Raw genomic sequence first — 45328 nt, forward strand, 5'->3', positions numbered from 1 at the left:
ACCCATACCGGATTTCCTGGGCCAACTGCGAAAGATGAAGATCGAAATAGTCCAATTCTCCCCGGTTGATCGCATCACGCATATCTTTGTTAGTCTGGTAAGGTGTACGGAATTTGATCGCTTTCGCACGGGCGAGTGCACCGTCTATGGAGTCACCGGTGGATGCTCCCGTGAAAATACCGATCTTGAAAGGATTGCCTTTGGCATGTTCTGCCTCCGCCCTTTTAGCAATCTCTACCGGAACCACTTTGGGACATCCGGCATGGGTAAAACCGCTGAAGCCTACATTGTCGTCATTTTTCACGAGTGCCGCAGCCTCTTCAGCGCTAATAAATTGTAATGCCATAAACAGTAAATATTTTTGTGTTTAGATAAATCGATATATTTTCAATACTTTCTTTGCATAATCTCTCCGTAAATCAACCCTTTTTTAAGTTCTTCACGGCCTGTTCCATCTCTCAGACCCTGAAGTAACGGATGCAGTGATTTCCTTGATTGATCCTCCCGGACATTATCAGGTGAATCAGGTGAATCAGGATCCAGCTCATAAAAGGAATTTACATTATAATCAAAGGTATAACTCGAGAGGGTAGAGGGTTCTTCGTGAATAGATACCAGATCGATTGAGGACTGAAAATTATCGTATCTTTCCTTTGCCGAATAAGCAGCAGGTATCGGCGGGGGAGTTTTACGCTTTTTGCCCTGTGATTGAGGGGGTATAATCTCCTGCTCTTCATCCAAAAAGGGGCGGAATTCAGTTTCCGACCGCTCTTGTGCTTCTGATTGCTTCTGTTGCTGTTGCTTTTTCTTGCGGGAATCATTAAAAAAACCCAATATCATGAAAAATACCAGAAGGATAAAATAAATAATATCTCCAAACTCCATATTTTGATTAATTTTGCAACTGGACAAAAATAGTGATTTTTTCTGAATCGGAGGTTACATGGTCGATATAAAAATCGAGAGCAACTTCACAGTTACTCTCGAACAATTAACCAAAACCTTAACTATGAAAAAATTTTTATTTTTCCTTGTGGCAAAGTTAGTATAAGAAAAAGAATATTGCAACTTTTCTGTCGATAATTTGACATTTTAACTTTTCCCAAAAATTTTATAGTATATATCACAGTTTACAAATAAGTTATGAAACCGACCACCGAAGGTTCCATACACCGAAAAGAAAAAATAAAAAATCGTATGAATCCGAACGGAGTAAAAGAAAAAAAACTATTCATAGAGACTTACGGCTGTCAAATGAATGTGGCGGATACGGAAGTAGTCGCTTCTATCATGGAAATGGATGGCTACAGCCTTACCGATAATGACCGCGATGCTGATGCTATTTTCGTAAACACCTGTTCTATAAGGGATAATGCAGAGCAACGAGTAGTACAGCGATTGGAATATTTCAATGCACTGAAGAGAAAAAGGAAAGAACCTCTTATCGTGGGCGTATTGGGATGTATGGCCGAAAGGGCAAAATCGGACCTGATAGACGATCATAATGTCGACCTGGTGGTAGGGCCCGATGCCTATCTCGACCTTCCCAATTTAGTCGGGGCGGCCGAAAGAGGCGAAAAAGCCATCAACATTGAGCTGTCAAAAACAGAGACATACAAAGATGTAATCCCTTTAAAGTTGAACGGCAGCAACATCTCCGGATATATTTCCATTATGCGGGGATGTGATAAATTCTGTACCTACTGTATTGTACCTTTTACCCGCGGACGGGAGCGCAGCCGTGAGCCGGAAAGTATATTGAATGAGTTACGTGTCATGCGCGAAAAGGGGTTCAGGGAGGTTACCCTCTTGGGGCAGAATGTAAACTCCTACCGTTTTATGGACAGCAACAGAAAAATTGATTTCCCCGCGTTGCTGGCTATGGTGGCTGAAGCCGCTCCCGGGATGCGGATCCGTTTCACCACATCACATCCACGGGACATGACCGATGAAACGCTGGAAACCATCGCCAAATACAAAAATCTCTGTAACTACATACATCTTCCCGTACAATCGGGAAGTTCAAGGATGATGAAGCTGATGAACAGGAGATATGACAGGGAGTGGTATATGGACAGGATTGCCGCCATCAAACGGATTATTCCCGGTTGCGGACTTTCTACCGACATCATGTGCGGATTCCATTCTGAAACGGAAGAAGACCATCAGGAGACACTCTCCATGATGCGCGAAGTGGGATTCGATTCGGCTTTCATGTTCAAATATTCGGAGCGACCGGGCACTTACGCTGCAAGAAGATTGGAAGACAATGTACCGGAAGAGGTCAAAAGCAGACGCCTGCAAGAAATTATCGACCTGCAAATGGAATTGTCGCGGCAAAGCAACGAAAAGGATCTGGGTAAAGAATTCGAGGTACTCACAGAAGGATTCTCCAAGCGCTCACGGGAACAACTTTTCGGCCGTACCGACCAGAACAAAGTGGTTATTTTTGACAAGAAAAAGCACCGTATCGGAGAGTTTGTGAAGGTGAAAATAACCGGCTTCACACCCGCCACATTGCTGGGAGAGTCGTTGTCCGCAGAATAATCCCCGATCCCGGAAATTACAGTTTCGAAAAACAATTTTGCCGGTAATGTGTTCTATTTAGTACAGGTATTGGAGCGACAAAACTTGATTGAACATCAAAATAACTAACTATTAAACGCAAAAATTATGAAATCAGAAGCAAAACTATTATTAGGTTTAGGAATCGGCGTTGCTCTTGGAGCTGCAGTAGGTTACATTATGGGAAGTGACAGAAAAGAAGAGTGGTTGGAGCAAGCCAACGAATTTGCAGATAAAGTACGAGCTAATGTAAAAACCGCGATCTACAAAGGAAAAAGTGAAGTACACGATTTAAAGGAGGATATCGATGACATTGCCGAAATAGCAAAGAAAGAGTTGGCAAAACAATAATATCCTATCCTTTAACCAAACAAAACGATGGAAGAAAAAAAAGTAAGTACGCTATTCGAAGAAATGCGGGATGATATTTCGAACTACATTTCCAGTTCACTTGAACTCGGGAAGTTGGAAGTGTACGAGAAATTAAGCCTGGGTTCGGCTGCCATCAGTTATGGTTTGATTATAGCGGGAATAGCACTGGTAGCACTTTTGTTCGCACTGGTGACAGTAGCCCTCTATCTGGGTGAATTGCTTGGGAGCCTTTGGGCTGGCTTCGGCATTGTATCCGGATTTTCTATTTTGGTGCTGCTGATCATGTTACTTTTGAAAAAGTATTTCAACCAGAAAGTCACCAATGGAGTAATACGCTTTTTGATGACGCAGGATGATAAAGATGATAAAAAGAGTGACAAATGAGTACCTATAAATTAACTCCGCTGGAAGAACTCCGGTTAGAAAAGAAACGGTTGCGAGAAGAGCGTATTATTGCAAGCCAAAGGCTCTCATATCAATTACAATATCTGAATGATAACTGGGGGACAATGCTCACGAAAGGCGTAGCCTCCTCGGTAAAATCAAAACTGGCCGAGACGGTAGATAATTTGTCGAGTGGTTCTTCATTTTCCGTCACTCCTTTTGTGACGAAAAGGACCAACCCATGGTTGAACCTCGTCATGTCGAACTTACCTCTTATAGGGTCTCTTTCATGGAAAGTAGCCAGGCCGGCACTTATTGCCTTCGCAGTCCGAAAGATTCCATCGATGCTGTTCGGTAAAAAAAGAAAAAAAATTAAATAGTGGATCTGTGGACGGTGCTAACACCGTCCACTTTTGCTATCTTGGCACAGAGTTGATTCACCTCTTCCGCACTATGAACGTGTATATTGAATATTCCTTCAAATATGCCGTCATTGGAAGAGACATTCACACTCTGTATGTTAACCACCACATCTTCGGACAACTTCGACAATATCGTCCCTAATATTCCCACCCGGTCTATTCCCGTAAATACGATGGAGGCCAAAAATGAATATTGCCGGTAATCTCCCCACTTCACGGCAATAATGCGGTCTCCAAAATTGGATTTCAGTTTCAGGCCGTTCTGGCAGGAGCGTTTGTGTACTTCCACCTCCTCTTTCTCAGTTATATATCCGAATACATCGTCACCCGGAAGCGGATTACAACAGGAAGAAACGATAAAGTTCTTACGGAAATTGGTTTCTGTAAGTTGAAAAACCGCCTTCCGGTCAATCTTCTCCTTCACTCCGGATAACTCTTCCGACACATCAGGTGGTACGGAATCCTTTTGTCCGTTCTTTATATTTTTCTGATCGGCAGGCGGTGCTTTCTTGATCGCATTCATCGCCTGCTTCATATACCGCACGAAGAGATTATCCTGTTTCTCCGGCTCAATCTTCATTTTAAAGAAAGCGTCTTTACCGGAGGGGAGGGAGACTTCGTTATTACCTATCAGGAAGTAGAGGTCATCCTTATTTTCGGCCTTATAGGCCTGAAGTATCTTATTAAAAACAGTGTTATCGATAGGTTCATTTTCAAACAGCTCTTCAAGCATTTTTTGGCCTTTCTCGGTAATACGTCTACGTTGGCGCCGCAATGATGCTTCAATTTTGGTCCGTGCTTTGGCCGTCGTCACGAAATTGAGCCACTCCGGCTGTGGGTTGACCGACTGTGAGGTAAGGATCTCCACCTGATCGCCGCTGCTCAGTTTCTGGCTGAGTGGTGCCAATGTATGGTTTACTTTGGCTCCTAAACAATGATCACCTACCCTTGTATGGATGGTATAGGCAAAATCGAGAGCTGTTGCTCCCTGTGGAAGGGTTTTTATCTCACCTTTGGGAGTAAATACAAAAATTTCGGATGAGAAAAGGTTCATCTTCACCGTATCCAGAAAGTCAATGGCATTGGGATTAGGGTTGGACAACACTTCCTGAATGGTCTTCAACCATTTGTCCAATTCATTATCCTCTTCGATCCTGTTTTCCTTGTATTTCCAGTGGGCGGCAAACCCTTTCTCGGCAATATCATCCATCCTGCGGCTGCGGATCTGTATCTCAATCCATTTTCCGTCAGGGCCCATCACCGTGAGGTGAAGCGCCTGATAGCCGTTGGCCTTAGGATGGCTCACCCAATCGCGTATACGGTCGGGGCGAAGCTTGTAAATATCAGTAATGGCGGAATAGATATCCCAGCACTGTTTCTTTTCATCCATCCCGGGATGCACTTCAAAAATAATGCGTACCGCGAACAGGTCGTACACCTCCGAGAATTCAATCCCTTTGGTCTGCATCTTGTTCCAAATGGAATAGACTGACTTGACCCGCGCCCGCATCTCATATTCCATATCCATTTTATCGAGCGCCTTTATCACAGGAACGGCAAAATTTTCATATATCTTGTTTCGCTCTGGTGCTGTCTCCTCAATCTTTTGCGTCAGGTCGGCATAGGTTTCGGGATGCTCATACTTGAAACAGAGTTCTTCCAGTTCGGTTTTGATAGCAAAAAGTCCCAGGCGATGCGCCAACGGGGCATAGATATACAATGTCTCTCCTGTGATCTTATATTGTTTGGCAGCCGTCATGGAAGAGAGCGTACGCATATTGTGCAGTCGGTCTGCGATCTTGATAAGGATTACACGGATATCATCCGACATGGTCAGCAGCAATTTTCTGAAATTCTCTGCCTGCGCCGATACATTCTCGCCAAACATACCATGCGAGATTTTTGTCAGGCCATCCACAATCTGTGCGATCTTTTCGCCAAACAGTGCACGGATATCTTCCACAGTATAATCGGTATCTTCCACCACATCATGCAATAGGGAAGCAGAGATGGAGGTAGACCCCAACCCCATTTCTTTCGACACAATACGGGCTACCGCCAGCGGATGCATGATATAAGGTTCTCCCGAACGCCGGCGTGCGCCTTTATGCGCTTCTTTCGCCATGTTATACGCACGGGTGATGACGTCCACCTTCCGCCGGTGATTCGAATTCAGATAATCGTTCAGAAGAGCCTGAAACTCATTCTCAATCATCTGATCTTCCGCAACCAGTTTTTCTTCATCGCTCATATACCTATTTGACCCTGTTTATATTCTTTCGTTTAACCGGGATTTTCCTGCCGCATTAATATATACACCTATCGGGTATGACGTACAGGGAAAAAGCCGGATTAAAATCCGGAAATTTTATTTGAGTGAACTATTTCGTTAAGCAATATGAGCATAATCCAAGCAAGCTTGTCTTCTGCCATTGCGAGAAATAGTCTAACTTTAGTGAACGAAATTACAAATAAATCCAAAAATAACATCTATTCAACCGGTTATTTTTGCCCTGACAACTGTTTTGGATGTTAAAAAACAGTAGATAACACTCCTTCTGAACAAAATTGTCCTATCTTTGTTTTCTCATTCGACAGGGGGTGCCCAAGTAAACGGGCTGAGATCATACCCAAATCACCTGATCCGGGTAATGCCGGCGTAGGGAAAATAAAGTCCACACTTCGTGGTTTTTCTGGTATACATCTTCACAAATCCCCTTTTTTATTTCACTAATTAACGATGTACAATGCAAGTTGCGTTGTCCATCCTAAAACTTTATGTAAATGAAACGAGCAGCTTAATCATTTTAGTTTACGATCATGATTATCGCGAGTTCCATATACATTAATAAAAAAATAAATTAGTCATATGAAAAAGGTTTTTTTATTGCCGGCAATCCTGTTGGCATTGGTTTATCAAGCAAAGCCACATGAGGTGCCATCTGACACTCTTAGTCAAATTCAACTGGAAGAGGTAATTGTTTCCGCCACCCGTGCCGGGCAAAATACACCGGTGACATACTCCAATATCTCTTCCTCTGATATCAAAAAAGAAAATGCGGCTCGAAATATCCCGACAGTGTTGCAGTATCAACCATCAATTGTTTCCTTTACAGAAGACGGATTAGGAGTAGGCAATACGGCATTCAGGATCAGGGGTACCGATGCTACCCGCATCAACGTAACCCTCAATGGGATGCCGTTGAATAATCCCGAAAGCCAGGAAGTCTATTGGGTAAATCTGCCCGATCTATCCAACTCATTACAGAACATCCAGATACAGCGAGGGGTAGGAACATCCACCAATGGATCGGCCGCTTTTGGAGCCAGCATCTCCCTCCAAACGGCGGGGGCACGTTCCGAGGCATATGGAGAAGCTTCTACCGCAGTAGGTAGTTATGGCACGTTCTTGTCCAATATAGCTGCAGGAACAGGGATATTGAAAAACGGACTGTCGTTCGATACCCGCTTCTCACGTGTGTTGGGCGACGGCTATATAAGAAACGGGAAGGTGGACCACACCAACCTATATGCTGCATTGTCCCATTACACTGACAGGCAGCTGCTTCGCCTGATCTACATGAAAGGGATTCAACATACCGGCATCACTTGGGAAGGTGTTTCTGAAGAGCAAATGAAGGACGAAGAGTATGGACGGCGTTACAATCCGGCCGGGGAATACAAAGACGATGCGGGCAACAGGCTCTACTATGACAACGAAACCGACAATTACTACTCCGATATCCTGCAACTCACCCTTGCTAGGGAACTGAGCCGGAATCTCTCGATGAACGCGGGGCTCAGTTACAACCATGGTTACGGCTACTACGAAAATTACCGCTACAACAGAAAATATTCCGATTTCGGGTTAGAGCCCCAGACAATTGGTGATAGCACCTATAGCCGCACCGACTTCGTACGGCAAAAGTTGATGAAAAATGATTTTTATGTGGCCAACCTCAATTTCAACTATACAAAGAATAGCCTGAAACTGACCTTCGGCGGAATGTACAGTTTCTATGACGGCGACCATTACGGAAGGCTTCCCTGGATAAAACACTCGGAGAATATACCCGAGAATTACGAGTGGTACCGTAACGTGGGTGAAAAATCGGAAATGAACCTATTTGCCAAAGCAGAATATCAACTGAACGAGAAACTCTCTCTTTTCGGTGACCTGCAATACCGCCACATTGGCTACCGTTTCAGCGGTATCGATGACGATCTGATGGATCTGACGGGAGAATTCAATTACAACTTCGTAAACCCAAAAGCTGGCCTTTCGTTCCGGATGAACGACCATAACCGGTTCTATGCATCGGCCGCCGTAGGACAACGGGAACCACTCCGAACCGACCTGAAAGATGGGATAAAAGGAGGCGCTGTAAATCCCATCAAACCGGAGCGGATGATCGACTATGAGTTGGGTTACCGACATCAGGGAGAGAGTGGTATTCGATTAGGAGCAAACCTCTATTATATGGATTACCATAACCAAATGGTACAGACCGGAAAGCTCAGTGACATAGGATACAAATTAATGGAAAATGTAAAAGACAGCTACCGGGCCGGTATTGAACTGGAAGCAGTTATACCGCTCTTTAACAATAAATTCATCTTGGACGCCAACACCACACTTAGCCGGAACAAGATCGACAACTATACGGCCTATTTTGACGTATATGACAACGAAGATGATTACAACTGGACAAGACAGATAGCCAAAGATTACGGAACGACCAATATATCCTTCTCTCCCAGCGTCGTGAGTGCGATAGGCGCCACCTGGCAGCCCACACCGGATCTCTATCTGAACCTGACAGGAAAATATGTAAGCAAACAATACCTCGATAATACATCAGACAATGAAAAGTCGATTGATGCCTATTTCGTAAGCAACTTTTCGGCCGGCTATACTTTTAAACCGTCGGCAGTAGGAACTTTCAATCTGCAGTTTTTTGTGAACAACCTGTTCAACAGTAAATACATAGCTAATGGATGGGCTTCTACTGATGCTTTTGAGAATGGAAGTACTATCAATTGGGTCGGATATTATCCGCAAGCCCCCCGTAATTATATGGCACGGCTTACGTTAAGTTTCTAGAAAATCATATACATAGTAAACGGATTTTCTCCTTTTACCGGGGAAATCCGTTTACCTTTACATAAAAACAAATAATGCAGACCATTGAAATTATCGGCGCCGTTATCGGACTACTCTATCTGTATCTGGAATACAATGCCAACAAATGGTTGTGGCCGGTGGGTGTACTGATGCCCATCGTGTATGTCTGGATATTCTTCCAGAGTAAGTTCTATGCCGATATGGGAATTAATGTTTACTACTTCTTCGCCAGTATCTACGGATGGGTACGATGGACAAAGCATAAGTCAGAAGGGGCGGGGTTGCCGATCCGCCATACACCCCGCCGTTATATCATACCGATTTTGACAATAGGCACTGCACTTTTTGCGGCTATCGCCTTTATTCTGATCCGATTTACCGACAGTCCCGTTCCCTATGGAGACAGTTTCACTACAGCACTCAGTATCCTGGGCATGTGGTTACTGGCCCACAAATACGTGGAGCAATGGTGGTTCTGGTTTTTCGTGAATATTATCTCCTGCGGATTGTATGTATGGAAAGGGCTCTACCCTACTTCTATTCTTTTTGCTATCTACTCAGTAATTTCTGTTTTTGGATATTTAAAATGGAAACGGATGATGAGCAGTGAAACAACTGCTGAAAGGCAAATCGGTTGAAAGCCTCAATCCACGATTGCTTCAGTAAGTTCGTCAAGAGAGAATCCTGCAAAATATTGGGAAATATCAAGAGTTGCCAGTGCCTTTTTCACCTCCGAAGAAGTGTATATCACCCCTTTTAAGGCGTCCTGCGGCACAGCTAAATCGCCGTTCTTCCCGAAAAAGGTACCGTAGAAACGGATTGCCTTTATCCGGCCATTTCCGATATTGAGAAAGACTTGTATTCGTCCCGCAGAATAACGCTTTTCACGGACTACCTCTGCCACCGGGTTATGCCCATAAGTCCATTCCCAGTTGGCAAACTTTTCCTGACGGGCTTTTTCAATCTCGTTTTTTTCATTTTCACTAAAATGATATTCTTTCATTTCGGGAAACTTCCGTTTCATCTGCGACAATATCTTATCTGCAAACTCATGGACGGTGATCTTTACCGGAAGATTGGGCAGGATATTATCCACCCGGCTACGAACAGATTTCACCCCTTTAAAATCGACCGTCTCTTTGGATACTTCCAGTGCTTTGGCAAGTACACTCAAATCGGTATCGAACAGCAGGCAGCCGTGATGCATAACCCGGTTACCCACATAAGCCTGCGCATTGCCACAGATCTTTTTGCCGTCGATAGTAATATCGTTCCTGCCGGAAAATTCAGCTTGAGCACCCAATTCGGCCAGTGTCTCTATAACCGGTTGTGAGAAAGTCTTGAAATCGAAATCATTTTCTCCCTCCTCTTCATTGGAGATGATAGTATAATTCAGATTATTCAGGTCGTGATAAACCGCTCCTCCTCCGGTAATGCGCCGTACCACATGAATCCCGTTTTCCTGGACAAAGCGATTGTTGATCTCTGCCTGTGTGTTCTGATGCTTTCCGACGATGATAGCCGGTTCATTGATCCAAAGAATAAAAATCTTGTCGAACTGTTTCAACTCCTTGAAACAAAACTCTTCCAACGCAATATTATAAGCGGGGTCAGTACTTTTATTGACAATATATATCATAAGATAAAAGGAGGGCGGGCTCCGTCATCTTTCAGCCGGAACCCGCCACAAAACATATATAATTTATTTACTTCTTCTTTTTAGGTATATGTACCGCTTCATCCAGGATATCGGCAAAGGCTTCGAACAGCGCTTCGGAATAGGTCGGATGCCCATAGATGGTCTTTATCACTTCATCCACGGTGATCTCCATTTCCATGATGAGTGACGCCTGGGTAATGATCTCCGCGGCAGAGGGGCCAATGATATGCACACCCAGCACTTCCCCATAGCGGTTATCTGCGATCACCTTCACGAAACCATGCGCTTCGCTCGATGCCAAAGCACGACCGTTAGCGGCAAAGTTGAACCGCCCGATGCGGATATCGTCGTACTTCGCACGTGCTTCCTCTTCGGTCAGACCGACCATAGCCACTTCGGGCGAGGTATAAACCACTGAAGGAGCGGAAAGTAGTTTGATGGAACGATGATTTCCTTTTACCGCATTCTCTGCGGCTACTTCACCCATACGGAAAGCCACGTGGGCAAGCATCTTGATACCATTTACATCGCCGGGCGCATAAATACCTTTGACGCTCGTCTCCATGTACTTGTCCACTTTTATCTTACCCCGTTCGGTTTCGAACTTCACCTCACCCATTCCTTCGAGGTCGGGCACACGGCCAATGGAGATCAATGCCTTATCGGCAATCACAGAATCTTTTCCATCGATCTTGATTTCCAGCTTATCGCCTTTATCCACAATCTCGGTAATACGGGCAGAGGTGATTATCGTCATTCCCTTCTTCTTGACGATCCTGGTCAGCTCGGCGGAAACTTCATGGTCGAGAGGCGGCACAATACGATCCATCATCTCGATGATGATTACTTTGGATCCAAGGCCGGCAAACGATTGTCCCATCTCAGTGCCAATCACGCCACCACCAATGACAGCCAGTGTTTCGGGTACTTCCTTGATAGCGAGAAGATCATCGCTGGTAAGCACCTTGTCGCTCTCGATACCGGGAATATTGATTCTGGATGCTTTGGATCCTCCGGCCAAAATGATCTTGTCGGCTTTAATGATCTGCGAGTCGTTTACTACCACATCCTTATTCTTGTTGATCTTACCAACACCCTGGTAAATATCCACGCCATTGCTCTTGAGGAGTGCCACAACACCGCTGGTCAGCTTCTTCACCACACCGTTTTTGTACTCCTGCACTTTCTCCATATCCACTTTGATCTGTGAACTGTCGATCAGGATTCCCCTTGTGGATGCTTCCCGGATATGTTCGATGATCTCAGCATTTTTCAGATAGGCCTTTGTGGGGATACATCCTACATTCAGGCAAGTACCTCCGAATTCGCCTTTTTCCACGATAGCCACCCTGGCGCCCAGTTGAGCGGCCTTAATGGCTGCCACATATCCGGCAGGACCGCCACCGATCACAACCACATTATAATTATCCTCGAGACGGATCATCCGTTTATCTTCTTCACTCTCCTTTTCACCTGTATCTTCGATTACCTCGGGCATCAGTGTATCCACCGACTCATTTTCCGACCCGATATAACCGATTACCTCGGTAACAGGAACCGTATCACCGTCGGGGTGTACTATTTTCAGCAGGATACCCGACGCCTCCGCCTCGATCTCCATACTGGTCTTGTCGGTCATTATCTCAAGAATGATCTCACCTTCCTTTACCGGATCACCCTCTTTTTTCAACCATTTCACCACTTGCCCTTCGGTCATGTCTATACCGGCCTTGGGCATGATTATTTCATAAGCCATATATCTATTTTTTTTTAAATCAATAAAGTGATCGGATCTTCCATCAATTTTTTCAGATCGGTCATGAATTTCGCTGCCGTGAGTCCGTCTATAATACGGTGATCGCTGGTAAGGCTCATCTTCATGATAGGCCGTACGACCGCTTCGCCATTTACCGGCACAAGTTTCTCCTTAGTAGAAGCAACACTCAGGATGGCCGCGTTAGGCTGGTTGATGATGGCAGTAAACTCATCCACGGGATACATCCCCAGGTTGCTGATCGTAAATGTACTCCCTGCCTGTTCATCCGGTAGTAACTTCTTAGAAAAAGTGCGTTCCGTCAGATCCTTCAATGCCACTACAAATTCGCTGAGCGACATCTTATCGGCATTCTTCACCACAGGCACCAATAGCCCTTCATCCAGACCTACCGCCACTCCCAGATTTACATAATTATGGAAGGTCATTTCCGTTCCTTCCGGATTAAGGCTGGCATTGATATATTTGTGTTTTAACAGCATTTTCACTACAGCGAGGGAGATCAGGTCAGTCACAGTAAGTTTCTTTCCGGTCTTCTCCTGTATTGGTTCTATCAACCGCTTACGCAATGCCAGCAATTCAGTCATATCCACTTCCCATGTCTGGATAAAAGTGGGGATTCCGAAGAAACTTTCCGACATCCGTTTGGCGATAATCTTCCGCATCTGGGTCATCGGTACAGTTTCGGTTTCACCTGCAACCGATGTAACCGGGGCACCCTGTGATACGGCTGCCGCAGGGGCTTTCTGCGACACTTCTGCCGAGGGGCCGGCTGCAGCCTGACCTGCTTTGGGAACAAATACTTCACCAAAGTCATTAAGCGTGAATCGGGCTTTCAAGTCGGGATCAGAGATCAACTGTAACACATCGTCTTTCATTATCTTGTTGCGGTGTCCCGATCCTTTTACCCCTTTCAGGTCTATATTGTGTACTTCGGCAATATGGCGGGCAAGCGGAGAAATATGTGTTTTCTCTTCGTAATTGAAGTTGGCTATATCGTCTTTATGGATGCGCCCTTTGTAACCGGTACCGGTCACACTGAGCAGATCCACACCCAGACGTTTGGCCAAAGCCCTCGCCGCCGGTGTTGCCCTGAATCTTTTATTTTCCATTACTCCCTTTTTATCGGTTATTCACTAATTTGAGAATGTACTTCTTGATCCGCTCCACATTGGGTATCATAGCCGCTTCCAATGTCTGGTTGTAGGGAATGGGTACATCCTCACCGGCAAGGCGCAATATACGTCCGTCAAGGTAATCGAACGCATCGCTCTCCGCAATCATCGCCGCTACTTCGCCAATAAAACCGCCCGTTTTATGTGCATCGTTTACCAGCAATACTTTACCGGTTTTTTTCACCGACTCGAGCACAGCCTCTTTATCGAGGGGTGCCAGCGTACGCAGGTCTACGACCTCCACACTCACCCCTTCGGTTTCCTCTACCTCGTTCGCAGCCTGCATCACACGCTCCAGCATACGTCCATAGGTGATGACGGTGACATCTTTTCCTTCTTTTTTGATATCGGCTTTCCCGATAGGCAATACAAACTCCGGATCAAGCGGTACCTCACCCTTCATATTATATTGTGCCTTATATTCGAGGAAGATCACCGGATTATTGTCGCGGACTGCCGCCTTGAGCAATCCCTTCACATCGGCCGGTGTACCCGGGGCAATCACTTTGAGTCCGGGGATATGGGTAAACCAGGCTTCAAGCGATTGAGAGTGTTGTGCGGCAGAGCCGACACCACCTCCCGCCGCGGCACGGAATACCACCGGTATCTGCCCTTTCCCGCCATACATATATCTTGTTTTGGCAGCCTGATTCACAATATTATCCATCATATAGACAATAAAGTCCATAAATGTCACATCCACAATAGGGCGCATCCCGGTCATGGCAGCGCCTATGGCCGCTCCGGAAATGGCATTTTCTGAAATAGGAGTATCACGCACACGTTCTTTGCCGAACTCCTCGAGCATTCCTACCGATGTACCGAAGTCACCTCCGAAAATACCCACATCTTCTCCCATCAGGAATACATTCTCATCACGACGCATCTCTTCCGACATTGCCATGATGATGGCATCACGGACAGACATGAGCTTTGTTTTATTTTCCATCTGTTTTTTTCTGCTGTTGTTGTTTTGTATGAGCAACAGAGACTATAAGGTCTCCGGGCTAAATCATTTTTGGGGTTAATTGAATTTAGTCTGCAAAGATATCTTCGAACGCCGACTCCAATGTCGGTTCCGGACTGCTCAATGCAAATTTCTCTGACTCTTCTACCGCTGCCAGTGACGCCTGTTCTAACGCTTCTATCTCCTGTGCGGTAGCTATTTTATTCTCGAGAAGGTGTTTTTTGAAACGATCGATAGGATCTCTTTTCTTCCATTCATCCACCTCTTCTTTGGTACGGTATTTTCCGGGATCAGACGTAGAATGCCCTAACCAACGGTAAGTGACCGCCTCTACCAGCACCGGACCGTTACCATCACGTACATACTGTACTATCTCCTCGAATTTATTATAAACGGCAAGCAAGTCATTACCATCCTCAATAAAATGCCCGGGAATACCGTAAGCACAAGCCCGTTGGTAATTGTAGTCGATATTGATTACATCCTTGATAGGTGTACTGATGCCATACATATTATTAATAGAGTAGAAGATCACCGGCAATTTCCAGATAGAAGCCATATTTAACGTTTCGTGGAAAGTTCCCTCGTTACATGCTCCATCGCCAAAACAGCAGAGAACAATCTTTCCGGTTTTTTTCATTTTCTGGGTGAGTGCGGCACCAATGGCCATTCCCATTCCTCCGCCTACAATACCATTCGCACCTAAATTTCCTCCATCGAGATCGGCAATATGCATGGAACCACCCTTTCCCTTACAAGTTCCGGTGGCCTTTCCCATAATCTCCGCCATCATTCCGTTGAGGTCTATCTCTAACGCAATACTCTGTCCATGTCCGCGATGATTGGAAGTAATCAGGTCGAATCCGGCCTTTATCGCACCAATAGCACCCACATTGGCTGCTTCCTCCCCTATGGAGAAATGTGTCATCCCGGGTATCTTTCCCTTTTTTACAAGCCGGTTTACCCTGCTATCGAAATTACGGATATCAAGCATCAACCGATGCATGTGCAGCATTTTCTCCTTTGTTAATTCACTTTTTTTTGATTTTGTTTTGGCCATAACAGCTTTTACTTTACAATATAATATTTCTTAGTGTATCCTTTAATAATTAGAACGATTCTACATAAGAACAGTTTTTCAAACCTATTGTTTGAAAAAGCGTATCTTTTATATTTTATTAAATATTTGGCATTCATAGGACAAAGAACCAAGAGCAAAGAACCAAGACTTTTTCAGCATGACAAATGAAGTGTAATGATAGAAAATCTATGCAGTAAAAAGTAAATTCTCTTATGCGAAAAATATTTACGACAAAAATATCGTAAATAAAAAAAATAATATATCTTTGGCAAAAATAGATTATATGTTCTCGAAAACTTGCGAATATGGAATAAGAGCCACTCTCTATATTGCCTCCCAATCATTGAAGGGAAAAAGGGTCAAAATCGGTGATATTGTAGAGAATATCGGCTCTCCGGAAGCATTTACGGGAAAAATACTGGGATTGTTATCAAAAAGTGGTATTGTGGAATCCTATACAGGGCCCAATGGAGGATTTGAAATCAAACGTGAAAATTTGCATGGTATCACTATGGCAGACATAGTCAGGGCAATCGATGGAAATACTTTTTTTGAAGGCTGCGCACTGGGATTGAACCATTGCGATGAAACACGCCCTTGCCCTATACACTATTCTGTGGAAGAGATCAGAAAAGAAATGAGAGGAGTCCTGCAAAATACCACTGCTTATGAACTGGCAGTAGGAATTAAAAACAGGGAAACCCTATTGAAGCGGTAAATTTTTTCCTTTAATTTACGACAAAATTATCGGAAATACAAAAGAACAGGATATCAAATTATTAAGTAATAATAATTGTTTTCCATTCTCATTATGCTTGGTATAATGCAGGACATTATCAACCTGACAAAAAGTAGTTTAAATTAATCGCAGCTAAAATCAAAAATATGCTAACGAAAGAAGCTCAACTCCACATTCTGGCATTACCTTCTGTTTTTTTATGGATAGGATTTGTTTGTGCCATCAGCTTCATGGAGGCGTGGTTAAAGTTCAGGGCACCTGGCGTGACACTTCCTTTAGGTCTCGGCATAGGTAGCTTGGTATTCAAAGCACTGAATAAAGCAGAATGGGTATTTGCCATTCTTATGGCAGTGGACCTATTCCTACTCCACCGCGGGATGGGAATAAACCTACCCAGGGTATTATTTCTGATCGCATTGCTGATACTCATCATTCAAACACTTTGGCTATTACCAGCACTGGATGCCCGCATTCCTCTCTACCAGCAAGGATTGGAAGTCCCGTCATCACCACTCCATTTTTATTATGTGGGAACAGAAGTGGTCAAGGTTATCTGCTTGTTCATAACAGGCATTCATTTTTTAAGATCAATCCGGATAATATCATAAATTTCTAACCTAAAAAATGATTCAGTATGACACAGAAAAAATTGTGGATTGCATTTGCACTGGTGGTAGGCATTTCATTTGCCGTATTGCTGTTTTACGGCGTCCAGATCTATCAACAGGCTCCGCCCGTACCCGAAAAAGTGACTAACGAGACGGGCGAGGTGTTATTTACAGGTAATGACATCAAAGACGGCCAGAATATCTGGCAAAGTATCGGCGGACAGGAAATAGGAACCGTATGGGGCCATGGTGCGTACGTGGCACCCGACTGGACAGCCGACTATCTGCACAGGGAAGCCCAGTATCTCCTGAACAAATGGTCTCAGGCCGACTACGGAAAAGAGTTTGATGCATTGGCCACTGCCGACAAGGCCTCATTGGAGTCGAGGTTGCAGGAGTTCCTTAGGGTAAACACCTATGATGCTGCAACCGGGACACTCACTATTCACAGCGAACGATATGAGGCATTCCTGCACAATAAGCAACATTATGCAGGACTCTTTATGGATGATCCGGCACTGGATAAACTCCGTTCCGATTATGCCATTGCGAAAAACACCATCAAATCGGAAGAGAGGATGGATAAAATGGTGCAGTTCTTTTTCTGGGCCTCCTGGGCATGCGTCACGGAACGTCCCGGTTCGGACGTAACCTATACGCACAACTGGCCTCCGGACGAGCAGATAGGTAATGTGCCGACCAGTGATCTGGTGCTTTGGACAGGATTCAGTATTATCATGCTGCTTTTAGGGATTGGTATCATGATCTTTGTACAGGCACGCAGCCGCCAGGAGGAGACGCTTAAACCGGTGGAAGACCCATTGATGAACCAGACCATCACCCCGTCGATGTGGGCGGTAAAGAAATATTTCTGGATTGTGAACCTGCTGATCCTGGTACAAGTACTGCTGGGCGTGATCACTGCACACTACGGAGTGGAAGGAGATGGTTTTTACGGCATCGACATCGCTAAATTCATCCCCTACTCCATCACCCGTACCTGGCATATCCAACTGGCCATCTTCTGGATAGCTACTGCATGGCTTGCCACCGGATTGTATATTGCCCCTTCGTTAAACGGAAGGGATCCGAAATTTCAGAAACTGGGGGTAAACCTACTTTTTATCGCCTTGCTTATCGTGGTGGCAGGCTCCATGACCGGGCAATGGTTCGGAGTAATGCAACGGCTCAATCTTGTCAATAATTTCTGGTTTGGGCATCAGGGATATGAATATGTGGATTTAGGCCGTTTCTGGCAATTGCTCCTGGTAGTAGGCCTGTTCCTCTGGCTGGCGCTGATGATCCGGCCTATCCTGCCAATCATCAAAAAGGGAACATCAGAAAGAGGATTGCTAATCCTGTTCCTGATCTCCTGTGCCGCCATTGCGTTATTCTATGGCGCGGGGCTTATGTGGGGACGGACAACCAACCTGGCTGTTGCCGAATACTGGCGCTGGTGGGTAGTCCATCTCTGGGTAGAAGGCTTCTTCGAGGTGTTCGCTACCGTGGTGGCTGCTTTCCTCTTTACACGCATGGGACTGTTGGGCATCAAATCGGCGACCAACAATGTGCTTTTTGCCACGGTCATCTTCCTGACCGGGGGTATTCTGGGGACCTTCCATCACCTTTATTTCACCGGGACGCCGACAGCGGTCATGGCACTGGGTGCCACGTTCAGTGCACTCGAAGTGGTTCCGCTGGTATTAATCGGGTTTGAAGCCTATCACAACTACCGGATGAGCAAAGCCACCGAATGGCTGGCGGATTACAAATGGCCTATCTACTTCCTGCTTTCGGTCTCCTTCTGGAACTTCCTAGGGGCCGGGATCTTCGGATTCATCATTAATCCACCCATCGCCCTCTACTATATGCAGGGATTGAACACAACACCGGTACACGGCCATGCAGCACTCTTCGGGGTTTATGGCATGTTAGGTATCGGGCTCATCCTGTTCGTATTGCGCAGTATGTACCGGAAACAGAAATGGAACAATAAGCTGATCTCATTCACCTTCTGGACACTCAATATCGGATTGCTGTTGATGGTTGTACTGAGCTTGCTGCCGGTCGGCCTGATGCAAACCGTAGCCAGTGTCAAGGAAGGAATGTGGTATGCCCGTTCCGCCGAATTCATGCAGCAACCGCTGGTGAGTGTATTTAAATGGTTACGCATTGTAGGCGACACTGTCTTTGCAATAGGCACCCTCGCCCTCTTCTGGTTTGTATACACATTAACAATAAAGAAAAAATAACTATTCACCCCAGGGCAACTCTCCCGGCTTTCTGTTCCAGAAAGCCGGGAGAAGCTCTCTAAAATATGTATCAATTATGGTTATAAACAGTCAAAGTATCGTAGGTAAAATCGTAGCTGAGAACTACAAAGCAGCATCAATATTCAAGAAATACAATATAGATTTCTGTTGCAATGGGAACAGGACAATAGCAGACGCATGCAATAAAAAACAGATAGATGAAAACAGGCTTATCGATGAACTTTCTGAAACGATAAATACTAAGGAGGCCGGTGATATCGACGTGAAATTGTTTCCTCTTGACCTACTGACCGATTATATAGAGAAAACACACCATCGCTATGTGGAGAAGAAGATTCCGGAAATCACCCCGTTCCTTCAAAAAGTGGTCAGCGTCCATAGCGGCAGTCATCCCGAATTAATAGAAGTGGAACAACTATTTTTCGACTCGACAAAAGATCTTTCGGCTCATATGAAAAAAGAGGAATTGATGTTGTTTCCTTATATCCGCCTGTTGGTAAAGACCCAGCTGTCTGATGGAAAGAAACCGCAGACGGGAATAGGATCGGCGGCCACCTACATCGAACAGATGGAACAGGAACATACTGCCGAAGGGGAGCGATTCAGGAGGATCAGCGAGTTGACCGGTAACTATACTCCTCCCGAAGACGCCTGCAATACCTACAGGGTGACACTGAGCTTGCTAAAGGAGTTCGAAGAGGATCTGCACCGCCACATTCATCTGGAGAACAATATCTTGTTTCCAAGATCAATTCAGTTGGAGCAACAACTGGAAAGATAGTTATGAGTTTTTTTAGTAGCAGGAGAATTTATGCCGGCGGTTATTTTTCATTAGCACATCTTTTATACCTTTGCAGTAACTGTTGCATTAAATGGAAATAGAACCAAAGCTGTAAAAGATGAACAAAAACAAGACCGTCACAACGGTAATTATTGCCAACGGGCGGTTTCCCAGCCACCCCGTTCCCCTCTCCTGTATCAGAGAGGCAGAGTATATTATCTGCTGCGATGGAGCGGCCAACGACTTCATCGCCCGGGGAGGGGTACCCGATGCCATTGTAGGTGACTGTGATTCGATCTCGGAAGAGAACAAGATCCGTTTTGCCGATATCCTCCATCCCAACCCCGACAAGGAAACAAATGATCTCACTAAATCAGTACAGTTTTGTGTTGAAAACGGCAGACAGGAAATTATTATTGTAGGTGGAACCGGAAAACGTGAAGACCACACCCTTGGGAACATATCGCTATTGGCCGACTATGCAGAGTTAGCAGAGGTCATCATGGTGACCAATTGGGGTATCTTCACACCCATTCACTCAATCACGGAGTTTAAAAGTTACAAGGGAGAACAGGTTTCCATTTTCTCCATCGACCCTAAAAAACTCACCACACACAACCTTAAATATCCGGTCGAAGGAAGAATATTGACAAACTGGTGGCAGGGGTCATTAAATGAGTCGTTGGGAGATTCTTTCAGCATTGATCCTGAAGGAAGAGTTATTGTTTTCCAGGCATATAAACAATAGAAGTTAGAATAGGGAAGTCAAGAAGTGGAGAAGTCCGAAGTCAAGAAGTGGAGAAGTTTGACTCTTAGTTTTTAGTTTTAACCACCTATCCCAACTCCCGCAAGACTTCCAATGACTTCAATGGTGGAAAATTGTAAATGTGCAACCGGTAATAGTCCAGCAATTGATCCACAATCTCATTGCGGTTATTCCGCGATAGTTTAAAAAGATGCATATTGCTGTAGTTGATGCGATAAAGATCGCGCAGGTAGTGACTCTCTTTCCTGTCCAGATAATAGGAATGCATCGGTTCATTTACCACGAACTCTCCATGCTGCAGATCAAAGAAAGAATAATTCCCTGTAAATTCCGTGTTGGGATAGATTCCCAGAAAACGTGTCAATCCCATCATAAGCGCCAGATGGAAATTCGCTAATCCCTTTTCTGTGGCCTCTAATGTCTCTATCGAATTTTTCAGGTAATCGAATGTCAATTCGTTGTTGTCCGATTCGCGGAGGATGAACGATAAAAACTCCGAAATAAAAAAAGCAAGAGAGACCTTAGTCATGTTAGTACATAGTCCGTATAGCGGAAATTGCCTCTCCACCTCTTTCAGCCTCTGAACATCTCGTAACGGCATATGCTCGACTTCCAGATACAACACCGACAAAGGAAAGAAAAGTGAGTTCCGGATTTTCGTCTTTTTCCCACGCGATATAGGCAACAGGTAGGAAACCCGACCAAAATCACGCGTAAAAAGATGAGCGATGGAATAGGTGTCACTGTAGGAAGTGGCACCGAGTACTATACCTTCTGTTTTGAATAACATGCTGCAGGTTACCGATTATAGAATAGCAGGGCAAATATAGTGAAAGCCGAAAGAAAAGCCAAGCTTGCTTGAGTTTTTCCGAGGCACATCTTATATTCTGTAAAAATATAAAAAACCCCGAATAAAAAATCCGGGGCTTATGTATTGTGTACTGCAGTATATCAATATACTTTTTTCTTGATGCGGGCAGCTTTTCCACGCAGTTTGCGCAGATAGTACAATTTTGTCCTGCGTACTTTACCTTCGCTGTTAAGAACAATATTATCAATAAAGGGTGAGTTCATCGGGAAAATACGTTCCACACCGATATTATCAGACATTTTTCTTACGGTAAAACGCTTGGCGTCCCCGTGACCGGCGATCTTGATCACCACTCCGCGATATTGCTGTATACGCTCTTTGTTCCCCTCAGCAATACGATAAGCCACTGTGATCGTGTCACCGCTCTTGAATTTGGGAAATTCTTTTTTTTCTCCCGCGAAAGCTTCTTCCGCGATCTTTATTAAATCCATTTTTATCAAGCTTTATGTTAATAATTAACCCTTTTGAACGCAATATAACGGCCTGTTGCCGACAGAGATTACGCAAAGCGGATGCAAAGGTAGAAAATTTTCTTTAATCTTCCACACAAAACACAATTTAATGTTTATTTTCGATCTACGTCTTGACGCACAAGGTAAAAAAATGTACTTTTGACCTGTTTTATACAATAACATACAACATGCGACTAAAAACAATGTGGATTGCCTGTATGGCAATCTTGCTTCTTTCTTGTAATCAGCAATACCGGATCGCGGAGATGTCCGGCACTATTGTCGAGATGAATTCTTCTTTCGACACATATCCTCACCGGCAGATGGAGGAGCTCGTGCAATCCTATAAGACAGAACTCGACCGGGAGATGAACGTAGTAATCGGCAGATCCACTCAATTCATGGATTACAAGAGGCCTGAAAGCCTGCTGACCAACCTCACTTCGGATGTTATGAAATCATATGGGGATGAACATTTGCCGGGTGGAGCAGATATAGGAGTGATGAATGTCCACGGACACCGCGCGACCCTCCCTGCGGGAGATGTGACCATAGGTAACCTTTATGAAATATACTCTTTCGACAATACCATCACCTTCCTGGAACTGAAGGGCAGTGACCTGGAAAAGATGTTCGACGCCTATGCGCGCATAGGAGGGGCTGGCATCTCTTCGAATGTGAAACTGGTTATCGACAAAAGAAGAGTAAAGAGTGTTACTATCGGCGGGCAACCCATTGATAAGAACAAAATTTACCACATCGTCACACTCGACTATCTGGCTGAAGGTAACGACAATATGAGTGCCTTCCGCGATGCTGTCAGCAGCGTTAACACTGGCATTACATTACGTGATGTGATGATCGACTGGGTAAAGGAACAGACCCGGCGTGGTAACGAGATCGAGTCCGCACTCGATGGACGTATTGTAATTCGCTGATGTGCTTCGCACGATAAAAGTTTTCCACTTTTAATTTTTCACTTTTCACTCTGTAGAAATATGTATTCAACAAACCGCCTTATCATACTCTGCCTCTCCCTGTTTCTTTCTTTTCAGGCATTCCCGCAAAAGAAGATTGTGATTCTTCATACCAACGACAGCCACAGTCGAATAGAACCTCTGCCTGAGACCGACAGGACAGCTGCCGACAAAGGAGGTGTGGTACGACGGGCCTCTTATGTGGATAAAGTCAGGAAAGAGAATAAAAACGTGCTTCTCTTCGATGCAGGAGATTTCCTACAAGGTACACCCTATTTCAACCTTTTCAAAGGAGAAGTGGAAGTGAAAGCAATGAACCTGATGAAATATGATGCTGCCACGCTGGGTAACCATGAGTTCGATTACGGGATGGAAGTGCTCGAAGAGGTGGTGCGTAAAGCCGATTTCCCCATTATCTCCAGCAATTACGATTTTTCCCGGACAGCATTGGCAGGACTCGTCAAACCCTATATTATCCTGAAAAAAGATGGCGTTCGTATAGGTGTCATCGGTATCTGCGTGCGTCCGCAGGGATTGATTGCCGTAGAGAACTATAAGGGAATGGAATTCCTTGATCCGGTGAAGACAGCCAACAAATTGGCTGAACAGCTCCGGTCACAACATAAATGTGACATGGTGATTTGCCTCTCCCACCTGGGTTACCCGCAGGATCTCATATTAGCAGAATCAACCCGAAATATCGATCTGATCATCGGCGGGCACAGCCACACCTATATGAAAGAGCCGGAAATACGCAAAAACCTGGATAATAAGGAGGTAATGATCTACCAGACCAACGGTCGCGGAATCTATGTAGGGAGAATAGATGTAGAATTGGAGAAAACAAAGCGGTGAAAAGGTGGGAAAGGCAGAAAAGTGCTGATTAGTAATTAGTAATTGGTAATTGGTAATTAGTAATTACTAATTGAGTTAAGTAGAGAGCGATATGAAGAGACCAATGAGGAAAAAGATGCTTTTTTTATGCATTTCTATTATATACCCGGTGCTTGTATCAGCGCAGGTGTCTACCAATCTGTATGAACAGACGGATAAGGAAGGAATGACGCGGTGGGTGGATTCGGTATATACAAAAATGACCCTCGACGAAAAGGTTGGACAGCTTTTTATGCCCATAGTAGAACCAAATAGTAGTTGGAAGGGCAGAATATCGGGGTATATCCGGAATCAGAAAGTAGGAGGATTACTCTTTTCAAAGGGAACATTGGCTCAGCAGGCCGATATTACTAATTATGCCCAACAACTTGCGGACATACCGCTTTTGATTTCCCTTGACGGTGAGTGGGGTTTGTCCATGCGGTTGACAGACGCCCCGAAATATCCCAGGAATATGATAATCGGAGCCATACAGGATGAAGAGATAGTGAAACTCTATGGAAAGGAAATAGCACGCCAATGCAGAGAAATGGGTATTCATGTAAATTTCTCCCCTTCACTCGACGTCCATAGTAATCCTAAAAATCCCATTATCGGTACACGTTCCTACGGAGAGAATCCGGTCAATACGGCAAAGAAAGGAATTGCCTATGCAAAAGGATTGGAGGAAAACGGCGTGATGTCAGTAGCTAAACATTTCCCCGGTCATGGCGACACCTCTGAAGACTCTCACAAGACATTACCGACTATCCCGCATAACCGCGAACGATTGGAACAAATAGAACTTTTTCCATTCCGTGAGTATATCAATGCCGGACTGTCGGGAATGATGACAGGTCATCTGAACGTGCCGGCATTACAGACAAAAGGTATGCCTGCATCGCTTTCCCCTGAAGTAGGCATACACCTTCTCAAAAAGGAAATGGGTTTCACCGGACTCACTTTTACCGACGGTATGGCTATGAAGGGCGTCTCTGATCAACCCGAAGCAAGCATAAAAGCCCTATTGGCTGGCAATGACATCATATTAGGAGTTGTAAACCAGGGAAAAGAATTCGCATCAGTGAAAAAAGCAGTCGAAGACGGTACAATTCCAACTTCACTCCTCGAAGAAAAAGTACGGAAAATACTTTCTTACAAATATATCCTTGGTGCAAACGAGTTTACCCCTATCAATACCTCAACCATTCATAACAAAGTAAATGCCTCTTCTGCAGAATGGATACAGCGGAAGATTTATGATGGTGCTGTCACGCTTCTCAAAAATGAGAATGAGTTGATCCCGGTGAGGAAACTCGACCAGACAAAGATCGCAGCCGTTTCCATCGGTGCTCCTGCTGACAACACGTTCCACAAGTATCTGAAAAAATACGCCCCCCTAACCACTTTCAATGCCCAATCCACAGCAGCACTCTCCGAAATAAAAGCGTTGAAAGAGTATGACCTGATTATTATCTCCATCCATTCAAGCAATGCCGTTGATGCGGCAGCGTTACAACAACTGACAAAAGACCGGAAGACTATACTTACATTTTTCACCTCTCCTTACAGGATAGATAATTTTCAAGCATCATTCAACAACACCACAGTAACCCTTATAGGCTACGATGCTACTGATTTCGCGCAGATGAGCGCTGCCCAGGGTATTTTCGGAGGAATTGGTATCAGCGGAAAGCTTCCGGTATCGACTACTGCTATTAAGGAAGGCACAGGCCTTAACACAGAAAAGATACGCCTGGGCTATTCTATGCCCGAAGAGACAGGGTTAGTTTCGGAAAGATTCAGTGAGATAGAGAGTATTGCAATGGAAGGGATCAGACAGCGGGCCTATCCCGGATGCCAAATCCTGGTAGCAAAAGACGGGGTGGTGATCTATGAAAGGGAGTTCGGCAAATTCGATTACGGGGAAAGCCCTGAAGTGACGGACGAAACAGTCTACGACCTGGCATCGGTTACCAAGGCAACTGCGACCCTCCCTGCTATCATGAAATTGTATGACGAGAAAAAAATACGCCTTCAGGATCCGCTCAGTAAATTCGTCTCGGAGACTAAGGGTAGCAATAAGGCAAATCTTACCATACGTTCACTGCTATTGCATGAAACAGGGGTAATTGCTTTTATTCCTTACTATGCCGCAGCTATTGACGAAAAGAGCTACTCCGGTTCCCTGTTCGGCAAGCAATCGGCAATCTATCATGCCCGTTATGCAGGGGCCTGGGGCCGTACTGACTATAAGTTCCTACCTGAACTGATCTCTACACGTGAATCGGAACAATTTTATCTTCCCGTCGCCAAAGGACTGTATGCAAGCAACAAGATGCACGACAAACTGTTGAAAGAGGTCATCGATACTCCGTTGAGCCGGAAAGGGAGCTACAGATACAGCTGCCTTAATTTCATGCTTTTGAAGGAAGCAGTGGAGTCTGTGTCGGGAACGGATCTGGATACTTACGTGAAACAGAATTTCTACTATAAGCTGGGAGCATATACTACTTTCCAACCGTTAAAGCATATACCCATTGAAAGAATTCCTGCGACTGAAAATGATCCTTTTTTCCGCAAACAACACGTACGAGGGTACGTGCATGATGAAGGTGCTGCCCTTTTCGGCGGCATATCGGGTAATGCAGGCCTTTTTTCCAATGCCAATGACCTGGCCAAACTCTATCAGATGTGGCTTAACGGAGGAGAATATGGAGGAGAACGCTATTTGAGTGAAGAGACGGTCAGGCTTTTTACCACGACGAAAAGCAGCATCAGTCGCCGTGGCCTGGGATTTGACAAACCCGATCCCACCAACAGCCGATACAGCCCGACCAGTCCGGGAACTCCCATCGGAGTATATGGTCACACCGGCTTCACCGGCACCAGCTTCTGGGTCGATCCTACCCACAATATGATTTATATCTTTCTCTCCAATAGGGTAAATCCTTCAAGGACTCCCAACCGCTTTTCTACTCTTAGCATCAGAGAGCGTATCCAGGAAGAGTTATATCATGCCTTGAAAACAATAAAAAGTCCAATAACAACCGATTAGAAATATAAGCTATGCAGCAAATCATCAAAAGCGACCATCTTATAACCGATGTAGAAAAAGCAATTCAAAACATCAGGCACGATAAACTGTTTATTCTCACAGACGAAAATACGCATACTCATTGTTTTCCCCTACTGGCAGGCATACCATTAATGCGGGATGCCAAAGAAATTGTAATTCCTGCCGGCGATACCAACAAAACAATTGAAAACCTCACCAGGGTATGGCAACTCCTCACTGAAAACGGTGCGACACGCCATTCATTACTGGTGAATCTTGGAGGAGGCATGGTCACCGATTTGGGAGGATTTGCAGCAGCGACCTTTAAGCGAGGTATCGGCTATATTAATATTTCCACTACGCTGCTCGGAGCGGTGGATGCAGCCGTAGGCGGGAAGACCGGTATCAATTTCGAAGGATACAAAAATGAGATCGGCTCCTTTTATCCCTCCGAGGCTGTGATCATCTCGTCCGATTTTTTCCATACACTTAGTCACTCCGACATTTTATCGGGATACGCGGAGATGATCAAGCATGCGTTGATCCACTCAACTGCGGAATGGGAAGAGGTACTTGCCTACTCTTTCAATGAGCCAGATTATTCAAAGCTGAATGAGCTCGTTTTCCGGTCGGTGAACATCAAGCAGGGTGTCGTGGAAAAAGATCCATACGAAAAAAATATCCGTAAAGCATTGAATTTCGGACATACTACAGCCCATGCGTTTGAGAGTTTTGCCATGAACAGCGAGAAGCCTGTCCCTCATGGTTATGCCGTGGCATGGGGGATGATCGTGGAACTCTGGCTATCATACAGGCTTTGTGGTTTCCCGAAAGAAAAACTACAAAGGAGTGTTCGTTTCATTCAGGAGCACTATGGCGCATTCCCCATCTCATGTGACGATTATGAAACATTGTACGAAATAGCCCGGCACGACAAAAAAAATATAGGTGATACCATCCATTTCACACTGTTGAGCGATATAGGGGATGTACAGATTGACCAGACAACGGATAAAGAATTGCTTTTCGAAGCATTCGATTTCTACAGGGATTCGGTAGGGTTATAATGATCCCTGATTTTAATTTAAATTATTAAACAATGAGACGGGAATTTATTCAAAAAATAATTTTTCTATTCCTGTTGGTCGTGGTTTTTCTGTTTGATTCCTGTAACTCTAAAAGGAATGAAAATATTGCCGGAACAAAACAAGCAGACTCAACCATGCTTTGTGTCGGGAACTATTGGAGCGAGGCTGAAGGGAAAGAATTTCTGGAAAAACAACGTAAGGAATACACAACCACCGACGACTGGAAGAAACGTTCGGAACAAATAAGAAGACAGATTTTAAAAGGGACAGGATTGGAGAAATTCCCCGAAAAGTGCCCTCTCAATCCTATTTTTGGGGATACACGGACATACGATGGTTATCAGGTTCAGAATGTTGCTTTCGAAAGCCTACCCGGAGTATATGTAACAGGAAGTCTCTACACTCCGTTAAACAAGACTGAAAAACTGCCGGCTATTTTAAATACCCATGGACATTGGTCAGATCTTGATGATTATGGCCGATATCGCCCCGATGCCCAAAAACGATTCGCCGTTATGGCCCGGATGGGGGCAATGGTTTTTGCATACGACATGGTTGGATACGGACAACTTGCCGAAGAATACGAATGGATCCATAAGCATCCGGAAGCATTGAAACAACAATTGTGGAATAGTATCAGGAGTGTTGACTTCTTACTTTCCATGGGTGCGGATCCTGATCGGATCGGTATTACCGGAGCCTCCGGTGGCGGAACACAAGCATTCATACTTACAGCGGTCGATGACAGAATTTCGGTATCTGTCCCTGTAGTTCAAGTCTCTGCTCATTTTTTTGGCGGATGTGTATGTGAGAGTGGAATGCCGATACACAAGGCTGAAAATTATCAGACCAACAATGTAGAAATAGCGGCATGTGCAGCTCCACGGCCGTTAATGCTCGTTTCTGACGGTGATGACTGGACAAAAAACACCCCTAAGGTTGAATATCCTTTCGTCAAATATATTTATGAGTTATACGGTAAATCGGATTTGGTTGAGAGCGTACATCTGCCTGATGACAAACATGGTTATGATTATAATAAGCGGGTTGCTGTATATCCGTTTTTAGCGAAACACCTAGAGCTTGACTTGACAAAAGCTATCAATCCTGACGGTTCGTTGAATGAAAACACTATTGTAATAGAAGATATTAAAACATTATATCCTTTTGATGAAAAACATCCGTTTCCTTCCCACGGTATAAAGAAAAACGATGATGTAATCTGGAATTAAAGGCTCTATAACAAATAGAGTGGGTAATCAAAGGAAAAGCTAAATTTGTGGAATCGCCCGAGAGTAAAGGCAGCTAGCTGGCACTTATTCGAATATCTCCTTTATAAACCGCTCTTCTGCCTGGTGAACCCACTCCCTGAAATTGCTATCTGGGGTATAATCGGGGACAAACTCGATCAACTTGTTCAATTTGAATTTCTTGGCCGAGATACCTACACCCGAGAGGCCTGCATCGTAAGCATTGAATTCCTGCTCCACATGTACCGGGACCATAAGTGTAGGTTTGCTGTAATAAAGTGCCTCACAAAGAGATTCAAATCCCGATGTTGTGGCATATGCCTTGCATCCGGCCATGCTCCGCAAGAACTCTTCATCATTCAACTTATGCAGTGTGAAGTTATCACCAACATGGGTCACCTCATCGGCTCCTTTCTTATCCCAGAAAAAACGTAATGGAACTTCGGGATGTTTTTCATGCCACTCCGACACCTCGTCAAAATAGCCGGCATTCAACATATAACCGTGGATATAATCACCATCGGATGGCGCTATTTCAAAAACCTCCGATCGCAATAGAGGCGGGACAGTCACAATCTTCTTCTTTTTCGATCCCGGCATATCCCTGAAAGAAAGCGCCAGTATTTTTGATGCCCGTGTGGAAGTGATCCTGGAGAGCATCCGTAAAAAGTAGTATTTCATGTCCTGTTCCGCAGTCGTTTTATAGTGAGGATTGAGCAATACATACTGATGCGCAAGAGTAATCATCTCTATCCCCATCTTCTTATCAAAACGGTAGATACCATAAGCCATACCGGTAATCATCTCGTAGAAATTGATCACCTTGTCGGGCTTCAACTCTTCTATCTTATGTTTGATAAATTGCAGGCTATCCTTGAAAACAAAAGGCCGGAGAAAATTATTCGCCATGCTGATCAGGATATTGGGACGTTTCTGCTTGTAGAAGGAGGTAAAACTGGGGCTATCAAATTCAAATATGGGAGCTCCAATCTTATCAATGAAAAAAGCCGGCGTCTGCCTGGAATCACTTTTACCAATAAGCACGGCAACCACCTCGTGGCCATGCTTACGAAGTACGGCAGCCAGGGAAAGTGCCTGTGTAAAATGGCCTCTCCCCTCACCCTGCACAGTAAACAGAAATCTCACTCGTCAAGATTTTTAAATAAAAACTTCAGCGCAAAAATACAAAATTGCCTCACAATCCACAACAAAGAGGGTTAATTATAATTTCGTCTTCCCCTTTTATTACTTGCCTATCTTTTAAAAGCAAGTACAGAAAATGCATGCGCCTTATGAAATTTGAATTATTTGTTGAATTCAAGCGCCCTTCCAAACACTCCTTCGGTTACATTTCCGTTTTGATAGACAATATTCCCGTTGACAAAAGTGGTATGGATTGAACAACTGAAAGTATTTCCCTCAAAAGGCGACCAGCCGCATTTGTAAAATAGATTTTCAGGAGTAACGGTATATGGCTTAAAAGGATCAACTAATACCAGATCGGCATAATAACCCTCTCTAATAAACCCTCTCTCACGTATTTGAAAAAGTTGCGCCGGCGCATGACACATCTTCTCAACTACCAGCTCTTTATTATACAAACCTTTTTTCATCAGCTCAAACATCACCTGCAGGGAATGTTGCACAAGTGGTCCTCCTGAAGCAGCCTGCAACACCCCTCCCTCTTTTTCGCTCAACAGGTGAGGCGCATGATCGGTAGCCACCACATCAAGCTTACCTGTTTTCAATCCTTCCCTCAAAGCCTCTCTGTCTTCCGCAGTTTTCACAGCAGGATTCCACTTGATCCTTGATCCCATCTTTTCATAATCAGCATCTGAAAACCAAAGATGATGCACACATACTTCCGCCGTGATCTTTTTCCCATCTAATGGTTTCGCTTCAAAAAGGCTAAGTTCACGGGCAGTAGAGAGATGCAACACATGCAATTTCGAACCATATTTATCTGCCAACTCCACAGCATGTGCCGACGACTGATAACATGCCTCCGCACTTCGGATCAGCGGATGGTATTGAATAGGGATAAAATCTCCAAATTCTTTTTTATAGATATCGATATTTTTTCGGATAATCTCCTCTTTTTCACAATGTGTGGCGATCAGCGTATCAACTTCAGCAAAGATCCGTTGCAGGGCCTTATCATTATCCACCAGCATATTTCCGGTGGAAGAACCCATAAAGACCTTCACTCCACATATCTGCTTCAAGTCTGCCTTTTTCAGTTCCTCCATATTGTCATTGGTTGCCCCAAGATAAAATGAAAAGTTTACGACCGATTTTCCGGCAGCCATCTCCATCTTCCGGCAGAGGGCATCCCATGTGACCGTCTGAGGGTTGGTATTGGGCATTTCCATATAGGATGTCACTCCACCTGCTACCGCTGCCCTGCTTTCGGTATGGATATCCCCTTTGTGTGTCAATCCCGGATCCCGAAAATGGACCTGATCATCAATCACACCGGGCATCAGCCATAAACCACGTGCATCAATCACCTGCCGGCAGGTATTCAGCACAGCTTCGGGCACGTCCCCCTTGAAAATACGGGAAATCCTCTCCCCTTCCAGAAGCAGCGATCCTGTAAAGCTGTTTCCCTCATTAATTATCGTCGCTTTATGAATAAGAATCATGTCAAGCTGTTGAATTGTTGAATTGTTGATCAACCCGGTCATTTTTCAGGGTGGGGTTTTATTTTACCGATTGCCTTACGTCGTCGGAGGTCGATCACTCCAAAAAAAGCTTCGCCGAAAATACTCGTGTTCATCTTAGAGGTGCCGAGCTGTCTGTTTACAAAAATCACCGACACCTCTTTTATCTTGAACCCGAGTACATGAGCCGTATATTTCATTTCGATCTGGAAAGCGTATCCTTTGAACCGGACACGATCGAGATCAATAGTTTCCAACACCTTTCTACGGTAACAGACAAAGCCGGCCGTAGTATCCTTAATATTAAGTCCCGTGACAACACGTACATATTTTGATGCAAAGTAAGACATTAACACACGTCCTATTGGCCAGTTTACCACATTTACGCCGGTGACATAACGCGATCCGACGGAAAGATCATACCCTTCGTCGTGACAGGCAGCGTATAGTCTGGGGAGATCTTCCGGATTATGTGAGAAATCGGCATCCATCTCGAAAATATAGTCATAAGAACGCATCAATGCCCATTTGAATCCGTGGATATACGCCGTACCCAAGCCTAATTTCTCTTTTCTCTCCTCAATAAACAAGCAACCTCCAAACTCTTCTAACATTAAACTCTTCACTATGGAAGCTGTCCCGTCGGGAGATCCGTCATCGATCACCAGAATATGAAAATCTTTCTCCAAAGCAAAAACTGCCCTGATGATGTTCTCGATATTCTCTTTTTCATTGTAAGTAGGTATGAGTACTATACTATCTGAACTATCTGACATAAAGGAGAAATTTTTTCAAAAGTACGATTTTTCGGCCACAAATAAAAAAGTTCGGGGATTATTTTGTATTTTAAATAAAAATGTCTATCTTTGCAGTCCAATTAAGGAAAACAGATCGCGGAGTGGAGCAGTTGGTAGCTCGTTGGGCTCATAACCCAAAGGTCACAGGTTCGAGTCCTGTCTCCGCAACACTCGAATAAAGCCGGCTTTCGTAACAGAGAGCCGGCTTTTTTTGTAGGGTTATTTTGTCAATACTGAGTCATTAGGGATCATTAGTGGTTCTGACACTTCCTATAGTTTTACCACTGGTAATGACCAATGCAAACGTACGGCAAAAAGCCGAATGGTAATAATGGATATAATGGTAGCCAAATAGACTGAATTCTGAGTCAACCCCCAGTATTGAGTCAAGAAAAATATACCCCCACCGATAATGCACGCCGTGGCATAAATCTCTTTTTTAAAGATGATCGGTACATCATTACAAAGCGTATCTCTGATCACTCCTCCAAAACAAGCGGTTACCGTACCTAAAAGGACACATACTATAGGGTGCAAACCGATTAACAGGCCTTTTTGTATCCCAATAAGCGTAAAAATTCCTATTCCTATTGTATCGAACAGTAAAAGGGATTTCCGAAGTTTATTCAAACTTTTCCGGAAAAAGATCGTAACAATAATAGTAGCAATCACGATGTAAAGATATTCAAGATGCTGCAACCACATTACCGGAGTATTCCCGATAAGCATATCTCTCAATGTTCCGCCACCTATAGCCGTCACGGCTGCAATAATAGCAATCCCAAAAATATCGAACCGCTTCTCTATGGCGGTAAGCGTTCCTGAAATGGCAAAAGCTATCGTACCGATTATATCTAATACTGAAAACAACATTTTTGATTCCAATTTGATTTTTAAATTTATCTGTCCTGCCGCAATCTAAAATACACGCTGTTATTGCTCGTAACCTTGTAACAATCCGGCCGCCGCAAAAATAAGGAAAAAAGTTGATATGGCTGGTTTTATTTTAAAGACCCTCTTTATATACAAAAAGTGCCACCAAAAAAATTCCGGCGACACTTTTTCCATTTGATAGTTAATATGACTTACTCCTTTTCGTTAGAGAACGAATAGGGAAAATCGGACTCATTGATGCCGCGTGTTTTATTGGGCGTGGCGGACATGGAGAAATCAATTTTGGCTCCGTTTATCAACTGGTCATGCGTAAAGTAGTTCTTGGTATACTCCTTTCCGTTGATCCTGATGCCGGAAACATACCTTGTTTCCTTGCTGTTATCCGGCGCATTGATCTCGATGGTATTCCCGTTTTCCAGATGAACGGTCATCTTATTGAACAACGGAGATCCTATCACATACTGGTCGGTACCGGGACAAACCGGATAGAACCCGAGTGCGGAGAAGACATACCACGCCGAAGTCTGTCCGTTATCCTCATCACCGCAATAGCCGTCAGGATGGTGGCTATAGAGCTTATCCATCACCTCGCGTATCCAATACTGGCCTTTCCACGGTTCACCCGCATAGTTATAAAGATAGAGCATATGCTGAATGGGTTGATTGCCGTGCGCGTACTGCCCCATATTCATCACCTGCATCTCACGGATCTCATGGATCACTCCTCCATAGTAGCTGTCATCAAAAATAGGAGGCATCACAAATACGGAATCGAGCATATTCACAAACTCCTTCTTGCCGCCCATCAGGTCGATCAATCCCTGCGGGTCGTGGAATACCGACCATGTGTAGTGCCAGCTATTCCCTTCCGTAAAGGCATCTCCCCATTTCGTGGGACTGAAAGGGGACTGGAACGAACCGTCTTTATTGCGTCCGCGCATCAGTTTATGCTCCGGCGAATAAAGGTTCCGGTAGTTCTGACTGCGTTTGGCAAACCGGTCGATCTCCTCCTGGGGACGATTCAGCGCTTTGGCCAGTTTGTAGATGGTCCAGTCGGCATAGGCATACTCCAGCGTACGTGCGGCATTTTCATGGATCTTTACATCATAGGGAACATAGCCTAATGTATTGTAATATTCATGACCTAAACGCCCTGTGGAGGAGACCTTAGGGTGCACATTTTCAGTACCGTGCAACATCGCCTCGTAGAGCGTTTCGATATCGTATCCGCGTAAACCTTTCAAATAGGCGTCAGCCACCACCGAAGCCGAATTGTTGCCGATCATGATACCCCGGTGGCCGGGACTTGCCCATTCCGGCAGGAATCCGCTCTCCTTATATGTATTGACCAGTCCTTGTTGTATTTCCACATTTACCGACGGGTAGACCAGGTTCAGGAAGGGAAAGAGTGCACGGAATGTATCCCAGAATCCGGTATCGGTATACATATATCCGGGAAGGACCTCACCGTTATAGGGGCTGTAATGGATGATGTTTCCTTTCGCATCGATCTCATAGAATTTGCGGGGGAACAGCGTAGAGCGGTAGAAAGTAGAATAGAACGTACGTCTCTGATCGAGGTTACCACCTTCTATCTCTATTTTGCCAAGCACCTCGTTCCAGACGTCACGACCTTCCTGTTTCACCGTTTCAAAATCTTTCTCGGTAACCTCTTTCAGGTTTTGCCAGGCCTGTTCGTAACTGATGAAAGAAGAGGCCACTTTTGCGATCACCTTTTCCCCCCGTTGGGTAGAGAAGCCGATAAAAGCACCGGTATGATTGGCTTCAGCCTTATTGCCCTGCTGTTTGATATCTCCGTCCTTCACCACATTTTTGTATTGGAACGGTTTATCGAACTGAACCACAAAATAGTTTTTGAAGTTTTCCGGTACACCTCCGCTATTGCGCGTAGTGTAACCGATAATGGCATTCTTTTCAGGCAGGATCTCTATTGCCGATCCCCTGTCGAATGCGTCGACCAGCACATAGGCTTTTTCCGTTTCGGGAAACGTGAAACGGAAAACGGCAGCCCGTTCGGTCGGCGTGATCTCCGTAGTGATATCATAATCGGCAAGATAAACGCTATAGTAATAGGGTTTTGCCACTTCGGCCTTGTGCGAATACCAGCTGGCTCTTTTTTCCTGATCGAATTCCATCCTGTCAGTCATCGGAAAAATGGAGAACTGCCCGTAATCATTCATCCAAGGACTCGGTTGATGGGTTTGCTTAAACCCGTTCAGTTTGTAGTCGGTATATACATATTGCCAGCCATCACCAATCTTGCGGGTCTGGGGCGTCCAGAAGTTCATCCCCCAGGGAACAGCTATGGCCGGGTAGGTATTCCCGTGAGACAGGGGAAACTCGGACATGGTCCCCATCAGGATATTTACATAATCGACCGGCGTGTTCTCTGATTGTGTTGCTGCCTTTCCGGTATATCCTGCACACAGCGACAATACAGTCGCAATAACAAATAATTTTCTTTTCATTCCTTTTTATTGATTATCGGACTATATCGAGTTGACTAAATCCATTTTTCCTTTTCCTTCCAAATCCACGATCAACTCTCCAAAGAGGGTATTTACCCAGGCAAACCATTTCCGGGTAAATTTAGCCGGATCATCTTTATGGAACGACTCATGCATAAAGCCTGTATCTCCATCGGTATCACGCAACATCCGCAGGCAATCCCGGATCTCATCGTCGCTACTGCTGGTCTGTGCACGCATAATAATGCTCATCGGCCAGACCATATCATATCCGATATGCGGACCTCCGATACCCTCTCCGGCAGTTCCTTTGAAGAAGTAAGGATTATCTTCGCTCCATACCAGTTTTCGAGTATTCTGATAAATGGGATCATTTTGTGCAACGCCATCCAGATAAGGCATTGCCAACAAACTGGGTATATTGGCGTCATCCATGAAATAGGCATTGCCAAAGCCGTCTACTTCAAAAGCATACACTTTTCCATATTTGGGATGCTCTACAATGGCGTACCGCTTAAGCGCATTGCTCACCTCGTCGGCCAATGCCTTGCTTTCAGTTGCCAACGTATTGTCTCCTGCTACTTTTTCGGCAATTTCGGTTATCTGATTCAGTGAAGTGACGGCGAAAAAGTTGGAAGGAACAAGAAACTGAAAGGTAGTGGCATCGTCTGAAGGGCGGAATGTGGAAACGATCAGTCCCACCGGTCTGACCGGATTGCCGTATCCGTCGTTATTTACTGTATCCAGTTGACGTTCCGTTACCCGTTGAAATTTATAAGGGCCAAGACCCTCTTTGCGCTGCTGCTCTTTAAATGTTTGTATCACAAGTCCCATCGCCTTTTTCCAGTCGGCATCAAAGACGGAAGTATCACCCGTGATCTTCCAGTAATGGTAAGCAAGTCTCACCGGATAGCAGAGCGAGTCGATCTCCCATTTACGTTCATGCAGCATCGGGTTCATCCTGGTACGATCGTCTTTCCAATCCCCGTCCGGATTAGGTTCAGCATAGAAAGCATTGGCATAAGGATCGATAAGAATACATTGTGTTTGCCGGTTGATCACTCCTGCGATCAGTTGCTTCAGTTTTTCATCGGATTTGGTAAGCGGCAGATAAGGCCATACCTGTGCCGACGAATCGCGAAGCCACATGGCATCGATATCGCCGGTGATCACAAAGGTATCGGGCTTACCGTTTTTCATACTGAAATTGACCGTTGTATCCAACGTATTGGGGAAGCAGTTTTCAAACATCCATGCCAGTTTGGGGTCTTTTATCTTTGCTTTGACCCTTGTAATGGTTTGCTCTACGGCTGCCGAAGTGAAATGGCGGTCACCGGTGGCAGGACGGTTGGAAACAAATTTTCTCTTGGCAGCCTCTCCTCTTACCGATGAGGCGACCCAGGCAGGATGTACGGCAAATGCAGTTAATCCCATCGCGGTCTTTCTAATAAAATTTCTACGCGTTGTCATAATTAATTATGTGAGTTATTATACTATCTTCTGATCGGATTTAAAAATTCCAAAACAATAAATGGACTGTATCGTTATACCTGTTATTGAAACTGTCTGAAAAACGGGAACTAAAATAGAAGTTCCTAAGAACGTATGCAACTATTTTACGGATATATTCATATTTGATTGTATTTATTAAGATTTTGAAACATCCACTTGTCAACATATACTGCACAATCGCCTTCTCAACCTCTTTTTTACATGATCTACCAAATTAAATGATCAATTCTCCTATAAAATAAGGTTGCCCAAAATCAAATCGTTATTCGGACCACCTTATTTATAGTTGCATTATGACGTTACCAGGTTTCTACCACCCCGGATTCTGCACCAATCCCGGAGTTCGTTTCAATTCATCCGTCATTATCGGGAACAGATAATGTCTGGGCGTTTCGAATACCCGTCCTTCCTGAATCTCAAACCGTTGCATCTTATATTTTTTACCGTTTACTTCGATTTTCCCATTCTCATCTTCAACAGGTCTCATTCCATGAGACCAACGTTGTGTTTTAGGATACGGCCAGCTATCGGCGTTCACATAAGCATTTTCAAGAGCGATTTCAGCCGGATCATCGGGCTCCAGATATAACCGGGCATGCCATATACGATGATTCTCATAGAATAATTCAACACGACGCTCTCTTTGTATATATTCGTTCATCAACTCTTTGTCCGTTCTTGCGCCCGGCGGAATGGGAGCCATAAAAGAACGTGCGCGTATCTCATTCAGTATACCGTAGATCTCTTCATTGGGACCGGTTGTCTCATTTACAGCTTCACAATAGATATACATTATCTCGGGAAGACGCCAGATAGCGGGACCGTTGATTATATGAGATCCGTCCCCCCTGGTCCATCCATCTTTGTAAAATTTACGTAAATAATAACCTGTGTGAGATGCGTTATCAAGATAACTTCCGCTTACGGCGTCATTTCCTTCAGCGGTGTTCAATGTCGTACTCCGATAAACAGAACCGTGGTAACGAATGTCCCGGTAGAAACGAGGGTCTCTCCGAACGCTTTCATACGGATTCTCATCATCGTATCCGTCCGAGACGGCTCTGTCGGCATATACAGGATATCCATACCCGTCCGGAGCAATATATTCATATTCATCCACTTGTTGCTGAAGGGGTCGCTGTCTTGCATGCCCGCCTTGCGATGGAGGCAACACATCTCCCGACCAACCGGTATCCTTATCTCTCGTCACAAACCATACCCATTCGCTTTGTATGGCATCCATATCAAAAAACATATTCCATAAACGCCGATAGACTTTACTATTGTTTGTATTATCGTTGTTAAGATCACCGAAATCGTTCACATCATGTTTCGAATATAAAGAATAACGTAACCCTCCGCTGTTATCTTTGGCTTCCATCACTGCTTTTGCTGCCGTTTTAGCGGCTTCCCATCTACTTGCATCATATCCGTATTCATCTTTGTACAACCGTGTATCGCTGGGGAAATTACCTCCGTTATACATAGGGGTGGCGGCAATCCACCTTGCCATCGCTTTCAATCCGAGACAGGCTCCCTGATCTACACGACCAAAATCCTGTCCTCCGTTAAAGGCTGCAACCCTGGCGTATGCCTCATCGGCATCGGCACAAATACGTTCCACTACTTCATGTGCCGATAATTGGGTGAATGACATATCATCATCCGGATTTATCACATGATCCACATAGGGAACTTCACCATAAGCACGTAACAACAGAAAGTGAAGATACCCACGCAGGAAATACGTTTCCCCCACTCTTTTCACAATATCTCCTTCCCGCCCCTTTTGCGGATTGTCAGGCGTATTGTATTTTTCCACGCCTTCCAGTATAATATTTGCCTTACGGATCTTAGTATACAGATCCCACCAATATTGTCCTACACTGCTACGATCAGGCATTCCCTGAGACGGGCCGTAATTTCCGATATGGAACTGATGCGGAATAGCGGCTTCGTGGCTGCTGGCACTGGCTTCATCTGTAATAGCAGCAGTACCGAAGTGATTGAAATATATGAGCGGTTTATTGGCTGATTTAGCTCCTTCATACAAATCTGTTACCAATTGATTTACATAATCAAAACGGGTGAAGACTTCCTGTTCGTTTACTTTATCGTCCGGCATTCTGTCTAAATAATCATCGCATCCCATGAATAAGAGTGATATAGATGCTATTAATCCGGCAAATAACTTTATCTTGTTCATTGTCTTTATCTGTATTAATAAGTTATATCTATTCCAAAATTGAAAATACGTTGTACGGGATACCAGGAACCGTCACCGCTTCTTGTTTCAGGATCAACGTCAACTTCTTTGAGATTATCAAATGTAAGCAGATTCATTCCCTGCACATAAACTCTTACATTTTGTAATCCGGCGAATCTGATGGCTTTTCCCGGTAAAGAGTATCCGATTTCAAAATTTTTCAATCGCAGGTACGACGCGTCATATAAAAACAAACTACTTTGTTCGTTCTTATTGTTATTATTTGCACCGATAGTAAGACGCGGATAAGTAGCCGTATCTTTTGTTTCTTCCGTCCATCGGTTAAAATGCATGGGTTTCACTTTTCCCGTCTGATCCTGCTCGTATGCCGGAAAATCCCATACGGCCGCACCGTTCAACAGGACACTGCTGTTCATCGCACCCTGGAAAAGAACACTCAAATCAAATCCTTTATATTGTATTCCCAAAGGGATCCCGAATTGTATTTCCGGAGTCCTTGGGTATCCCATATTCATGCGGTCTCCTTCATCATCGATCCTTCCATCACCGTTCAGATCCTTATATACCACATCACCGGGATAGAGCCTGCCCCACGGTTGAAATCCGTTTCCACTGTTCATGGCATTCAAACGATCAGCATCTTCCTGATCATAGACAAAACGGTCGAATACATACACAAAATGTTCATCAATTCGTTTACCGGTATTTCTCCGGTATTCCTCATCATAAGGAATTTCATTCATAAACTTTATTTTGTTGCGTGCAAAAGTGAAATTAGGCCGGATATAGTATCTTATATCTCTTCCGATACGTCCGTTCCATCCTATTTCAAAATCAATACCACGGTTTTCCACAATCCCTGAATTGATAAAGGGAGCGTCTTTTCCCACAATATCAGGAAATCCCAGTTTATCTCCTCCGCTTAAGCTGGTGATGATATCATACCGATACTCATTGAAATAATCAATAGAGAAGTTCAAACGCTGCCTAAAAAGTGAAGCATCGATACCGATATTCAATTTCCGGGCCTTCTCCCATGTAAGGTTCGGATTGGCAAAATTACCTTCCCGTAACCCACTGAGTCCGCTGCCAAACTCGTTGATCCCAAAACTGTATCCGCTTCCGCCTACGTAAAATTGCAGGTAAGCAAAGCGATCATCATTGGAGTCCGATATTTTATCACTTCCCACCAGACCGTATGATCCCCTTATTTTCAAGTTGTCCAGCCAATTTTTCGTACCATCCATAAACGGTTCTTCGGAGATAACCCATCCCAATGAACCGGCGGGGAACGTCCCGTACCGTTTACCGGGAGCAAAATTTTCTGAGCCGTTATACCCGATATTGAATTCCGCCAGGTATTTGTTCTCAAATGCATAGGTCATCCGTCCCGTTATACCTTGATAACGGTATTCCACCCTGTTGTCATAACTACGTGTTGAGCGGTTAAATAAAACCAGACCCGACACATCATGCTGTCCTCCGAACTGACGCAGATATTCCAGTTTCAACTGATAATAGGTCTTACTCTGCGCAGCATTATGGCTTAAACTGTTCCCTATTGTCTCATCAGTATTATACCAGGGATTACCTAATACATACCGCCCGTCATAATAGGTATTATTCATATAGAACGCCCCGTGATTGCCTTCTGCAGGCTGAAAGGTGGCATACCGACCATAACTTGCATAACCGTCGGCACGTGTTTCAAGCACCCTTCTGATCCAACGTCCCTCTTCGGCATCATAAGAGAAGATCCCCTCTATTTTTAAACCTTCGGTAATAAAATCGAGCTTATGTCCTAATGCAAAAGAACCGTTCAAAAAAGTTTTCTTTTCGTTCAAATAACCGGTACGCGATAACTCACCCAATATATTGTAGCGATGTAAAAAATCACCATATAGCAGGCCATACGGATTATTTAAGACATAGGACTCATTTTCCGGATGTCCGTTATCAGGCAGGGTTATAGGCAGATAGGGAGGTTGAGTATTGGCAATGGCTACCACTCTCGAAGCTGTGGTTCCGGGTGCGTTCCTGTCCGTAATACGCGCGCCAAGATCTACTTTCACATAAAAATCTTTCGTAATATCCACATCTACATTAGCACGGAAATTATAGCGTTTGAATACCGCCTGCGTATCGTATTGTGTTAAATTCGTATGTTTATAATTACCGCTCTGCTCATAGTAATTCCCCATCACAAAATAACGCGCCTGATTGGAGCCTCCCCTGACAGAAAGGCTATAGTCCTGCTGGATTCCCGGTTTAAAAGCATAATCGAAATAATCCCAGTTATATCCCAGGCCATCCGAATTGTCTCCCTTTGCATTCCTGAAGTTTTCTATGGATTGCGCTGAAAACAGAGTAAGGGAGGAGGGATCGGTATTCGGATTACTGTTTATCATCGCTTCATTGTAAAGCGTCGCATAATCGGCCGAACCCAAATATTGAGGGAATTTCACGGGATGATTCGTACCCACGGATGCTTTAAAGTTCACCGTGGCTTTTTCCTGGGCCTGCCCCCGCTTTGTCGTTACAATAATAACACCATTTGCACCTCTGATACCATAAGCAGCAGTAGCAGAAGCATCTTTGAGTATTGTAAAAGTCTCTATCTCTTCCGCAGACAGATAACTCATATCCCGCTCAACGCCATCAACGATTACAATAGGAGATTTATCTCCGTATGTTCCCATACCCCGGATATTGACATCGGCCACATCTACTCCCGGCTCTCCTCCGCTGAATTGATTGACCATTAATCCCGGCATACGCCCTGCCAAAGCGTTATTGATGTTTGCAGTGGGACTTTGCTTAAGATCTTTAGTGGTTATAGTCGCCACCGAACCGGTGATGGTTGCTTTCCTTTGTGTGGTATATCCGACAACCACCACCTCTTCCAATGCTTTGCTGTCTTCTACTAATTGTACGGTTATATGATCCCTTCCTCCAAGCGCTACTTCCTGCGGCTGAAAACCTACAAAAGAAAATACCAGCGTAGCATTCGCATAAGGAACTTCGAGCCTGAAATTACCGTCAATATCCGTAATGGCTCCCGCATCGATTCCTTTCACCCGTATATTAACACCGGGAAGAGGATCTCCCAAATAATCAGTGACGATCCCGGTCACGACTGGCCCCGATTGACGTATGGCTGCTATATTTTCCTGCTTTTTAACCAAAAGAATATTTTTCCCTTCTATTTTTGATTCAATATCCGTGTTGAAAAAAATATCCTTCAGTACCTTATCAATAGACTCATTATTAGCACGCACTGAAACTTTCCTATTGGTACTGATCTCATCGGAACTGTAAACAAATAAATAATCTGTCTGCTTTTCTATTTCTGTCAATACATCTATAACAGGCTTGTTATTAATCGTTAAACTCACCTTTACATCCTGAGAATTTGCACTCAGAGAATACGTGAATAAAGTAAATATAAGAAGTACCGAGACACGTATATTATGTGTATAGAGTCCTCTCATGTTCTTAAGAATGTTCACTCTTTTCCTACTAATATGTTCCATTATTCATTAAATTGATTTTAGATTATTAATAATTAGTCGTTTTACTCATGTTCTTAAATTTTGATAAAATATCTCTTATTCCATAGGCCTTCATTTAATTATAATTGTTTTATCTTCCTGATGCATTTCGTATGAGAATGTATTTTGGATCTGAAGTACATTCAAAATGTGCTCAACTCCATCCTGAATACGGAATTTTCCGGTATATTTTTTATGTTTTTCAACGCTGTCTTCCTCTATTATGAATTTGGTATCAAAGTATTGCTCTAATACCGGTAGGATTTCATAAATAGATTTATTATCAATAAAAAGAATTCCTTCCCGCCACAAAAATTCATCTTTATTAAAAGAGGTTATATTCAGTTCACTGTCTTTTCCGATAGCCCGCTCATTCGGTTTTAAATACAGGTCTTCCGACGTTTGTATCGATCTGACCATCACACTTCCTTCCAATAGAGATGTCTCAAAAAGCTGTAATCCCTCATAAGCACGGACATTGAATTCCGTCCCAAGCACCTCTATACTATATTGTTGTGTTTCAACTTTGAACGGACGACCGGAATCGTGAGCCACCTCGAAATATCCTTCACCGGAAAGCCACACAACTCTTTCTGTATCGATAAAGCGAGAAGGAAAAATAAGAGTCGATTTAGAATTAAGCCAGACTTTTGTACCGTCATCCAACACCAACTCGGCATATTGTCCGGTGGGTACACTCATCTCCTGCATCCCGGCATCGGATTGTCCGACTATCCATTCAATATCGCTGTCCGATACCTGTTGATAAAAATAAAATAAAGCCATAGCCAGTATGCATGCTGCCGTAATACGTATAAAAATGCTGACATTCCGTTTTTGAACTTTTTTCCGTACAACTGGCGCAGAGGTTGCATCATCCCGCCATATGGCAATATCATGCAATCGTCTTAACGCTTTGAATTTCTGCTCATTTTTATCTGACTGCCTGATCCATTCAAAAACATCTCTGTTTTCTATTCGATTGGTATCTCCTTCGAGATATTTTTTTAATAAATCGTCCATCTCTCGCAAAAGCAAGTTAAATTACCGTCGTTGTAATAGATGACGTATTACATCCCGGCAACCCTAAACAAAAAATCTGTTTTTTTTAAAAAAGAAAAAGGAAATAAAACAAAGGAAGGTAATCTTTCAAGTTCTCACGAAATAGATTCAAGGCTTTGGTAATATGGTATTCAACACTTTTCACACTGATATTTAGCGCCGCGGCAATCTCTTTATTGGAATAATTCTCATAGCGACTCAATACAAAAACCCTACGGGTTTGCGGGGACAACTGTTCCAGTGTTGTATCAATAATACTCTGAATTTCTTTAGAGAAGATCAGACTGGGGTCACATTCCTGTAAAGTGGATATACGGTAATTCAGTTCCTCATAATCCGCAGTGGAATAATCTACATGTGCTTTATCCCTGACAGCTTTTTTACGCAGATAATCCAACGATTGGTTTTTCAATAAAGTCAATAAATAAGCAGGAATACTCTCAATCTCTTCTTTCTGCAATTTCTCATATAATTTCATCAACGCTTCGGAGGCGATATCTTCCGCTACATATTTGTCCTGAACATAGGATTTGGTAAACAAAAAGGATTTTTTATAATAAGCACTGTATAACTCAGCAAATCTATCCGATAGAAATATTTTTTTCATTTGAATTACCCCCAACCTATCTTATACTTCCAGGAAATTCTCGATCCATTTCTTATATAGACAAATCTCTTTTATATTGCCACTACAAGAACCGTATCTTACAAAAGTAAAACAAATATTCCTTTTTCTAAAAAACGATGCTGTATATCTTTTATTTTAACAAATTCAGAATAACTACTGTAGGTATAAAGACCATACTTTGCTATGCAGATAATCGAGTAGGTAGGGGGATTACTCCCCCGCCCTCTCACACCACCCGGCTTGC

Annotated in this window: 36 protein-coding genes, 1 tRNA gene and 1 riboswitch (1 of these 38 running past the window's edge); of the genes, 17 read left to right on the forward strand and 20 right to left on the reverse strand. The window is 44.1% G+C overall.

Annotation, left to right across the window (positions count from 1 at the left end):
* On the reverse strand, positions 1-346 hold the start of the coding sequence (locus U2P89_RS07670; RefSeq protein ID WP_019537865.1) for a succinate CoA transferase. Its footprint begins 1151 nt before the window's first position; only the first 346 of its 1497 coding nucleotides appear in the window; its start codon is at positions 344-346; its stop codon lies off the left edge, out of view.
* A 41-nt stretch (positions 347-387) separates the two neighbouring features.
* Complete coding sequence (locus tag U2P89_RS07675; protein ID WP_019537866.1) at positions 388-885, reverse strand: hypothetical protein; 498 nt, start codon at positions 883-885, stop codon at positions 388-390.
* Positions 886-1197: 312 nt separating this feature from the next.
* On the opposite strand from U2P89_RS07675, the gene miaB reads away from it, so the two are divergent.
* From miaB to U2P89_RS07695, 4 genes are all read left to right on the forward strand, one after another.
* Positions 1198-2547 carry a tRNA (N6-isopentenyl adenosine(37)-C2)-methylthiotransferase MiaB gene (gene miaB, locus U2P89_RS07680; RefSeq protein WP_322191117.1) on the forward strand — a complete coding sequence of 450 codons (1350 nt, stop codon included), beginning with the start codon at positions 1198-1200 and terminating at the stop codon, positions 2545-2547.
* Between the two features lie 126 nt (positions 2548-2673).
* Entirely contained in the window at positions 2674-2916 is a 243-nt protein-coding gene (locus U2P89_RS07685; RefSeq protein ID WP_076931091.1) for a YtxH domain-containing protein, read from the forward strand.
* Between the two features lie 27 nt (positions 2917-2943).
* Positions 2944-3321 carry a phage holin family protein gene (locus U2P89_RS07690; RefSeq protein ID WP_322191118.1) on the forward strand — a complete coding sequence of 126 codons (378 nt, stop codon included), beginning with the start codon at positions 2944-2946 and terminating at the stop codon, positions 3319-3321.
* A complete protein-coding gene (locus U2P89_RS07695) occupies positions 3318-3701 on the forward strand; it encodes a hypothetical protein (protein WP_322191119.1) in 384 nt (127 codons plus the stop codon). The genes U2P89_RS07690 and U2P89_RS07695 overlap by 4 nt, the downstream gene beginning before the upstream one ends.
* On the opposite strand, the gene U2P89_RS07700 is transcribed toward U2P89_RS07695, so the two are convergent.
* Positions 3694-5994 carry a RelA/SpoT family protein gene (locus tag U2P89_RS07700; RefSeq protein ID WP_322191120.1) on the reverse strand — a complete coding sequence of 767 codons (2301 nt, stop codon included), beginning with the start codon at positions 5992-5994 and terminating at the stop codon, positions 3694-3696. The two genes, U2P89_RS07695 and U2P89_RS07700, sit on opposite strands and share 8 nt — an antisense overlap.
* A 336-nt stretch (positions 5995-6330) precedes the next feature.
* A riboswitch (TPP riboswitch) is annotated at positions 6331-6426 on the forward strand.
* A 186-nt stretch (positions 6427-6612) separates the two neighbouring features.
* On the opposite strand from U2P89_RS07700, the gene U2P89_RS07705 reads away from it, so the two are divergent.
* Both U2P89_RS07705 and pnuC read left to right on the forward strand, forming a co-directional pair.
* A complete protein-coding gene (locus tag U2P89_RS07705) occupies positions 6613-8847 on the forward strand; it encodes a TonB-dependent receptor (protein WP_322191121.1) in 2235 nt (744 codons plus the stop codon).
* Positions 8848-8921: 74 nt separating this feature from the next.
* A complete protein-coding gene (gene pnuC / locus U2P89_RS07710; protein ID WP_092027430.1) occupies positions 8922-9506 on the forward strand; it encodes a nicotinamide riboside transporter PnuC in 585 nt (194 codons plus the stop codon).
* A 5-nt stretch (positions 9507-9511) separates the two neighbouring features.
* Here pnuC and U2P89_RS07715 read toward each other — a convergent pair whose 3' ends face one another.
* The 5 genes from U2P89_RS07715 to U2P89_RS07735 form a co-directional block, all read right to left on the reverse strand.
* Positions 9512-10507, reverse strand: a complete 996-nt coding sequence (locus U2P89_RS07715) for a lipoate--protein ligase (protein WP_322191122.1) — start codon at positions 10505-10507, stop codon at positions 9512-9514.
* 67 nt (positions 10508-10574) lie between these two features.
* On the reverse strand, positions 10575-12284 hold the full coding sequence (lpdA, locus tag U2P89_RS07720; protein WP_076931098.1) for a dihydrolipoyl dehydrogenase: 1710 nt from the start codon (positions 12282-12284) through the stop codon (positions 10575-10577).
* Positions 12285-12298: 14 nt separating this feature from the next.
* Positions 12299-13414, reverse strand: coding sequence for a dihydrolipoamide acetyltransferase (locus tag U2P89_RS07725; RefSeq protein WP_076931099.1), 1116 nt, complete (start codon positions 13412-13414; stop codon positions 12299-12301).
* Positions 13415-13424: 10 nt separating this feature from the next.
* Positions 13425-14426: an alpha-ketoacid dehydrogenase subunit beta gene (locus tag U2P89_RS07730; RefSeq protein WP_076932230.1), complete on the reverse strand. Its 1002-nt coding sequence runs from the start codon at positions 14424-14426 to the stop codon at positions 13425-13427.
* 85 nt (positions 14427-14511) lie between these two features.
* Positions 14512-15459 carry a thiamine pyrophosphate-dependent dehydrogenase E1 component subunit alpha gene (locus tag U2P89_RS07735; protein ID WP_313381011.1) on the reverse strand — a complete coding sequence of 316 codons (948 nt, stop codon included), beginning with the start codon at positions 15457-15459 and terminating at the stop codon, positions 14512-14514.
* A gap of 349 nt (positions 15460-15808) precedes the next feature.
* Between U2P89_RS07735 and U2P89_RS07740 the strand changes: the two genes are divergently transcribed.
* The 5 genes from U2P89_RS07740 (at position 15809) to U2P89_RS07760 (ending at position 20674) form a co-directional block, all read left to right on the forward strand.
* The gene (locus U2P89_RS07740; protein ID WP_076931101.1) at positions 15809-16243 is read left to right on the forward strand and encodes an RrF2 family transcriptional regulator; all 435 of its coding nucleotides are present in this window, start codon (positions 15809-15811) and stop codon (positions 16241-16243) included.
* Between the two features lie 167 nt (positions 16244-16410).
* Positions 16411-16872 (forward strand): hypothetical protein, encoded by a 462-nt coding sequence (locus U2P89_RS07745; protein ID WP_322191123.1) that lies wholly within the window; start codon positions 16411-16413, stop codon positions 16870-16872.
* Between the two features lie 26 nt (positions 16873-16898).
* On the forward strand, positions 16899-19124 hold the full coding sequence (locus tag U2P89_RS07750) for a nitric-oxide reductase large subunit (protein ID WP_313381007.1): 2226 nt from the start codon (positions 16899-16901) through the stop codon (positions 19122-19124).
* Positions 19125-19200: 76 nt separating this feature from the next.
* Positions 19201-19926, forward strand: coding sequence for an iron-sulfur cluster repair di-iron protein (gene ric / locus U2P89_RS07755; protein WP_322191124.1), 726 nt, complete (start codon positions 19201-19203; stop codon positions 19924-19926).
* 118 nt (positions 19927-20044) lie between these two features.
* Positions 20045-20674, forward strand: coding sequence for a thiamine diphosphokinase (locus U2P89_RS07760; protein WP_322191125.1), 630 nt, complete (start codon positions 20045-20047; stop codon positions 20672-20674).
* 85 nt (positions 20675-20759) lie between these two features.
* Here U2P89_RS07760 and recO read toward each other — a convergent pair whose 3' ends face one another.
* The gene (gene recO / locus U2P89_RS07765; RefSeq protein WP_076931105.1) at positions 20760-21482 is read right to left on the reverse strand and encodes a DNA repair protein RecO; all 723 of its coding nucleotides are present in this window, start codon (positions 21480-21482) and stop codon (positions 20760-20762) included.
* A gap of 161 nt (positions 21483-21643) precedes the next feature.
* Positions 21644-21994 (reverse strand): 50S ribosomal protein L19, encoded by a 351-nt coding sequence (rplS, locus tag U2P89_RS07770; protein ID WP_076931106.1) that lies wholly within the window; start codon positions 21992-21994, stop codon positions 21644-21646.
* Positions 21995-22203: 209 nt separating this feature from the next.
* Between rplS and U2P89_RS07775 the strand changes: the two genes are divergently transcribed.
* The 5 genes from U2P89_RS07775 (at position 22204) to U2P89_RS07795 (ending at position 29243) form a co-directional block, all read left to right on the forward strand.
* Positions 22204-22953, forward strand: coding sequence for a 5'-nucleotidase C-terminal domain-containing protein (locus U2P89_RS07775; RefSeq protein WP_322191126.1), 750 nt, complete (start codon positions 22204-22206; stop codon positions 22951-22953).
* Between the two features lie 60 nt (positions 22954-23013).
* Positions 23014-23847 (forward strand): bifunctional metallophosphatase/5'-nucleotidase, encoded by an 834-nt coding sequence (locus tag U2P89_RS07780; protein WP_091906209.1) that lies wholly within the window; start codon positions 23014-23016, stop codon positions 23845-23847.
* A gap of 148 nt (positions 23848-23995) precedes the next feature.
* Positions 23996-26923 carry a glycoside hydrolase family 3 N-terminal domain-containing protein gene (locus U2P89_RS07785; protein ID WP_322191127.1) on the forward strand — a complete coding sequence of 976 codons (2928 nt, stop codon included), beginning with the start codon at positions 23996-23998 and terminating at the stop codon, positions 26921-26923.
* Between the two features lie 11 nt (positions 26924-26934).
* Positions 26935-27990 (forward strand): 3-dehydroquinate synthase, encoded by a 1056-nt coding sequence (gene aroB, locus U2P89_RS07790; protein WP_322191128.1) that lies wholly within the window; start codon positions 26935-26937, stop codon positions 27988-27990.
* Positions 27991-28022: 32 nt separating this feature from the next.
* A complete protein-coding gene (locus U2P89_RS07795; protein WP_322191129.1) occupies positions 28023-29243 on the forward strand; it encodes an acetylxylan esterase in 1221 nt (406 codons plus the stop codon).
* Positions 29244-29327: 84 nt separating this feature from the next.
* Here the strand turns inward: U2P89_RS07795 and U2P89_RS07800 are convergent, their stop codons facing one another.
* The 3 genes from U2P89_RS07800 to U2P89_RS07810 all read right to left on the reverse strand — a co-directional run bounded on the left by U2P89_RS07800 (position 29328) and on the right by U2P89_RS07810 (position 32700).
* Complete coding sequence (locus U2P89_RS07800) at positions 29328-30407, reverse strand: glycosyltransferase family protein (protein ID WP_322191130.1); 1080 nt, start codon at positions 30405-30407, stop codon at positions 29328-29330.
* A gap of 158 nt (positions 30408-30565) precedes the next feature.
* The gene (locus tag U2P89_RS07805; protein WP_322191131.1) at positions 30566-31906 is read right to left on the reverse strand and encodes a dihydroorotase; all 1341 of its coding nucleotides are present in this window, start codon (positions 31904-31906) and stop codon (positions 30566-30568) included.
* Between the two features lie 38 nt (positions 31907-31944).
* Positions 31945-32700 (reverse strand): polyprenol monophosphomannose synthase, encoded by a 756-nt coding sequence (locus U2P89_RS07810; protein WP_322191132.1) that lies wholly within the window; start codon positions 32698-32700, stop codon positions 31945-31947.
* Positions 32701-32816: 116 nt separating this feature from the next.
* On the opposite strand from U2P89_RS07810, the gene U2P89_RS07815 reads away from it, so the two are divergent.
* Positions 32817-32889: transfer RNA gene (locus U2P89_RS07815), tRNA-Met, on the forward strand.
* Positions 32890-32991: 102 nt separating this feature from the next.
* Here the strand turns inward: U2P89_RS07815 and U2P89_RS07820 are convergent.
* From U2P89_RS07820 to U2P89_RS07850, 7 genes are all read right to left on the reverse strand, one after another.
* A complete protein-coding gene (locus tag U2P89_RS07820) occupies positions 32992-33594 on the reverse strand; it encodes a trimeric intracellular cation channel family protein (RefSeq protein ID WP_322191133.1) in 603 nt (200 codons plus the stop codon).
* 212 nt (positions 33595-33806) lie between these two features.
* The gene (locus U2P89_RS07825) at positions 33807-36104 is read right to left on the reverse strand and encodes a GH92 family glycosyl hydrolase (RefSeq protein WP_322191134.1); all 2298 of its coding nucleotides are present in this window, start codon (positions 36102-36104) and stop codon (positions 33807-33809) included.
* 21 nt (positions 36105-36125) lie between these two features.
* Positions 36126-37574: a glycoside hydrolase family 125 protein gene (locus tag U2P89_RS07830; protein ID WP_322191135.1), complete on the reverse strand. Its 1449-nt coding sequence runs from the start codon at positions 37572-37574 to the stop codon at positions 36126-36128.
* Positions 37575-37926: 352 nt separating this feature from the next.
* The gene (locus U2P89_RS07835) at positions 37927-39822 is read right to left on the reverse strand and encodes a RagB/SusD family nutrient uptake outer membrane protein (RefSeq protein WP_322191136.1); all 1896 of its coding nucleotides are present in this window, start codon (positions 39820-39822) and stop codon (positions 37927-37929) included.
* Positions 39823-39836: 14 nt separating this feature from the next.
* Positions 39837-43334 (reverse strand): TonB-dependent receptor, encoded by a 3498-nt coding sequence (locus U2P89_RS07840; protein ID WP_322191140.1) that lies wholly within the window; start codon positions 43332-43334, stop codon positions 39837-39839.
* Positions 43335-43466: 132 nt separating this feature from the next.
* The gene (locus tag U2P89_RS07845; protein WP_092119265.1) at positions 43467-44417 is read right to left on the reverse strand and encodes a FecR family protein; all 951 of its coding nucleotides are present in this window, start codon (positions 44415-44417) and stop codon (positions 43467-43469) included.
* Between the two features lie 85 nt (positions 44418-44502).
* Positions 44503-45063, reverse strand: a complete 561-nt coding sequence (locus U2P89_RS07850; RefSeq protein ID WP_322191137.1) for an RNA polymerase sigma-70 factor — start codon at positions 45061-45063, stop codon at positions 44503-44505.
* Positions 45064-45328: the final 265 nt, after the last annotated feature.

The sequence above is a fragment of the Proteiniphilum sp. genome (assembly GCF_034331125.1).
Lineage (GTDB): Bacteria > Bacteroidota > Bacteroidia > Bacteroidales > Dysgonomonadaceae > Proteiniphilum > Proteiniphilum saccharofermentans.

Coding starts and splice junctions, on each gene's coding strand:
- U2P89_RS07740 (WP_076931101.1), top strand. CDS start 15,809: ATGTTCTCGAAAACTTGCGAATATGGAATAAGAGCCACTCTCTATATT.
- U2P89_RS07730 (WP_076932230.1), bottom strand. CDS start 14,426: ATGGAAAATAAAACAAAGCTCATGTCTGTCCGTGATGCCATCATCATG.
- U2P89_RS07690 (WP_322191118.1), top strand. CDS start 2,944: ATGGAAGAAAAAAAAGTAAGTACGCTATTCGAAGAAATGCGGGATGAT.
- U2P89_RS07830 (WP_322191135.1), bottom strand. CDS start 37,574: ATGACAACGCGTAGAAATTTTATTAGAAAGACCGCGATGGGATTAACT.
- U2P89_RS07745 (WP_322191123.1), top strand. CDS start 16,411: ATGCTAACGAAAGAAGCTCAACTCCACATTCTGGCATTACCTTCTGTT.
- lpdA (WP_076931098.1), bottom strand. CDS start 12,284: ATGGCTTATGAAATAATCATGCCCAAGGCCGGTATAGACATGACCGAA.
- U2P89_RS07825 (WP_322191134.1), bottom strand. CDS start 36,104: ATGAAAAGAAAATTATTTGTTATTGCGACTGTATTGTCGCTGTGTGCA.
- U2P89_RS07725 (WP_076931099.1), bottom strand. CDS start 13,414: ATGGAAAATAAAAGATTCAGGGCAACACCGGCGGCGAGGGCTTTGGCC.
- U2P89_RS07775 (WP_322191126.1), top strand. CDS start 22,204: ATGCGACTAAAAACAATGTGGATTGCCTGTATGGCAATCTTGCTTCTT.
- aroB (WP_322191128.1), top strand. CDS start 26,935: ATGCAGCAAATCATCAAAAGCGACCATCTTATAACCGATGTAGAAAAA.
- U2P89_RS07810 (WP_322191132.1), bottom strand. CDS start 32,700: ATGTCAGATAGTTCAGATAGTATAGTACTCATACCTACTTACAATGAA.
- pnuC (WP_092027430.1), top strand. CDS start 8,922: ATGCAGACCATTGAAATTATCGGCGCCGTTATCGGACTACTCTATCTG.
- U2P89_RS07705 (WP_322191121.1), top strand. CDS start 6,613: ATGAAAAAGGTTTTTTTATTGCCGGCAATCCTGTTGGCATTGGTTTAT.
- recO (WP_076931105.1), bottom strand. CDS start 21,482: ATGTTATTCAAAACAGAAGGTATAGTACTCGGTGCCACTTCCTACAGT.
- U2P89_RS07700 (WP_322191120.1), bottom strand. CDS start 5,994: ATGAGCGATGAAGAAAAACTGGTTGCGGAAGATCAGATGATTGAGAAT.
- U2P89_RS07685 (WP_076931091.1), top strand. CDS start 2,674: ATGAAATCAGAAGCAAAACTATTATTAGGTTTAGGAATCGGCGTTGCT.
- U2P89_RS07760 (WP_322191125.1), top strand. CDS start 20,045: ATGAACAAAAACAAGACCGTCACAACGGTAATTATTGCCAACGGGCGG.
- U2P89_RS07750 (WP_313381007.1), top strand. CDS start 16,899: ATGACACAGAAAAAATTGTGGATTGCATTTGCACTGGTGGTAGGCATT.
- U2P89_RS07735 (WP_313381011.1), bottom strand. CDS start 15,459: ATGCTGCACATGCATCGGTTGATGCTTGATATCCGTAATTTCGATAGC.
- U2P89_RS07805 (WP_322191131.1), bottom strand. CDS start 31,906: ATGATTCTTATTCATAAAGCGACGATAATTAATGAGGGAAACAGCTTT.
- U2P89_RS07675 (WP_019537866.1), bottom strand. CDS start 885: ATGGAGTTTGGAGATATTATTTATTTTATCCTTCTGGTATTTTTCATG.
- U2P89_RS07715 (WP_322191122.1), bottom strand. CDS start 10,507: ATGATATATATTGTCAATAAAAGTACTGACCCCGCTTATAATATTGCG.
- U2P89_RS07695 (WP_322191119.1), top strand. CDS start 3,318: ATGAGTACCTATAAATTAACTCCGCTGGAAGAACTCCGGTTAGAAAAG.
- U2P89_RS07780 (WP_091906209.1), top strand. CDS start 23,014: ATGTATTCAACAAACCGCCTTATCATACTCTGCCTCTCCCTGTTTCTT.
- U2P89_RS07835 (WP_322191136.1), bottom strand. CDS start 39,822: ATGAACAAGATAAAGTTATTTGCCGGATTAATAGCATCTATATCACTC.
- U2P89_RS07850 (WP_322191137.1), bottom strand. CDS start 45,063: ATGAAAAAAATATTTCTATCGGATAGATTTGCTGAGTTATACAGTGCT.
- rplS (WP_076931106.1), bottom strand. CDS start 21,994: ATGGATTTAATAAAGATCGCGGAAGAAGCTTTCGCGGGAGAAAAAAAA.
- U2P89_RS07840 (WP_322191140.1), bottom strand. CDS start 43,334: ATGAGAGGACTCTATACACATAATATACGTGTCTCGGTACTTCTTATA.
- ric (WP_322191124.1), top strand. CDS start 19,201: ATGGTTATAAACAGTCAAAGTATCGTAGGTAAAATCGTAGCTGAGAAC.
- U2P89_RS07845 (WP_092119265.1), bottom strand. CDS start 44,417: ATGGACGATTTATTAAAAAAATATCTCGAAGGAGATACCAATCGAATA.
- U2P89_RS07820 (WP_322191133.1), bottom strand. CDS start 33,594: ATGTTGTTTTCAGTATTAGATATAATCGGTACGATAGCTTTTGCCATT.
- U2P89_RS07795 (WP_322191129.1), top strand. CDS start 28,023: ATGAGACGGGAATTTATTCAAAAAATAATTTTTCTATTCCTGTTGGTC.
- miaB (WP_322191117.1), top strand. CDS start 1,198: ATGAATCCGAACGGAGTAAAAGAAAAAAAACTATTCATAGAGACTTAC.